The organism is Pseudomonas sp. NPDC008258 (assembly GCF_042956345.1).
Lineage (GTDB): Bacteria > Pseudomonadota > Gammaproteobacteria > Pseudomonadales > Pseudomonadaceae > Aquipseudomonas.
In genome coordinates this window covers 1-57,472 of the sequence record NZ_JBIBGE010000003.1, presented here as the reverse complement: position 1 = coordinate 57,472, position 57,472 = coordinate 1, and the positions used below count along the sequence as shown (strand labels likewise).

General features: G+C 56.1%; 52 protein-coding genes and 3 pseudogenes (1 of these 55 cut by a window edge). 29 read left to right on the top strand and 26 right to left on the bottom strand.

The annotated features are described in order from the left end of the window. The 9 genes from paaC to paaF all read right to left on the bottom strand — a co-directional run. Positions 1-14, bottom strand: partial view of a 1,2-phenylacetyl-CoA epoxidase subunit PaaC gene (gene paaC / locus ACFY9W_RS03160; protein ID WP_391125626.1) — the start only. It extends 745 nt beyond the left edge of the window; only the first 14 of its 759 coding nucleotides appear in the window; the start codon lies at positions 12-14; its stop codon lies beyond the left edge, outside the window. Between the two features lie 8 nt (positions 15-22). Beyond that, a complete protein-coding gene (paaB, locus tag ACFY9W_RS03155) occupies positions 23-304 on the bottom strand; it encodes a 1,2-phenylacetyl-CoA epoxidase subunit PaaB (RefSeq protein WP_004374528.1) in 282 nt (93 codons plus the stop codon). A 25-nt stretch (positions 305-329) separates the two neighbouring features. Continuing rightward, positions 330-1,319: a 1,2-phenylacetyl-CoA epoxidase subunit PaaA gene (paaA, locus tag ACFY9W_RS03150; RefSeq protein ID WP_391125623.1), complete on the bottom strand. Its 990-nt coding sequence runs from the start codon at positions 1,317-1,319 to the stop codon at positions 330-332. Positions 1,320-1,594: 275 nt separating this feature from the next. After that, entirely contained in the window at positions 1,595-2,914 is a 1,320-nt protein-coding gene (gene paaK, locus ACFY9W_RS03145) for a phenylacetate--CoA ligase PaaK (RefSeq protein WP_391125620.1), read from the bottom strand. A gap of 121 nt (positions 2,915-3,035) precedes the next feature. Continuing rightward, positions 3,036-4,256, bottom strand: a complete 1,221-nt coding sequence (pcaF, locus tag ACFY9W_RS03140) for a 3-oxoadipyl-CoA thiolase (protein ID WP_391125617.1) — start codon at positions 4,254-4,256, stop codon at positions 3,036-3,038. Beyond that, positions 4,249-4,689, bottom strand: a complete 441-nt coding sequence (paaI, locus tag ACFY9W_RS03135; protein ID WP_391125614.1) for a hydroxyphenylacetyl-CoA thioesterase PaaI — start codon at positions 4,687-4,689, stop codon at positions 4,249-4,251. Before paaI ends, pcaF begins: the two co-directional genes overlap by 8 nt. After that, positions 4,682-6,199, bottom strand: a complete 1,518-nt coding sequence (gene paaH / locus ACFY9W_RS03130; RefSeq protein ID WP_391125611.1) for a 3-hydroxyacyl-CoA dehydrogenase PaaH — start codon at positions 6,197-6,199, stop codon at positions 4,682-4,684. The genes paaI and paaH overlap by 8 nt, the downstream gene beginning before the upstream one ends. Positions 6,200-6,201: 2 nt before the next feature. After that, entirely contained in the window at positions 6,202-6,993 is a 792-nt protein-coding gene (gene paaG / locus ACFY9W_RS03125) for a 2-(1,2-epoxy-1,2-dihydrophenyl)acetyl-CoA isomerase PaaG (protein WP_391125608.1), read from the bottom strand. Positions 6,994-7,026: 33 nt separating this feature from the next. Further along, complete coding sequence (gene paaF / locus ACFY9W_RS03120; RefSeq protein WP_391125605.1) at positions 7,027-7,800, bottom strand: 2,3-dehydroadipyl-CoA hydratase PaaF; 774 nt, start codon at positions 7,798-7,800, stop codon at positions 7,027-7,029. Between the two features lie 345 nt (positions 7,801-8,145). Between paaF and paaY the strand changes: the two genes are divergently transcribed. The 5 genes from paaY to ACFY9W_RS03095 all read left to right on the top strand — a co-directional run bounded on the left by paaY (position 8,146) and on the right by ACFY9W_RS03095 (position 10,794). After that, complete coding sequence (paaY, locus tag ACFY9W_RS03115) at positions 8,146-8,745, top strand: phenylacetic acid degradation protein PaaY (protein ID WP_391125602.1); 600 nt, start codon at positions 8,146-8,148, stop codon at positions 8,743-8,745. Positions 8,746-8,822: 77 nt separating this feature from the next. Beyond that, positions 8,823-9,746: a phenylacetic acid degradation operon negative regulatory protein PaaX gene (paaX, locus tag ACFY9W_RS03110; protein ID WP_391125599.1), complete on the top strand. Its 924-nt coding sequence runs from the start codon at positions 8,823-8,825 to the stop codon at positions 9,744-9,746. A 133-nt stretch (positions 9,747-9,879) separates the two neighbouring features. Further along, a complete protein-coding gene (locus tag ACFY9W_RS03105) occupies positions 9,880-10,224 on the top strand; it encodes a transcriptional regulator (protein ID WP_391125596.1) in 345 nt (114 codons plus the stop codon). Continuing rightward, the gene (locus ACFY9W_RS03100) at positions 10,224-10,475 is read left to right on the top strand and encodes a hypothetical protein (protein ID WP_391125593.1); all 252 of its coding nucleotides are present in this window, start codon (positions 10,224-10,226) and stop codon (positions 10,473-10,475) included. The genes ACFY9W_RS03105 and ACFY9W_RS03100 overlap by 1 nt, the downstream gene beginning before the upstream one ends. Further along, on the top strand, positions 10,450-10,794 hold the full coding sequence (locus ACFY9W_RS03095) for a HipA domain-containing protein (RefSeq protein WP_391125590.1): 345 nt from the start codon (positions 10,450-10,452) through the stop codon (positions 10,792-10,794). Before ACFY9W_RS03100 ends, ACFY9W_RS03095 begins: the two co-directional genes overlap by 26 nt. Positions 10,795-10,912: 118 nt before the next feature. Here ACFY9W_RS03095 and rfaD read toward each other — a convergent pair whose 3' ends face one another. After that, positions 10,913-11,944, bottom strand: coding sequence for an ADP-glyceromanno-heptose 6-epimerase (gene rfaD, locus ACFY9W_RS03090; RefSeq protein WP_391125587.1), 1,032 nt, complete (start codon positions 11,942-11,944; stop codon positions 10,913-10,915). Positions 11,945-13,479: 1,535 nt separating this feature from the next. Here rfaD and ACFY9W_RS03085 point away from each other — a divergent pair. After that, positions 13,480-14,787: pseudogene (locus ACFY9W_RS03085) on the top strand (tyrosine-type recombinase/integrase). Positions 14,788-15,107: 320 nt separating this feature from the next. After that, positions 15,108-15,611: a hypothetical protein gene (locus ACFY9W_RS03080; RefSeq protein ID WP_391125584.1), complete on the top strand. Its 504-nt coding sequence runs from the start codon at positions 15,108-15,110 to the stop codon at positions 15,609-15,611. Positions 15,612-16,254: 643 nt separating this feature from the next. On the opposite strand, the gene ACFY9W_RS03075 is transcribed toward ACFY9W_RS03080, so the two are convergent. Beyond that, positions 16,255-17,406 carry a hypothetical protein gene (locus ACFY9W_RS03075; RefSeq protein ID WP_391125581.1) on the bottom strand — a complete coding sequence of 384 codons (1,152 nt, stop codon included), beginning with the start codon at positions 17,404-17,406 and terminating at the stop codon, positions 16,255-16,257. A 12-nt stretch (positions 17,407-17,418) separates the two neighbouring features. After that, a complete protein-coding gene (locus ACFY9W_RS03070) occupies positions 17,419-18,162 on the bottom strand; it encodes a hypothetical protein (protein WP_391125578.1) in 744 nt (247 codons plus the stop codon). Between the two features lie 696 nt (positions 18,163-18,858). On the opposite strand from ACFY9W_RS03070, the gene ACFY9W_RS03065 reads away from it, so the two are divergent. Continuing rightward, positions 18,859-19,452 carry a hypothetical protein gene (locus tag ACFY9W_RS03065; protein WP_391125575.1) on the top strand — a complete coding sequence of 198 codons (594 nt, stop codon included), beginning with the start codon at positions 18,859-18,861 and terminating at the stop codon, positions 19,450-19,452. A gap of 124 nt (positions 19,453-19,576) precedes the next feature. Here ACFY9W_RS03065 and ACFY9W_RS03060 read toward each other — a convergent pair whose 3' ends face one another. The 3 genes from ACFY9W_RS03060 to ACFY9W_RS03050 form a co-directional block, all read right to left on the bottom strand. Beyond that, positions 19,577-19,795, bottom strand: a complete 219-nt coding sequence (locus ACFY9W_RS03060) for an antitoxin Xre/MbcA/ParS toxin-binding domain-containing protein (RefSeq protein ID WP_391125572.1) — start codon at positions 19,793-19,795, stop codon at positions 19,577-19,579. Positions 19,796-20,445: 650 nt separating this feature from the next. Further along, entirely contained in the window at positions 20,446-22,167 is a 1,722-nt protein-coding gene (locus tag ACFY9W_RS03055; protein WP_391125569.1) for a reverse transcriptase domain-containing protein, read from the bottom strand. A 418-nt stretch (positions 22,168-22,585) separates the two neighbouring features. Beyond that, positions 22,586-23,416, bottom strand: coding sequence for a hypothetical protein (locus ACFY9W_RS03050; protein WP_391125566.1), 831 nt, complete (start codon positions 23,414-23,416; stop codon positions 22,586-22,588). A gap of 268 nt (positions 23,417-23,684) precedes the next feature. On the opposite strand from ACFY9W_RS03050, the gene ACFY9W_RS03045 reads away from it, so the two are divergent. Together ACFY9W_RS03045 and ACFY9W_RS03040 are read left to right on the top strand one after the other, a co-directional pair. Next, positions 23,685-23,852: a hypothetical protein gene (locus ACFY9W_RS03045; RefSeq protein WP_165919278.1), complete on the top strand. Its 168-nt coding sequence runs from the start codon at positions 23,685-23,687 to the stop codon at positions 23,850-23,852. 173 nt (positions 23,853-24,025) lie between these two features. Continuing rightward, positions 24,026-24,826, top strand: a complete 801-nt coding sequence (locus ACFY9W_RS03040; RefSeq protein ID WP_391125562.1) for a hypothetical protein — start codon at positions 24,026-24,028, stop codon at positions 24,824-24,826. A gap of 790 nt (positions 24,827-25,616) precedes the next feature. On the opposite strand, the gene qatD is transcribed toward ACFY9W_RS03040, so the two are convergent. Genes qatD through ACFY9W_RS03020 form a run of 4 tightly spaced genes read right to left on the bottom strand, consistent with a single transcriptional unit; the run spans position 25,617 to position 30,395 of the window. Then, the gene (gene qatD, locus ACFY9W_RS03035) at positions 25,617-26,351 is read right to left on the bottom strand and encodes a Qat anti-phage system TatD family nuclease QatD (RefSeq protein WP_391125559.1); all 735 of its coding nucleotides are present in this window, start codon (positions 26,349-26,351) and stop codon (positions 25,617-25,619) included. Further along, positions 26,351-27,616, bottom strand: coding sequence for a Qat anti-phage system QueC-like protein QatC (gene qatC, locus ACFY9W_RS03030; protein WP_391125556.1), 1,266 nt, complete (start codon positions 27,614-27,616; stop codon positions 26,351-26,353). Before qatC ends, qatD begins: the two co-directional genes overlap by 1 nt. After that, positions 27,613-28,446 (bottom strand): hypothetical protein, encoded by an 834-nt coding sequence (locus tag ACFY9W_RS03025; RefSeq protein ID WP_243055255.1) that lies wholly within the window; start codon positions 28,444-28,446, stop codon positions 27,613-27,615. The genes qatC and ACFY9W_RS03025 overlap by 4 nt, the downstream gene beginning before the upstream one ends. Further along, the gene (locus ACFY9W_RS03020) at positions 28,446-30,395 is read right to left on the bottom strand and encodes a P-loop NTPase fold protein (RefSeq protein WP_391125552.1); all 1,950 of its coding nucleotides are present in this window, start codon (positions 30,393-30,395) and stop codon (positions 28,446-28,448) included. Before ACFY9W_RS03020 ends, ACFY9W_RS03025 begins: the two co-directional genes overlap by 1 nt. A 339-nt stretch (positions 30,396-30,734) precedes the next feature. On the opposite strand from ACFY9W_RS03020, the gene ACFY9W_RS03015 reads away from it, so the two are divergent. Continuing rightward, positions 30,735-31,151 carry a helix-turn-helix domain-containing protein gene (locus tag ACFY9W_RS03015; protein ID WP_391125549.1) on the top strand — a complete coding sequence of 139 codons (417 nt, stop codon included), beginning with the start codon at positions 30,735-30,737 and terminating at the stop codon, positions 31,149-31,151. A 106-nt stretch (positions 31,152-31,257) separates the two neighbouring features. Here ACFY9W_RS03015 and ACFY9W_RS03010 read toward each other — a convergent pair whose 3' ends face one another. Then, entirely contained in the window at positions 31,258-31,932 is a 675-nt protein-coding gene (locus ACFY9W_RS03010) for an NAD(P)H-binding protein (RefSeq protein ID WP_391126132.1), read from the bottom strand. A gap of 38 nt (positions 31,933-31,970) precedes the next feature. After that, the gene (locus tag ACFY9W_RS03005) at positions 31,971-32,843 is read right to left on the bottom strand and encodes a hypothetical protein (protein WP_391125546.1); all 873 of its coding nucleotides are present in this window, start codon (positions 32,841-32,843) and stop codon (positions 31,971-31,973) included. Positions 32,844-33,219: 376 nt separating this feature from the next. Between ACFY9W_RS03005 and ACFY9W_RS03000 the strand changes: the two genes are divergently transcribed. Together ACFY9W_RS03000 and ACFY9W_RS02995 are read left to right on the top strand one after the other, a co-directional pair. Further along, positions 33,220-34,689, top strand: a complete 1,470-nt coding sequence (locus tag ACFY9W_RS03000; RefSeq protein ID WP_391125543.1) for an amino acid permease — start codon at positions 33,220-33,222, stop codon at positions 34,687-34,689. Positions 34,690-35,040: 351 nt separating this feature from the next. Continuing rightward, positions 35,041-36,207, top strand: a complete 1,167-nt coding sequence (locus ACFY9W_RS02995; RefSeq protein WP_391125541.1) for an MFS transporter — start codon at positions 35,041-35,043, stop codon at positions 36,205-36,207. A gap of 47 nt (positions 36,208-36,254) precedes the next feature. Here ACFY9W_RS02995 and ACFY9W_RS02990 read toward each other — a convergent pair whose 3' ends face one another. Continuing rightward, positions 36,255-36,704, bottom strand: a complete 450-nt coding sequence (locus ACFY9W_RS02990) for a multidrug/biocide efflux PACE transporter (RefSeq protein WP_391125538.1) — start codon at positions 36,702-36,704, stop codon at positions 36,255-36,257. A gap of 91 nt (positions 36,705-36,795) precedes the next feature. Here ACFY9W_RS02990 and ACFY9W_RS02985 point away from each other — a divergent pair, with 91 nt between their 5' ends. Beyond that, positions 36,796-37,671 carry a LysR substrate-binding domain-containing protein gene (locus tag ACFY9W_RS02985; RefSeq protein WP_391125535.1) on the top strand — a complete coding sequence of 292 codons (876 nt, stop codon included), beginning with the start codon at positions 36,796-36,798 and terminating at the stop codon, positions 37,669-37,671. Position 37,672: 1 nt separating this feature from the next. Here ACFY9W_RS02985 and ACFY9W_RS02980 read toward each other — a convergent pair whose 3' ends face one another. Next, positions 37,673-38,215 (bottom strand): TetR family transcriptional regulator, encoded by a 543-nt coding sequence (locus tag ACFY9W_RS02980; RefSeq protein WP_391125532.1) that lies wholly within the window; start codon positions 38,213-38,215, stop codon positions 37,673-37,675. Between the two features lie 161 nt (positions 38,216-38,376). On the opposite strand from ACFY9W_RS02980, the gene ACFY9W_RS02975 reads away from it, so the two are divergent. From ACFY9W_RS02975 to ACFY9W_RS02905, 15 genes and pseudogenes are all read left to right on the top strand, one after another. After that, a complete protein-coding gene (locus ACFY9W_RS02975; RefSeq protein WP_391125529.1) occupies positions 38,377-39,675 on the top strand; it encodes an FAD-dependent oxidoreductase in 1,299 nt (432 codons plus the stop codon). Between the two features lie 14 nt (positions 39,676-39,689). Then, the gene (locus ACFY9W_RS02970; RefSeq protein WP_391125526.1) at positions 39,690-40,010 is read left to right on the top strand and encodes an SMR family transporter; all 321 of its coding nucleotides are present in this window, start codon (positions 39,690-39,692) and stop codon (positions 40,008-40,010) included. Positions 40,011-40,059: 49 nt separating this feature from the next. Next, positions 40,060-40,209: a hypothetical protein gene (locus tag ACFY9W_RS02965; protein ID WP_391125523.1), complete on the top strand. Its 150-nt coding sequence runs from the start codon at positions 40,060-40,062 to the stop codon at positions 40,207-40,209. A 444-nt stretch (positions 40,210-40,653) separates the two neighbouring features. Further along, positions 40,654-41,766 (top strand): annotated as a pseudogene (locus ACFY9W_RS02960) (HAMP domain-containing protein); the annotation flags it as partial. Positions 41,767-42,099: 333 nt separating this feature from the next. Then, positions 42,100-42,624 (top strand): annotated as a pseudogene (locus tag ACFY9W_RS02955) (methyl-accepting chemotaxis protein); the annotation flags it as partial. A gap of 145 nt (positions 42,625-42,769) precedes the next feature. After that, positions 42,770-44,254: an aldehyde dehydrogenase family protein gene (locus tag ACFY9W_RS02950; protein ID WP_391125520.1), complete on the top strand. Its 1,485-nt coding sequence runs from the start codon at positions 42,770-42,772 to the stop codon at positions 44,252-44,254. Between the two features lie 11 nt (positions 44,255-44,265). Further along, entirely contained in the window at positions 44,266-45,489 is a 1,224-nt protein-coding gene (locus ACFY9W_RS02945) for an FAD-dependent oxidoreductase (protein ID WP_391125517.1), read from the top strand. Between the two features lie 31 nt (positions 45,490-45,520). After that, entirely contained in the window at positions 45,521-46,921 is a 1,401-nt protein-coding gene (locus ACFY9W_RS02940) for an aldehyde dehydrogenase family protein (protein ID WP_391125514.1), read from the top strand. Between the two features lie 5 nt (positions 46,922-46,926). Next, positions 46,927-48,204 (top strand): 4-aminobutyrate--2-oxoglutarate transaminase, encoded by a 1,278-nt coding sequence (gene gabT, locus ACFY9W_RS02935; RefSeq protein ID WP_391125511.1) that lies wholly within the window; start codon positions 46,927-46,929, stop codon positions 48,202-48,204. 27 nt (positions 48,205-48,231) lie between these two features. Next, the gene (locus tag ACFY9W_RS02930; protein WP_391125508.1) at positions 48,232-48,552 is read left to right on the top strand and encodes a 2Fe-2S iron-sulfur cluster-binding protein; all 321 of its coding nucleotides are present in this window, start codon (positions 48,232-48,234) and stop codon (positions 48,550-48,552) included. 30 nt (positions 48,553-48,582) lie between these two features. Continuing rightward, positions 48,583-49,533, top strand: a complete 951-nt coding sequence (gene speB / locus ACFY9W_RS02925; protein WP_391125505.1) for an agmatinase — start codon at positions 48,583-48,585, stop codon at positions 49,531-49,533. Positions 49,534-49,561: 28 nt separating this feature from the next. Continuing rightward, positions 49,562-50,791 (top strand): cytochrome P450, encoded by a 1,230-nt coding sequence (locus ACFY9W_RS02920; protein WP_391125502.1) that lies wholly within the window; start codon positions 49,562-49,564, stop codon positions 50,789-50,791. 11 nt (positions 50,792-50,802) lie between these two features. Beyond that, positions 50,803-51,606 carry a coniferyl-alcohol dehydrogenase gene (locus ACFY9W_RS02915; RefSeq protein WP_391125499.1) on the top strand — a complete coding sequence of 268 codons (804 nt, stop codon included), beginning with the start codon at positions 50,803-50,805 and terminating at the stop codon, positions 51,604-51,606. Positions 51,607-51,659: 53 nt separating this feature from the next. Next, complete coding sequence (locus ACFY9W_RS02910) at positions 51,660-53,039, top strand: aminotransferase (protein WP_391125496.1); 1,380 nt, start codon at positions 51,660-51,662, stop codon at positions 53,037-53,039. Positions 53,040-53,304: 265 nt separating this feature from the next. Further along, entirely contained in the window at positions 53,305-54,693 is a 1,389-nt protein-coding gene (locus tag ACFY9W_RS02905) for a sodium:solute symporter (protein ID WP_391125493.1), read from the top strand. A 15-nt stretch (positions 54,694-54,708) separates the two neighbouring features. Here ACFY9W_RS02905 and ACFY9W_RS02900 read toward each other — a convergent pair whose 3' ends face one another. From ACFY9W_RS02900 to ACFY9W_RS02890, 3 genes are all read right to left on the bottom strand, one after another. Next, on the bottom strand, positions 54,709-55,296 hold the full coding sequence (locus ACFY9W_RS02900; RefSeq protein WP_391125490.1) for a TetR family transcriptional regulator C-terminal domain-containing protein: 588 nt from the start codon (positions 55,294-55,296) through the stop codon (positions 54,709-54,711). Between the two features lie 104 nt (positions 55,297-55,400). Then, a complete protein-coding gene (locus ACFY9W_RS02895; protein WP_391125488.1) occupies positions 55,401-56,411 on the bottom strand; it encodes an AraC family transcriptional regulator ligand-binding domain-containing protein in 1,011 nt (336 codons plus the stop codon). Positions 56,412-56,755: 344 nt separating this feature from the next. Beyond that, positions 56,756-57,472: ISL3 family transposase (locus tag ACFY9W_RS02890; protein ID WP_391125486.1), on the bottom strand; the 717-nt coding region annotated here is incomplete at its 5' end.

The following is a 57,472-nucleotide window of genomic DNA, read 5'->3' as shown; positions in this document are numbered from 1 at the left end:
GCTTCGTTGTGCATGGCCAACCTCACATGTGTCCGACTTCGTCGGGCAGCTCGTAAAAGCTGGCGTGGCGGTAGACCTTGTCATCCGACGGGGCGAACAGCGGGTCTTTTTCGTCAGGAGAAGAGGCGGTGATCAGTGCCGAAGGCACTACCCACAGGCTGACGCCTTCGCTGCGGCGGGTGTACAGCTCACGGGCGTTTTCGATGGCCATGGCAGCATCGGCGGCGTGAACGCTGCCAACGTGCTTGTGGTTAAGGCCGTGCTTGCTGCGCACGAACACTTCGTAGAGGGTCCAGACAGACATTTTCGATCTCCGCATCAATCGCCGCTCAGGCGGCGTTCTTGTTCTGTTGCTTGCGTGCGTAGGCGACGGCGGCCTCGCGAACCCAGGCGCCGTCCTCGATGGCTTTGCGCCGGGTGGCGACACGTTCCTGGTTGCACGGGCCGTTGCCCTTGAGCACTTCGTAGAACTCGTCCCACTGGATTTCGCCGAAGTCGTAGTGACCGCGCTCGGCGTTCCACTTCAGCTCAGGGTCAGGGGCGGTGCAGCCGAGCAACTCCAGTTGCGGCACGGTCTGGTCGATGAAGCGCTGGCGCAGTTCGTCGTTGGTCTGGCGCTTGATCTTCCAGGCCATGGACTGGGCGCTGTTGGGGGAGTGTTCGTCGCTGGGGCCGAACATCATCAGCGAAGGCCACCACAGGCGGTTGATGGCGTCCTGCACCATATCCCGTTGGGCCTGGGTGCCTTGACGCATCATGGTCAGGAGCATTTCGTAGCCCTGGCGCTGGTGGAAGCTCTCTTCCTTGCAGATACGGATCATGGCGCGGGAGTAAGGGCCGTAGGAGGTGCGTTGCAACACCACCTGGTTGACGATGGCGGCGCCATCCACCAGCCAGCCCACTGCGCCCATGTCGGCCCAGCTGAGGGTGGGGTAGTTGAAGATGCTCGAGTACTTGGCCTTGCCGCTGTGCAGCTTGGCGATTTCTTCGTCACGGTCGGCGCCCAGGGTTTCCATGGCGCTGTACAGGTACAGGCCGTGGCCGGCTTCGTCCTGGATCTTGGCCATCAGTTGCAGCTTGCGCTTGAGGCTGGGGGCGCGGGTGACCCAGTTGCCTTCTGGCAGCATGCCGACGATTTCCGAATGGGCGTGCTGGGAGATCTGCCGGATCAAGGTCTGGCGGTAAGCGTCGGGCATCCAGTTCTTGGCTTCGATCTTGATTTCGGCGTCGATCTTTTCCTGGAAGTTGCGCTCTTCGGGCGACATCTCTTCCAGCGCCTTGACGCGCTTGACTCCGGTTTCCACTAGCTGTGCGTACATGTGCTGCGACTCCTGCTAAGGCATGAGCCATTTGTAAGCGATACAAAACATAACGTCAAACAGTTTTATGTGTATCAAATAAGATTTGTGTATCGCTTTGCCGGCCATGGGGCTGCTTTGCAGCCCAATCGCGACACAAGGCCGCTCCCACAGGAAACTGCATTCCCACGTGGGAGCGGCCTTGTGTCGCGATTGGGGCGCAAAGCGCCCCCAGCATTCTCACAGGCAAAAAAAAGCCCCGGGCAATGCCGGGGCCGAAAAGGCAGCCGAACGAATCAGCTGGCCAACCGTTTGTCGTACACGTGGCAAGCCTTGCCTTCAGAGCGCTTGAGCGTACCGCAGGGCTGCAGGTGCACCTGGGTGCTGATGCCAATGTAGGTCTTGATCTGCTTGGTCAGCTCCCCGGTCAGCAGCTTGCGCTGTGCTTCGTCCAGGTGCTGGCATTCTGCGCGTAACTCAACATGCACCTCGACACTGTCCAGGTTTCCATTGCGATACAGATGAATCTCATAAAGCTCAGAAAGCTGTTTTATTTTTAATACCTGCTCCTCGATCTGGGTCGGGAACACGTTGACCCCGCGAATGATCAGCATGTCATCACTGCGGCCGGTGATCTTGCCAATGCGCCGCATCGGCCTGGCGGTGCCGGGCAGCAGACGCGTAAGGTCGCGGGTGCGGTAGCGCACCATCGGCAGCGCTTCCTTGCTGAGCGAGGTGAACACCAGCTCGCCCAGCTGGCCATCTGGCAGAACCGCTCCGGTGACCGGGTCGATGATTTCGGGGTAGAAGTGGTCTTCCCAGATGGTCGGGCCGTCTTTGGTCTCGATGCACTCCATCGCCACCCCTGGGCCCATGATTTCCGACAGGCCGTAGATGTCGAGGGCGTTGATACCCAGGCGCTGCTCGATTGAGCGGCGCAGCTCGTCGGTCCACGGTTCGGCACCGAAAATGCCCAGCCGCAGCTTGAGGTTGTGCGGGTCGATGCCCTGGCGTTCGATCTCGTCGGCCAGGTTGAGCATGTAGGACGGGGTGACCATGATGATGTCTGGCTGGAAGTCGCGAATCAGCTGCACCTGCTTCTCGGTCTGGCCGCCGGACATCGGGATTACCGTACAGCCCAGGCGCTCGGCGCCGTAATGCGCGCCAAGGCCACCCGTGAACAGCCCATAGCCGTAAGAGACATGCACCTTGTCACCTTTTCGCCCACCGGCCGCACGGATCGAGCGGGCCACCACATTGGCCCAGGTATCGATGTCATTCTGCGTATAGCCGACCACGGTCGGCTTGCCGGTGGTGCCGCTGGAGGCATGCAGGCGTACCACCTCTTCCTGGGGCACGGCAAACATGCCGTAGGGGTAGTTGTCACGCAGGTCGTTCTTGCCGGTGAAGGGGAACTTCGCCAGGTCTTCAAGGCATTGCAGGTCGTCGGGGTGGGCGCCGCACTCGGCAAAGCGCTTGCGGTACAGCGGCACGTTGTCGTAGGCGTGTTTCAGGCTCCAGCGCAGGCGCTCCAGCTGGTGTTGGCGCAGGGCGTCGACGCTGGCAGTTTCCATAGGGTCCAGCAGGGCACGATCGGCATCATGGTACATGTTCATGGCTTCACTCGAATTGTTCTTGTACGCCGCACGGCACCGGTTGCAGGCCGTGCGGTGAGTGTCATGAGCGCAGCATATACGGCTGCGTTCGGTTCGGTAACAGGCGGATGGCCCGATCCGCTCAGAGGCGTTCTATGACCATGGCAATGCCTTGGCCAACCCCGATGCACATGGTGCACAAGGCATAGCGCCCGGCGGTTTCTTCCAGCTCGTGCAGGGCCGTGGTGACCAGGCGGGCACCGCTCATGCCCAGCGGATGGCCCAGGGCAATGGCACCGCCGTTGCGATTGACCCGGGGGTCGTCGTCGGCCAGGCCCAGCTCGCGCAACACTGCCAGGCCTTGGGCGGCAAAGGCTTCATTGAGCTCGATGACGTCCAGGTCGGCCAGCGACAACCCTGTAAGTTCCAGTACCTTGCGGGTTGCCGGCACCGGGCCGATGCCCATCAGTCGCGGTTCGACCCCGGCTACAGCCATGCCGACGATACGGCCGCGGGCCTTGAGGCCATGACGGCGGGCGGCGGCGCTGCTGGCAAGCAACAAGGCGCAGGCGCCGTCGTTGACGCCGGATGCGTTGCCTGCAGTGACACTACCGCCTTCACGGAACGGGGTGCCGAGGCGGGCCAGTTGCTCCAGCGTGGTATCCCCGCGAGGGTGTTCGTCATGCTCGACCACCTTGGCCGGGCCTTTACGCTGGGGGATCTCGACCGGCACGATTTCCTGCGCCAGGCGACCGCGCGCCTGGGCTGCTGCTGCCTTGTGCTGGCTGCGCAGGGCAAAAGCGTCCTGGTCGGCGCGTGAGATGTTGAATTGCTCGGCGACATTCTCGGCCGTTTCCGGCATTGAATCGGTGCCGTAACGGGCCTTCACCTGTGGGTTGACGAAACGCCAGCCGATGGTGGTGTCGTAAAGCTCGGCCGAGCGCCCGAACGCCTGCTCCGACTTGCCCATCACGAACGGTGCACGCGACATCGATTCCACACCGCCGGCCAGCATCAACCCGGCTTCACCGCAGCGCAGGGCGCGCGCGGCGTTGCCGATGGCGTCCAGGCCGGAGCCGCACAGGCGGTTGATGGTGGTGCCCGGCACCTCGATCGGCAAGCCGGCGAGCAAACTGGCCATGTGCGCCACATTGCGATTGTCTTCGCCTGCCTGGTTGGCACAGCCGAGGATGACGTCGTCGATGGCCTGCCAATCCAGCTCGGGGTGGCGCTGGATCAACGCCTTTAGCGGGATGGCGGCGAGGTCGTCGGCACGCACGCCGCTCAAGGCCCCGGCGTAGCGGCCAATGGGGGTGCGCACGGCATCAATGATCAAGGCATCGGCCAGGGTGTTATCAGTCATCTTGCGTCTCCTGCGCCAGCACGGTGCCGCGCACTTTGTAGGACTTACCGTGGAACATCGCCACCAGCTCACCGCGCTGGTTCTGAATGCGCACGTCGTAGAGGCCGGTGCGCCCTTTGCGGCTGACCTCACTGGCGTCGGCCGTGAGCACGTCATCGCGCAGCGCTGGCGCCAGGTAATCAATGCTGCAGCCCAGCGCCACCGTGGCCTGGTCGTAGCTGTTACAGGCGAAGGCAAATGCCGAGTCGGCCAGGGCGAACAGGAAGCCGCCATGGCAGGTGCCATGGCCCTGGATCATGTCGGCGCGTACGGGCATGCGCAGGCTTGCGCGGCCAGGGCCGGCATCCAGCAGGCTGATGCCCAGGCCCTGGGTAGCCGGGTCTCGGGCGTACATGGCGTCGGCACAGGCTTGTGCCAGTTCGACTTCAGTCATGCAGTGTGCCTCCTTTGGCTTCGCAGCGACGTAACAACAGGGAAGGGCGGTAGCGGCTTTCGCCGTAGCTGCGCTGCAGGTTGTCGAGCACCCGCAGGGTATTCGGGATGCCAATCATTGCGGCCCAGGCCAGGGGCCCGCAGGGATAGTTGACACCTGCACGCATGGCCAGGTCGATATCAGCAGCGCTGCCAACGCCCTGAAGCACAGCATCTGCGGCTTCGTTGGCGAGCATTGCCACGGTGCGCAACACCACAAGGCCCGGCAGGTCTGCAACTGCGGTCACCTTGAGGCCGGCGCGCTGTAGCAACGCCACGGCCTGGTTGCGGGCGCTGTCGGTGGTATCGGCAGACCAGCTGACGGCTATGCGCGTGGCGGTGCTGTAATCCAGGGCGAGGTCAAGCAGCACCAGGTTGCGCAGGCCGTCTTCACGGGCGCGCTGGCTGGCGAGGCGGCCATCGGACAGCGCCAGCGTGGCATCGCCGACCTGAATCAGCCCGCTACCGGCGCGCTGGGTTATGGCGATACCGTTCAGGCGCAGGCGCTCGACCAGAGGCTGCAGCACACCCAGCTGCCCCTCGATGACGCAGGTTTCGGCGCTGGCGTGGCTGCGCAGTTCGGCCGGCGCCGGACGCTCGGCGCCTTCTTCGTAGCTATAAAAGCCTTGGCCAGTCTTGCGGCCCAGGCGGCCGGCATCCACCAGTTCTTTTTGCACCAGTGAAGGCTGGAAGCGGAAATCCCCATAAAAAGCATCGAATACCGAGCAGGTGACGGCGTAGTTGACGTCGTGCCCAATCAGGTCAGTAAGCTCAAAAGCGCCCATGCGGAATCCGCCAGCATCGCGCAGCAACGCGTCCAGGCTGGCACAATCGGCTGCACCTTCCTGCAACAGCCGCAGGCTTTCAGCATAGAAAGGGCGCGCCACACGGTTGACGATAAAGCCCGGCGTAGAGCGCGTGTGCACCGGCTGTTTGCCCCAGGCCTGGGCGGTATCGTAGATACACGCGGCCACGGCAGGGGCGGTTGCCAGCCCCGAAACCACCTCAACCAACGCCATCAGGGGTGCCGGGTTGAAGAAATGCATGCCAACCACTTGCTGCGGGCGAGCCAGGCCTGCAGCCAGGCTGGTGATGGACAGCGACGAAGTGTTGCTGGCGATGATGCAGTCGGCGCCGCACAAGGCTTCCAGCTGACCGAACAGCGCCTGCTTGACCTGCAGGTTCTCGACGATGGCTTCGATCACCAGGCCGGCATCAGCCAGCGCTTCGAGCGTGTCGACCGGGCACAACCGCAGGCTGATCCTTTCCCGCTCAGCGGCCTGTAACTTGCCTTTTTCCACGAGCCGGGCGAGCTGCCGGTCAATACCGGCCACAGCCTGGGCGGCAGCACCGGGGCGGTTGTCATAGAGTTTCACCGGGTGACCGGCCTGGGCGGCGACCTGGGCAATGCCAGCGCCCATGGCACCGGCACCGATTACCGCTATCTGCACATTGCTTGCAAGTGCGCTCATGTTCAGCGCCCCTTGAATGCTGGCGTGCGCTTGTTCATGAAGGCGCTTACGCCTTCACGGTAATCTTCGCTGCGACCCGCCAGGCGCTGTAGGTCACGCTCCAGCTCCAGCTGCTGATCGAACCCGTTGTCAAAGCTGGCGTTGAGGCTGCGCTTGATCAGGGCCAGGCCATAGGTTGGTTGTGTGGCAAGCTGGCGGGCGAGGGCGAGGGCTTCGTCACGCAGTGCAGCATCGTCCACCACGCGGTGGATCAGCCCCCATTGCTGGGCCTGTTCGGCGCCCAGGCGCTCACCCAGCATGGCCAGCGCCTTGGCCCTTGCCATGCCGACCAGGCGTGGCAGCAACCAGGTACCGCCAGAGTCCGGCACCAGGCCGATCTTGCAGAAGGCCTGGATGAAGCTGGCCGAACGAGCGGCCAGCACCAGGTCACACGCCAGCGGGATATTGGCACCCGCGCCGGCAGCAACGCCGTTGACTGCACAGATCACCGGCAACGGCAGGTCGCGCAGGGTACGCACGAGCGGGTTGTAGAACTTGTCGATGGATTCGCCCAGGTCGGGCATATCGGCGCCTGGCGCCACATTGCGGTCGGACAGGTCCTGCCCCGCGCAAAAACCACGGCCTTCGCCTGTCAACAGCAGCACCCGCACCTCGCCGTTGTGGCGGACTTGCTTGAGTGCCTCGCGCACTTCCAGGTGCATGGCGGTGTTGAAGCTGTTCAGCTGCTCGGGGCGGTTCAACGAAAGCAGGGCAACGCCGTGCTCGATGGAAAACAGGATGTGCTGGAAAGTCATGACAGACTCGCTCCGTCAGTCGAGGGGAGATGATCAGCGGCCCTGGAAGCGGGCTTGGCGCTTTTCCTGAAAGGCTTGAATGCCTTCGTTGCGGTCGGCGGTGCCGGCCAGCAAGGTGAATGCATGGCGCTCGAAGCGCAGGCCACTGGCCAGGTCGGTATCCCCGGCCTTGAGCAGTGCTTCCTTGGCCAGGCGTACGGCCAGCGGCGCCTTGGCGGCGATACTGCGAGCCACCTGCATGGCGCGCTCCACAGTGAATTCGGGCTCGGTGATTTCGCTGACCAGGCCGGCCTGCTGGGCGTGGCGGGCAGTGATGGCTTCGCCGGTCAGCACCATCTGCATGGCCAGAGGCTTACCTACAGCCCGGACCAGGCGCTGGGTGCCGCCTGCGCCAGGGATGATGCCCAGGTTGATTTCTGGCTGGCCGAAACGGGCGTCGGTGCCGGCGATGACAATGTCGGCGCACATCACTAGTTCGCAACCACCGCCCAAGGCGTAACCGTTGACTGCCGCAACCAGCGGCTTGGCGAATGCGGCAATGCGTTGCCAGTGAGCTACACGAGGGTCATTGAGGATGCCGACCATATCGCGCTCGGCCATCTCGCGGATGTCGGCCCCTGCGGCGAACGCCTTGCGGCTGCCGGTAATGACTACAGCACCAGCCTGGTCATCCTGGGCGGCCGCATCCAGCGCAGCAGCCAGCTCTTCCAGTAACTCGGTGCACAGGGCGTTCAGTGCCTCGGGCCGTTGCAGGGTAATGAGCTGGACACCGTTTTCCGGCACCTGCACATCGAGATATCGCGGCATGTGGGGTTCCTCTGGCTGCACGCACGGCACATCGTGGGGCCGGCATTTCTTGGAATTGTTTGCAGGGGCGCGATGCTGGACCGCGACCAGGTGAGACCAGTATATGCATTACGCGATACACATTAGCAAGCTTGGTGCTTTGTTTATGTATCCTTTATTTTTATCGTGACACTACTGACTACGGGCAGATATAGAGTGATTAAAGGTTTCACCAATGAGTTTTCGATGGAGTTTGTCATTTTTCTTGCACGCTTCCGGTCACGACAAAAGCGATACACAATTGACGAGCATTTACGTTGTGATACAAGATCCATTGGCATCTCAAATCATTTCAGGAGCTTTGCCATGCCTTGTTATCGACTGGACGGCCTGACGCCCGTGGTGCATCCGACTGCCTACGTGCACCCCAGTGCAGTGCTGATCGGCGATGTCATTGTCGGCCCACGCTGCTACATAGGCCCACTCGCATCACTGCGCGGGGATTTCGGCCGAATCGTGCTGGAGGAGGGGGCCAACCTCCAGGACACCTGTGTGATGCATGGCTTTCCGGGAGGCGACACGGTCGTGGAACGCAACGGGCACGTTGGCCATGGTGCCGTGCTGCACGGCTGCCGAGTGGGTGAAGACGCCCTGATCGGCATGAACGCGGTGGTGATGGACGGAGCCCATGTGGCGCCGCGCTGCATCGTCGCAGCGACCGCGTTCGTCAAAGCCGGCTTTGAATGCGAGGTGCAAAGCCTGGTGATGGGTTCACCGGCCCAGGTGAAACGGCGCCTGAGCGAACAGGAGCTGGCCTGGAAGCAGCGTGGCACGGCGCAGTACCAGCAGCTGGCCCAGCGCTGCATGAACACCATGGTCGAATGCCCGCCACTGACCGAAGCCGAACCGCAGCGGCCGCGCATGGAAGATACCGGCGTCAGACCCAAAGGCCAGGTCACCGCATGAGTGCTGTCGCGTCACGCAATGGCCAGGCGGCCCGCCGCACAGGTATAGTCGGTGCTTTATCCGCGCACAGTTCGCCCATGAGCAATCTTGCCCCCCTGAACAACCTGATCACTCGCTTCCAGGAACAGACCCCGATCCGCGCCAGCTCCCTGATCATCACCTTGTATGGCGATGCCATCGAGCCCCACGGCGGGACCGTCTGGCTGGGTAGCCTCATCAACCTGCTGGAGCCGATCGGTATCAATGAACGGTTGATCCGCACGTCGATCTTTCGCCTGACCAAAGAAGGTTGGCTCACTGCTGAAAAAGTAGGCCGACGCAGCTACTACAGCCTCACGGGCACCGGCCGCCGACGCTTCGAAAAGGCCTTCAAACGTGTCTACAGCCAGAGCCAACCGGCCTGGGATGGCGCCTGGACGCTGGTGCTGCTGTCGCAACTCGAGGCCGGCCAACGCAAGGCCGTGCGTGAAGAACTGGAATGGCAGGGGTTTGGCGTCATGGCGCCGAACCTGCTGGGGTGCCCCCGGGCTGACCGGGCAGACCTGGCTGCCACGCTACGCGACCTGGAGGCCAGCGACGACAGCATCGTCTTTGAAACCCACACCCAGGAAGTACTCGCCTCCAAGGCCATGCGCGCCCAGGTGCGGGAAAGCTGGCGTATCGAGGAGCTGGGGCAGCAGTACAGCGAGTTCATCCAGCTGTTCAGGCCGCTGTGGCAGGGCTTGAAAGAGCAGCAGGTGCTAGATGCGCAAGATTGCTTCCTGGCGCGCACACTGCTGATCCATGAGTACCGGCGCTTGCTGTTGCGCGATCCGCAACTGCCGGATGAGTTGCTGCCCGGGGATTGGGAGGGAAGGGCTGCGCGACAGTTGTGCCGCAATCTTTATCGGCTGGTGTTTGCCAAGGCAGAAGAATGGCTGAACGCGGCACTGGAGACGGCGGATGGGCCTTTGCCGGATGTTAGCGAGGGCTTCTATAGGCGTTTTGGCGGGCTTTCCTGATGCATTTAATACTAACCGTTGTTGATCTTATCGGATTTAATATCAATCTTTGTGCACATTAAACTGAAAAATCGATGCGTAATGTGTGCTATCGTTAACCTTAAATCAATTAGTGTTAACGATGGTGACCATTATGCCCGGCTATTTTCCAGTCGCATGCGCCGATACACTCAGTAAAATCGGGCTTCTGGTGAAGGCACGCCGACTTACCCTAGGCCTGCGCCAGGCCGATCTCAAGGCAGCCATCGACGTTTCGGCGCATACGCTTCGCAAGATCGAGAGCGGCTCTGAGCTGGTGGATCTGCGTTCGTTCATGCTGGTGCTATGGCGGCTGGGCATCAGCGATACGGTGTTCTCATCGCTGGAGGACCTGGAAACAAGCTCTCAGATCACGCGCTTTACCACCGATGACGATGTACATCAGGGTATCGCGGCCAGGCGCGTGCGGTTGGCGAAACCCAAGCCCGAGGAGTTCTGATGTCCCGCGCCTACATTTATATGGAGCACCCGGAAACAGGTGAGGTCGTGACCCTGGGCCGGATCACGCTCAAGGGCAAGTTGGGCGAGTTCCTGTATGCCCCTGATCAGGTGGCACGTGGAGGCTGGGTACCCGACCCGATCAACTACCCGCTGCGTCGCGAAGCTTACTCAGGTATTTCCAAAAACCGCAGAGTACCTGGCTTCATCAACGACGCCATGCCCGATGGTTGGGGTGAACGTTTCCGATGATCACCCGCGTAACCATGCCGTAATCTGGGTTGGCGGGAAGTGGCGACTTTCTCCGATGTACGACGTGTTACCCATGCTTGATGAGGGACCTGCTAAAGCCTTGGCCATGTCGGTTGGTCGCGAGGGCAGCCAGGTCAGCCGGAGCAACCTGCTTAGCCACCATGCACATTTTGCTCTTGCAAGAGATCAGGCCGAACAACTTCTTGAAGAGGTCGCGGGCTGGGAACAGGAATTGAAAGATCATTACGCGCAATTCCTCTCAGGTGCCGACTTGGACATGGCCTGTGATGCAGCCAGCTCAGCGCTCATGATGAGGTGAATAGCGGCATGCTTTTATAACTACGCTAAATGACTATTTAGTGTAGTTATTAGCAGGGCATAGCCAAAACATGTCAAAATCAAGCCAAAAACACCGAATTTTATTGGAAACCAGCAATTCAAGCTACCGCCGCTTGCTTGAATGGAGCAGGCGGCGGGCTTTCGGTGCTCAATAACCAGTCGCAGTAGCGGGCCACGCCTTGCTGGACTGTCAACGTCGGTGCCTTGTAACCGGCAGCGCGCAAGCGCTCCAGGTCGGCACAGGTGTAGCACTGGTATTTGCCACGCAAATGATCAGGGAACTCGCTGTACTCGAGCAGACCCTCAAGCAAGGCTACCTCAAACGAGATTGGCGGTTGATCTTGTTGCTCGCGCAGTCGATTGATTACTGCCAAAGCCACGTCATTAAAGGGCTGGGCGCGACCGCTGCCAACATTGAAAATCCCGCTCAAATGAGGGTTGTCGAGGAAGAACATATTGACCTTGACCACATCATCAACAGAGACGAAGTCTCGCAAATGGCCGCCGCCGGGATAGTCGCCATAACTGCCAAAAAGGCTGACTTTTCCATGGGCTTGGTACTGGCTGAAACAGTGCAGGGCCACAGACGCCATCGCACCTTTATGCTGTTCACGGGGGCCGTAAACATTGAAGTAGCGCAAGCCCACGATCTGTCTGTGTACGCCAGCCAACTGCCGGCGTACCTGTTGATCGAACAGGAACTTGGAATACCCGTAGACGTTCAGCGGGCGTTCACAGTCCCGCTGTTCACGAAAATCCCGTCCTGCGCCGTAAACCGCTGCCGATGATGCATATAGCAACGGAATCTGCTGCTGTTGGGCGGTTGTCAGCAACTCACGGCTGAACCGGTAATTGTTATCCATCATGAAACGGCCATCAGCTTCGACGGTGCTCGAACACGCACCTTGGTGCAGCACAGCGCGCACCTTGCCAAACTGGCCACGACCAAAACGCTCGAGAAAATCGTCTTTGTCCAGATAGTCGGCAATTTCGCTGTCGGCCAGATTACAGAATTTATCGCCATCGGTCAGATCGTCGACGGCGATAATCTCAGATTCATTTCTTTCGTTAAGCGCCTGGACGAGATTGCTACCGATGAATCCAGCCGCGCCGGTGACGATGATGGTCATGCCAGAATCCCCGTGAGGAAGCGGAGCCTGCATTTTAATCAAGTCAAAATGAGGCAACCTTAACCTGGGTCAACGACCGGGCCGGTTTTGATGAATGGAGGGCTTGGGCTGGCTTCAAATCTGACTGCCCATGGGTTCATGCTGAAATACGAATTAGCGCATAATGAGTATTATGTTAAATCTGTTATTACGCGCGACTCATCCTCTAATGTCAGTATCCAGTTTCAGCATTCACCGGCAGCGTTTTCTGTAGCCGTTGCGAAACACGGACACTCCTACCCCTAAAACCCCCGCAACCCAAAGCCCACAAGGCCTCCAGCGTCTTGGGGTTGCTTCCGAACGCCGAAAAACCTCAGAAATGCGGACACATATGCCTTTGAGTACCTTCCGCAAACCCCTGAATCCATTGGGGCTCGTCAAAAAACGCTCGTTTGAACTGTTGCTCCGGTTTTCTGCGCTATCTGGACACTGGAATAATCTGCGGGATTTGCAAAATCCCCCCTGCAAGCCAGTAAATCCAACGCCTCCAGGCTTTTTTGCACCTAATACGGACGCTTTCCTGGGCTCACGCCGAACCCCATAATCAGGACACTTTCCGTATTTTCAACGCTCAACGAGCCACAGCCCCCATGTGAAATACACGCCCCCTGTGGCCCGCAAATAGACGCAACGCCAAGCAGACAAGCGCCCCAAGCCATGGGCTCCGGGCCTCACAGCAGTCCCCTCGATGTCGATCCTGGATTCAGCTCCTTGAAAACCGCTTAGCAGCAAAGCTTTCGCACAGCTCATCCACGAACGACGCTCCGAGCCGTTTTCCCGAGAACGCAACGATAATGCGGACACTTTCCAAAGCCCGCCCTGAGCAACCACCAGGCGGGATCCCCGATTTTGCTGCCTTTGGTGTAATTTGCGGTCAATGCGGACACTTTCCGAAATCGACCTGCACGACAATAATGCAGACACTTTCGTATTAATAAGCTTTTAATGTGGACACTTTCGGGGGGCGAAATGGACATTGGGGTGACGAAGCGTATTTATACCTATATTGCCACTTCACGCCTGTGATTAGACAGCCTTAAAGAGCCTTCCTCATCCTGCAAACAATATAGAGGATATTCGCATAGTTCCTTAAGTCCTGCACCCGAAGGTGGCCCCTGAAGTGGAGGCAACAATATTCTTATAAACCGAGATTTATCTGAGCGGCAGGCACTACCAATGTCTGACGCTGCCAGATGCAAATTGCTCATATATGACGCAGCCGGGCAAATCCATAACTCCGAATATGGCCTAGTGCGTTTCTTGTCATATGTCAAGCAAGCATGATGGTCACTGACGGATGGTGTTGATGGGCTAAAAATTTGTCAAGGTTGCGGCCGGCCAAACTTGGCGCTACTATCCGGCAATTCCCATTAACTATGGCCAGTCGATTGAAGTGAGTGATTGAAGCGGGCGGTGCAGGAAGTGAAAACTTCCTAAAACAGCCAGATTAGGAAGTTTCAATTGCTGACGTATGCCAGCCCATTACGGTAAGTAAGATGACCTGCACTCCCCGGCCCATATTTGAATCTCACAGTGATTTCGTGGATCAGGATTTCACTGTAGGCCGGCCATCAATCACGAGCGTCGAGCGATTCTTGGAAGGCTTTGCTCCCGAACTCAAAGCCATCCCAGGGTTCCTGGCTATCAGGGGGTATCTGAGGTGTTATGCCGACAACGCGCTCACATACAGCACGTACCGAGGCCACGTTGAGCGGCTATTTCTCTGGGCGCTGATCGTGCGCCAGAAGCCTGTGCACGAGTTGAAACGGCTGGATGCCGAAGCGTATCTTGAGTTTTGCAAACACCCGCCAGCCACTTGGGTTGGGCCAGTCATTCGTAATCGGTTCATTTCAGAAAATGCTTTAAGTAGTGCTGATCAGTTATCGGATCTGGAATTAGCGGCCAACCCCAAATGGAAGCCTTTCACACTGCGCGCCCCGAAACAAAATCGCAGCCTGAGTGAAAGTACTGGGGACAATTCGTCGACCGACTATCACTCATCATCCGGCAGCATGAGCAATGTATTCAAAATTGCAAGCGGCTTTTATGAATATCTAGTGGAAGAGGAAATCGCTACTTCGAATCCGTTCCGCAAGGTTACTAAAAAGGGGCAGTATAGTTCATCTCAGCTAGAATCCAGCACTTCTCGGGCGTTGACCCCTTTGCAATGGGATTATGTGATTGACACTGCAGAATCCATGGCCGCTGCTGATCCTAGGAAACATGAGCGCACCCTATTCGTGCTCGTTACGATGTTCAGCATGTATTTGCGCATATCGGATATCGTTGGGCGTACCAATTGGCAGCCCACCATGGGAGATTTTCGTCTGGATGCTGATGGGAACTGGTGGTTCCATGTTGTGGGTAAGGGCAACAAGTCCGGAAAAATCGCAGTGCGTGATGAGTATGTAACGAAGTATCTCACAAGGTACCGTACCTTCATTGGACTGAGTCCATTGCCTACTTATCAGGAGAAAACTCCGCTTCTGAAAACGCTGAGTGGTCGCGCAGGCCTCTCGGATCGACAGGTGCGCGCCCTACTCCAAACCGTTTTTGACCAAGCGCTCGTCAGAATGCGTGAAGAAGGACGTGAGCCTTATGAAATGGATAGCCTGCGCGTAGCATCATCGCACTGGCTACGTCATACCTCGGCGACCTTTGATGCGCCGTTCAGAAACGCGAAGGATCTCTAGTACGATCTGAGGCATTCCAACCTGGCGACAACCCAAAACACCTACTACCACTCACATGATCAAGAGCGAGCGCGGTCGGTCAAACACTTAGGAACGCGAGACAGAGGCTGATACTGCGTTGCCCTGCTCTTGCGTCACCATAATGAAATGGCAGGCTCAATACGCACAGGGCAGCATAGGTATCCCATGGAGACCCTACCTGTCCCAGGCTACATACTCAAACTAAGTCAGTTGCGACCATGCTCACTACACATCTGCTGCACCGCCTGATTGGACATTGATGGACACACCCGAACATGACATTGGCGAGTGCTAATTAGCATCAGACATCATCAGGCGATACGATTAGTATCTGAGTCGGGTTTGCGCGTACGCATGCTCCATACGTAATATGTCAGTATGTGTAAAATAAAAATAATGGAGGCATTTGAATGCCCGGCATAAAGTCCACCTCATGCACTCGCGCTCGAACCAAAAAATGGTTTGGTACCCGCCCATTATCTGTTGCCCAGAAGAAACTTGTAAGGCTTAGCCAGTTCCAAGCAATTGGTTGGTTTTTCAAGGCCGTCGACATCATGGCGGAAGGATCCTTGCTGGATCAATTGAACGGAATGTTTTGTTTCGACCGCGAAGTTGATCAAATGGGCATCGGAGCTGACGCCCCAATACATCTATTATGCTCTGCTAGCTGGGATGAGAGATTTTTCGTGGCTTGGTGCTTGATCGGTACGCGCGAGCGAGAGCTTGCCAAGCAACTGATTGCTGGCGGAGCCCACAACTTCTGGCCCGACACGCGTTTCTGCGAAACCGGTTGGGAAGACCGTGTTCAAGCGTGGCTGGCCAATCTCCCCACGGGCGAATCTGATCACGTACAGTTTGAAATTGTGAGGTTCGTAGGCCAGCCCCCTCGAAATGCTCTCCAGTTCGCACAATAGGATCGAGGTGCAATGCTCATCTGATCGTTGAGTCTTCAGGATCAGGAGCAGCGCCGATGATGAGCCCGCCTGGCCAACCTGAAGCCACTGCCATTCATGCGCTGCTTCGCGGTTCGATCTGTGCAGTACATTGCGTGGCCCAGCCGGGAATCGCCATCTGTATATATATACAGTATGGCAAATTACGCCACCCTTGAGGCCCCAAGCGCACCGTCGACCCGTGTGCTGGGTTTCTGATGAGCCTCAAAAGCCCTTGGCACGGGGCCTTTAGCCATTCTCCACTGGCGATCACCCGCCATGGTCGACACCTTTAATCAGGACATCCAGGTGCCAGATTCATGGGGCCATAAGTAAAACTGTATGCATATACAGTATTCGGCCAGCCATGCCCGCACCGGGCAGCCTGCCCTCGCCCTCGCCCTTTTCCACACAAGCTCCAGCGGTTTGCGCAGCCAGGGAAAAACTAAGCTATAGCTTAGATTCTCAAGCCAACCGCCCAAAAATCTGCAAAAACTAAGGTAAACCTTAGTTTTCAAGGGAGTCTTCCAGTGACTATCGCCTCGCACAGCTAGCTGTAAACCAACTTTTTGCACTGTAAGCCACAGCGCTTAACAGTATAAAAAATTGGTTTACAGCCTCTGCTCTACCCTTCAGAGGCAGGGATCATCGCCCGTTGGGTAAGCAGGAGCAATCCCAGCAGGCTGGAGGCCTTGTTCTTACGGTTTTCGATAGCCTCCTCGAGCAGTGCCCGGGCGTCTTCCTGCGTGAGTTTTAGCGTACCGGTAGCCAGTGCGGCGGCAAACTCCAAGGCGGCATCGCCGTAAGTCCGCTCCCATCGGGCAAATACCTTGGCGATGAACTCCTTCATCAGCTTGCTCAACTCCGGGCTTGCTGAGTAATCAAGCTCCGAAGGGAGGCACGCCCGGAGGAATGACGCCTGTAGGACGTTGTCGTTAAACCGGAGGAAGCACTCCGGTGATAACACCACAGACTCATACCCCGTCGGCTGCAGGCGCAGCTCATGATCTTCGTGCTCCCGCGCGAACTGGAGGACGGCAGCAATCGTAAAGAACACTGTGCTTTGCGGTACGTTCGAACAGTCCTTGCCTACATTGCTTGAGGCGTCGAAGAACAGGAATCCATCGGATAAGGCGAGCGCGCTGCCGTCATGTTTTGGCAAGAAGCTGTGCTTGTTCGCCATAACCAGCTCAGCGGCCTCATCAAGAGCCTGATGACGAACCTCGTCCGCGACTGCAGGTGTGAAACCGACGTCATCGACCTGCCCGGCAGAGACAACCTTGGTCAACCGACTCCAGGCGTTCTCTTTCCCGTCATCTCCGATGGGCAGGCACAGCCAGTTAGAGAAGCCATACTCCCGGGGCGTGGGGTTCTTCATCAGGAAGGTTTTGAGCAGTGTCCAGGCTCTCGCGCTCTGTGGAATCCCGATCGGTGCAAGGAACCTGCGCGGCACGGTCGCTTCCATGTAGGCCCGCAGATCACGACTGATCTCTCTCAGGATGCCGCCATCGCGCGCAACCACTGTTGCGACCAGCACCCCGGAGACGCCTGCGAAATCGACTTGATCGAGCTCGCTGTAAGGCACGCATCGGATTGACTTGGTCGCGCCCCATTTCTCGCTGAGCATCTCATGGGCCACCTCGCCGAGTTTCTTCGACCCGTCATCGTCGGCGTACACGATCAGATTTGTCGCCATGGAGACCGACCAGTCGATTTCAGCGGCCAGCCATTTTCTGAAGGCAACGTCCGCCAGCAACTCATCAGGATTGAGCGTCAACAGCTTGCGAGGCTAGCTCGACCTGTTGAATCCATCAATTCCTCCCATACCGAAGGACTTGTGAAATTTGGCCAGCCGCTTCGGGTCATGCTTCAAGGATATCGTGATCGACTTGGGTGGCTTGGATTTCGCCGAGAAGTTCTCTCCTATGATCTCGATCAGCGTGCAGCCTTCCTCCGCCCTAACTGGCAGTGGATAGTCAACGTCGTCCAGGGCGACCAGTACACCTCCGTATCGGCCATCCGCTGTGCGATCGATCAGTGTGACTACGCACTCCTCTGCGAACCCCTGCTCCCCCATCTGCTTGGCCATACCGCCAGATGTAGAGGCTGATACCACGCAGAAATATTGACCTTCCGGCGGGTAGATGGTCTTGAGCCGTTCGTAGGAGTGGAAGCTCATGACTTCAGCCTTGCAGTCCAAGCGAGCGAGCGCATTTTTCACGAATGCATAGATGCCCATGGTGTCGATGTACACCTTGCCAGCCTGGCGAAGCCTGGCACCATACTCGAGTGCAATTGCATACCCGACCACACACACCTCGGCCTCATCGCTCGCCAGTTCCCTGGTCTGGATGAACACGTTGTTTAGTGTGCCAGAGGGGTGCTTGAAGGAATGCGCGGATGGCGCTGCATGAATGACGTTGTTCTTCTCGATCAGCGTTCTCAAACCATCCCTCAAGAGAGCGCTCGGATCATGACGGTAGACAAGCTCTTTGCCGCCCAGCACATGAGGGGTGTGCCATGAGTGAGGCATCACCTGGCACGCCTCTACAACGCCTCTAGAGGCAGAGTGCTAGGCGCTGCAGGGCTTCTCCGACATCCACGAGATTACAGCCATACGACTAGGTACCAGCATCACGGCAGGGCCTATGCTCTATGGCAATCGCAGGGAGGCCTTTTGCTGTCAATGTTGAATGGCGCCCCGCTTTTGGCATCGCTGGCACGCAGGGTCAGCGAGGACTAGAAGCCGTTCTCGGGCATGGGGATTTCGGCCTAGCTCAAGTGGGGGCATAGACGATCATTCTGTTCTCATCTCCAATCCAAGATGATTGGAGACACCGCCCCTCACTCAAAGGCGATGAACAGATCAATTAATGGTTAAAGCGTTACTTGTTGCGTCGAAAATAAATGAGATGAACCAATAAGCGCCCTAATCTCATTGTTACATTATGTTACATTTTTTTCTGGTGAATTAACCGACGAGTATTAATTAAATTGGCGCTTTTTACTGATGTTACATACAGCCCCATTGAAGTCTGAGATCTCAATATTTATTTAATTAGTCGAATGGTGAAAGCCTTCAGAATTCTGCAGTCACGCCTGTAGCCCAACGGCAGCGCGGCCTCCAGAGGGAATCAGGATTAAATTAATATTTTTTGAAATCCACGGATACCCATAAAATTATTGACTTGGGAGAGCCGATTGACACGCCGGAACTTGGAAGTAAAACTTGCTGAATCTTGAAAGCGAGGACTACTCAGTGACAGATACAATTGACACAGTTGCTTCAGAGAACGAAGGGCGATCCGGCAAAGCACTTTGCAAGGACTCACAGCCACATCCGATAGCATTTCAGAAAGATGATGCCCACATGCAGGACGAGCAGCCTGTTTACAACGGCCAGAAAGTATCCGAGCTGATCCTCCATTGCCATATGCGCCCTAGCCTAACGATTGACAGCATGAAGAGGTGGGGAAAAAATATCGTCGATCTCACAAGGGCATCTGGCGGTAGCATCAAGCTGCATGCTGCACACGATCTGATTGCGAATGCTTTGGGTTACAAGAGCTACCTCAGAGCTAACGAGCTTAGAGGGGCGGACGACGTTGTGCCAAACTTATGGCAGGCCGAGGGCACTTGCGGGCTGCATTTGCTGACCATCAACGGCGGGTGGCCTTCTGAGAAGCCCTCTGAAGAGTTCAACCAGAGGCGAGCCTTTAACAAAGAGCGTGCGTTTGAGTCAATGCAAAACAAAATAGAGAAGCGCCGATTGAAAAATATCGAGCGACATTTGCGGAAATCTGGCGCTTACCCTCGTCCGTAATCGGGATAGGTTGGCCTATCAATCGCGTGGCCGATCCAGGCTGAGCGTTGGGGTATGCCCTTGAAGACCGCCAAGCCCTGGCCCACGAGAGTATTGTGGGCAAAAGGGCCCGCCTCGAGGTCACTCAGGCGACAATCCCATGCTCTAAGCGCATGATGAACTCTATCACCGTGTCAGTCTCCAGCCTGGTTGTGACCATGCTGGCGGGAGCTTTGCCATCAAACGCTTTGACTGGGTGAGACATCCAGCGCATTGCCGCATCAAGATCGCCGCTATACAAGCTCTTAGCTGCTTCGAGCACTTTTAGGTAACGGTCGTGTTGATCAGGGGACAAAGTACTCATGTGAGAGCGCGCTCCGCTTTGGCTGTGCCTGACGCCGGTCATGTGGCTGCGTCGAGCTGTGATTATGGTCGATTGCCGGGCGAGCGTCTGCTGCCATTTGCGACTCCCCAGCGCTGGGTTGCTTCTGAGCTGCAGCGCTTGGGGTTGCGCGCTTCAATGCCAACTGTTCCCGCATCCAGTGGCCTGCAGTGTCGAAATCTCGCATCATGCCCGCAAATTCTTCGTCAGTAAGAAACGCGGTCAGTCTGTCTGGCGTCACGGCGACTCCTTGTATGCGGCTGGTCGATCGGCGTCGGATTGATCCAACGGCGACCATGCACTCAAAAAACCAACCTAACATGGCACTACGGGAAGCTCCAGCGCACTGCCCGTGGCGTGAGTCCGCTGGCACGGATCAGGCGGGCTTGAGGAGCCGCAGATGACAGGTAGTCTGCGACTCCTGCGCAGCCCCCCAAAGCACACGACGATTGCTAGGTCGGGGCTGCCATGATGCTAGGCCAGCCCACGCGTGGTAACGCCAGTAAATCCAGCAGTGGGACGCTGAGGTCAAGGCGCCATCGTTGTGCATCCAAAATCGCCCGGAGTGCTGCCCTGGGGCGTCGACGGCACGAGCCTGCCTACCCACCGCCAGCTGCGCCCTACTCGCCCGCCTACCAGTCTCCGCTCGGATCGGAGTCGTCGGCTGCAAACAGGTCTTGGGGGCTAGATGGCCGCGCGGTCGTCCCCGGCTCGTCCTCATCCTCATCGCCCTGGTCAGCGGAGTCGAAGTACTCTTCATCCATGTCATCGAAGTCAAACTCGTCTTCGATGGCATCGTCGGAGTCGAAATCGAAGTCGTTGAGCGCTGATTGCTTAAGCTGGAAGATAGGCGGAAGCTGAGCCGCTTCACTGTAAAAGCCTACGCCAGCCGCCAGCATTGCGGCGAAGCATGGTTCTCCCTGGATGAATTCAAGGTTCGGGTTGGAAAGCCAACGCCGGCGCCCGCCTTCATAAGCCAGCATCCAATTGTTGCCTACAAGCGCCTGCCCCGTTGCCAACGGCTCGAGATCGGCAAGATTGACCTCGCCGGCCACCAAACCGGAGTGATTCAGATCCAGCGCGATGAGCGAGCACACGGAGCTCTCCATCTGGAGCACTTGCTGTACCAGTGGCGCCTCTAGGGAGATCCTGAGCTCCTTGCACAGCCATAGCAGCCAGGCCGTTTCACTGTGATGGTTCGCTGCCGAGGCTGACCCGAGGAGGTTCCTGCAGAAATCGCCCAGCGCTTCCAGGTTCAATTCATACTGATGGCGATGGTAGGTCACCAGGATTTGGGTGATCACTTGAAGTGTGTTGGGAAATCCATACCCGCATTTGAGCAGGTAGGCTTCGGCGATGGGCCAGTTGGATTTTTTGATAATCGTGGACGAAAGCTGCTTCATGCCATACTTGACCAAGCTTTCGTCCTTGAACCGCGCCTCCAGCGAGAACAGCACCTCAAAATAGTGGTGGATGTCGTCTTTTTGCTGACGGCGCTTCGGTGAGACTTTCAGCTTTTTGAGAGTGTATTTCCATGGCTCCTGGACGAGCTCGCGGACTTCAACAATCTTCGTTTTGGATGCATTGATCTGCAGTTCAAAGGCGCTGACGCACTTGATGATGACAGCCAGCGCGCGCTCAGCCTCTTCCCGGGTGTTGAAGAAGAACGTGAAATCATCGACATAGCGGAAGCCTTTGGGCCAGCCACCCAACGCGTCTCGAATGGAATCGTCAATCGCGACGCCTATCATCTCGGCGATGATGTGCGACGTATCCGGGCCAATCGGCAACCCAATGGTCTGCCCATCCTGCGTGCTCATGCAGCGCTGATCTAGGGCGTTACCGAAGTACTGATCGGATTTGCCCCTGTTTGCCTTGGCTAGCGCCTTTGTATGCAAAGCCCACGGAATCGTATGGGTGTAGATGGTGGGAAAATAGCTCGAGATATCGGTGACAAGCGCATACCGTGCGCCCGCCGAGCGGCGCACGCGCTCCTCGTACAGGTCTGTGAATTTCGTCAACTCAATCGCCCGCAGCGATCCTCCAGCCCCAGGAATGCTTCGAGAGATTTCACTCTTGTTGAAATGCTCTTGGATTTGCGGCCAGTACCGGCAGATGTCCTTGGCCAAACCATAGAAATTGACGGGGTTGGGTATAGAGGTGGTACGTCTGCTGTATGACGACCTCGCCACCGAAAATCGTTCGGACTGGGAAAGTATGCGCCCTTTTCCGTCCAGGGCTTCATCCCAGGAAGCTTGGAGCGCCCCGATGTTTTCCGCCAATTTCGTGGTACTGAACCCGGCTGGAAGCTGGATCGGGAAATACCCTCTAGAAAGCAAGTCCTGTAGCTGCATGTCTCTCCCTGGCGATCAGGTGTTGGTGAGTGAAAGGCCTGAGTTACGCAGCCTCAGTCTTTCCAGAAGGCATTCAGCCCCCGCATGGCAACACGTTTCAATCACATGTATGACGGCGGTGGTGATAACCCGGTAGCTATATGCCATGAAAGCATGGTGAAGGCTATTCGACGCCGCCGCTCAGCGAATCTTGCCCCTGCTGTATCTATGCTGCTTATCGGATCCCAGCTTCACGTTGCAAAGGCCAGATGAGGCAGCGCGCCAGGTTGCATGGGGCTTTCACCAGGAAGCGACGCCAGTGTGCAACCTGCGCCCCGACCAGTTGTCTTGCGATAACCCATAAATTGAACCAGCCTCCTTGATCCGGTGAGAACCTCATTGCCTTGCTGTGTGCGAACAGCGGCTTCAAAGCGCAGAGTCAACCGTCCTGGGCCTCGCTCTCTACCCTACTATCACGCCACCGGAAGCAAAGCCTGTCATCTTCGTCCATCACCCAGAGCCCAGACCAAATGGCTAGCCAGAATTGCGCCTTCACCAAGGCCGGCAGGCCCATTAACAGACCCAGCGCCTGCAATACAGGGCTCATGCTGAATTTCCGTTTTGAGGAGGCGAAGGGTGTGTAAACGCGGTACGTAGGTAGGCCGAACCTGAATCGCCAATAAAGAGCAATCTCGCTCTTGGCAAATTTGATCGCATTACAATTCCAGCGATTTCCCCAGCGGAGTCTCCACTCATCGCTCAAGAGCCAACTCTGGGTCATGCAGGACGTGACGGAATTCTGGGCAGGCAACTCAGCCCCCGTTGATTGCTGGATCACACACTGCCGCAGCTGGATCTCCTCTACCGAGAATGCAATGCCATACTCCTTACCGCCCACGAATGCCTGGACGGGGATATTCGTGAGGTTCCAGACGATAGGGCGAGTGTCCACATCGCATACCGATACTTTCTCCTGATAGCGAATGCCTGCTCCAATCGCCTCGAAATACAAGTCAACTTTCGCAAGGCTCTCTCCGGTTGCGCGCAGCGCCAAACGCGAGATCCTTGGCTCCGGATCTGTAGGCAGTGCAAGGCGTACCGAATACTCCAAGTGCTTACCCAAGGGATCCCACCGCGCTCCTAGCCGGTGGCGAATAGCCCATTTTTCATGTGACGCAGCATAGGTTTTGTACAGCAAGGCTTTGGTGACTCGCTGCCAAATCCAATCGGCAGCCTTGACTACGAGGTTGAATGGAACTGGGATATCCAAGCTTAACTCCTGGTTTCAGTGCAAAGGCTCGATGTCTGAGCAGTCGATCTTCGGGGCGTACTGCTGCAGTCACCGCATAGGCATGACAGCTGATACGGTACCCCCAGATTTCCGCGCCTAGATCAGCAATGGTGGGTGTCGGATCAACTAACCGGTGCCCGCTCCAAGCAACAGGCCTAAGTCGATGGCAAAGTGCTGATCGCGTATTTCTCCTGAAGCCTGCTCATTTATACTGGCGATCGCAAAGGCGAACACATGGTGGGTTTAGATGTTTATTGAGTTTGACCTCAACCGCAACGATTTTGATGCCTTGATGCGGCATTGCCAAACGTACAGGCCGGAAACCGGGGATGCCCGTGAAGATCGACGCTTGCTCGATGCCCTTGAAGTGCTGTTGGAAGCCATGAGGGGGTCTGATCAGTCCCCTGAGAGCTGAAAGCCAAGAGCTCTGCCCTAGGAGATCCATGGCGTGCATTTGATGCGCAGACGTCTATGTGGGCGCCAGCTCAGGCTGGGATATCGAGGCGCGAATGGATTATGTACGCTGAGCAGATCGCAGATCTGCCCAGAAAATCGTGTGTCTTCAAAATGAGCCTGCAGGGAGGCAACTTGGCCAAACTCGACTTTATTTTCAGTGTTCATATGTGTGCCCTCAGCGAGTCCATCTCTGTCATGCGAATGCTCGCAGAGCAGGCAGAAAAAAATGTGGCGCTTGCACTCAAGGAAGCCGAAGATTTGATAAAGGAGCATGAGCACGAAGAAGAAGCGTACGATCAGTACGGTGAAAGCTACGTGCGGCAACGGACTTTCTACTCATGTGGCGCTTCTATCGATTATGACCATGATGAAGTGTTATTGATGCACAAGTTTATGATTACCCAACTCACTCGACGCTCAGCATTTCTTACGATGTTTGGGTTGTTCGAACACCGTATGAGTCAATGCCTGGAGTTTATGCTTGAACTCACTGGGTTTGAGGGAAAGCTCAAGGGTATGGGGCCAATTGAAAAGGCCCACGATATGCTGAAAAAGGTCATTGGTGGCAAAGGCATCACAGACCTGGATCATCTGACTGTTATCAGGAACGTAATGGCTCACAGCGACGGCACCGCTAAGGGCTTCAGGGAAATAAGCACGCGCATTGGTAGAAAGAACACTTGGGAAAAAAGGGTCTTGTCAGCCATTCGCAAAACCGAGGGGGTGGGGGTGTCGGTCAACTCTTTTGACGGTGTCCTGATGGACGAACGCTTTTTGGAGTATGCCGCCGACGATTTTCAAAGGTACGTGGGAGAAATGGAGGCGGCAGTGCAGCGATATCATGCAAAATATGGGAGTGAACCAAGTAAAAACCGGCGCAAGGGGTGGTTGAGCAGGATAAAAGAGCATTGGTTTGTCAAAATGTTCGCCTAGTACTTTTCGAACCTGCCGAATGCCCTACAGAATAGATCGGAGGGCGCGCCTCTAACCTCAGTCTGAGGTATTCATGATCACGCCCCGATCCGACTTACGCTACGAATGATCTAATGCGAAACGCGAGAAGCGCTACTGCTACCACACCTACACATTGAGACCAAAAAGGCTCGAACCAGGCGTAGGTATCCTCGCCAAGCCAAACGCTGAACGCAGGCATGAGTGCGATCCAGGAGAGCCCAAGGCACACTGGCCAGCTGTAGCTGAGGCCCACGCCTAGTAGCCCTCGGCCCAGGCAGTATCCAAAGAGCCAGGCTAGAGCCAGCCTCCCCAAGACAACACCGGTCGTGGCAATGTCCAGATGTACCTGGTCGGCCAACGTGACCACGGCACAGAAACACAAAACCACGGCCAAACAGATCAAGATTCCGGCAGGCGAGCTGCTGCTGTAACTTCCACGCATTGTTGTACCTCACTGATGAACGGTGATGTATCAATGCCCTTAAGCTGTTTCGATTTCAACTCAACCTGGAGCACTTTCTCCCAGGTCTCCTGAAACCGCTTGATGCCGGTGCCCTTTCGGGGGATCCACCCTACCCTCTGCCTCTCATGCCCCCTGTCTGAAGGCGTGTCATAGATCGGGCACCGACTCCGTGATCGCGGCGGTCAGACCTGCCCGCCAACATGCACTCGGTTGTAACGTCTTGCTCGGTTCAGTTGCTCCATGCATCCATCCTCGATTCACCGCCCGCCTGGATAACCTGTACGGGCTTTATGGCTTGGATCAACTCTATGCCCGAATCAGGCCAAGAAGCCGACGAGAATTCGACTCCAGAATATGCATGGCGTCTGTAGGAGAGACGTCCCATGCCTTCCCCAGCATCTGCGCGGTCTGACCTGCACTCCACGGCATGACACTGGCGCCATCTACCTGCGCAAATGGCCCATCGCTTTCAGGGACGACCCGATCGCGGGGGAGTTTCTTGGTCAAGGCCTGCCCCGCTGCCGAGTTGAAGGCTGCTGGGCCAATGCTGAACCAGCAATCCTGTGCTATTGCCGCCTTGAGCTCCGTGGTGGTTCCAGTGAACCAGTGCAGCACCGCAGTACCGTAGCCCGGATGATCGTGCAATACCGCCAGCACATCCTTAACGGCCTGACGCGAATGGATGCTCAGTACTCGACCGCCGAGGGCTGCGCACTGCGCCACGACGGCAACAAACACGCTGCGCTGCACATCGTAACTCGCCTGAAAGCGCTTGGAGCCATCCAGGCCGACCTCGCCCACTGCCTTCACGTGTCTGATCTGCTCAAGCAGCATGTCGAGCTCAGCGTGACGGGCGCCAACGATCTCCGGGTGCAGTCCGGGAGTGATCAGCACCTTGTCGCTTCCACCCAGCACTCTGGACGTCGCGCTGAACGCTCGGGGGCTGGTGGTGACAAGCCACGTGAACTCGTTCCTCTCCTGTGCCTGTGCAAAAACGTCACGGGCATTGGGGTAAAGGTCGAGGTGGCAGTGGAAGTCCATCAAAGTACGCCATCTCCAGTTAACAAGGCTTCAAGTTCATTAATGCCATTCGTGAGCACTGAGCGATACTGTGGGCGCTCATCGACTGGAGCAAACGCGAGCGAGGCGCCCAGGAATCTGTCGATACCCTTAGACCGGGTCGTCAAGACAGCCTGTGCCACAGCCATGGGATCATCAGGGCCGCTGGACTTGTCGCTCCCGACCAGGCTGGAATACACATACTGGGTGGCATCATTCCCGCCCGTCCATGCTGTGAACGCAGCGCGACGAATCATACAAGGTACGCAGCGTCCGCAGTGCGTGCGGTTATAGGTGCGGAAACGCCCACAGCTGGTCGTCTGCCAGGCCAACTGCTGCAGGCGCACCGGATCAAGGCAGTCGTTCATCATTTCGCCCTTGGTCTTGAACCGATAGGGTAATTCCAGCTGCACATGCACTCCAATGCCGTCCAGCACCTGCTGGAGCTTGGCTATGAACAGTGGGTGCGTCGTGCGAGTGCTCAAGCTCGATACGCGCCCGGGGACAAGCGGCGGATTCACGCAGATGAACCCGTTCTCAGGAATGAACAACGTGGGGCGAGGGTCGGCCAGCCGCGAGGTCGCCAGCACCGCGAACGCATAGAACGCCAAGGATCGGGCACGGGTTGAAGGTTCTTTGGGGCCCTTGAAGCTGATGCCGTGACTCCACTGATAATGAGCTCCATCGCCGCCTAGCAGCTGGGCGTAATCTCGCTGGCGCTGCGAGTCCTCATGCGCCAGTTGCGAGACAAACAAGGGACGCCGCCCTTGAGCTACCAGATCGAGACCGCCGATCAGGCTATCAAGGCCTCCCGACAGCAACGACACGCAGTCCTGAGGTTTGGCAACGAACTTTCCTTCAGGTGGCGGCATGCCCGCGCCGGTGAAGATAAGCGTCCAGTAATCCCCGGTCAAAACCTTGAGCAGCTGTTCCAGCTCGGCTCTGTAAGGCTCCCATCGCAGCGGCTCATGCAAGCCGACGCTGAGCTCAATCGTACGCGTCCAACCATCGGCGCTGGTCTTGCGCATCCCACACAGATCAGTTGCGCACACCGCCAGGCAAAACTGAACGAAATCCCAAGTGGCCGGGCTAGGCCGGAAGCCTTTGCGCTTGAGGGATCCATGCCAGCCCTTGGCAATGGTACCAACACCCTCTCGCCGGGCGGACTTGAAGTACGAAAAGGCGCGTTCGCCCGGTTGAAGTTCAGCGGGCAGCTGGTCAGCTCTTGCGCAAATTACCTTGATCATTCTGCAAAGACCTCCAGCGCGCCCTGGAGGACTGTTTGCGCCAGGGTTTGGCAATCCAATCGTTGGCCTGCTAGTCCTTCCATGATCCGCTCTACCTCACCGTGTACCCATTCCTGAACATCATTTCGAAGCTCTTGCACTTGAAGGGGCGAATACTTCAGTTTTTCGTAGGTCTGGCCTAGTTGCTCGTCGAGTCGGTTGCACACAGCGTTACCGATTGTGAAACCGATGACCGAGTTGATCTGGTCATCGGTGAGGACGAAAACATCGACGTCTGGATCTTTTTGGTACAGCAAGGCCATCGCGTCCGACCCTGCGTTGCGCAGCGACTCATCATCGATGCTCCCGGTGTCAGGCATGACTTCCTTGATGAGTTCAAGTACCAGGTCTTCTGCCGAAAGATTCTGGCCACGTACTCGCTGCAGCCAGTCGATCGCTTGCTGGGTGCTGCCATCTCGGATGGCTTCGAGGAACTCGCCCAAACGGCCGGCGCCCTGAGCAACTCCGCGCATTGTTCGCGCGGCTCGAGCCGAACCGCCCATCCCCTTATTGATCATGCTACTGGCGGCCCCACGGAGCGCGTCCCTCCCACCACCCGAGAGATACTTACCCAGCTTGGCGCGAGCCGGCATGAACCGGCGATCGGGCGCTACATCACACTCCGGGCCAGCCTCGGCATTATCGTCTTGGCCACCAGGCGTGTCGTCGGTGCCTTCGGTTTCCGTTGTGCCATCTCCGGGCCCTGCCCCCGCGCCCTCCCCTTGATCCAGCCACTCTGGATCGAAGGGTGAGCCTGCTTTACCACCACTGCTCGAAGTTGAGGTACCCATCAGCTTGCATTCCTTAGCGCCCGATCGATTGCGTTCTTCGTATTCCCCGCGACTTCTGAATTCTCCATCCAGGCCTTGAGAACATCTGTGGCCCAGGGCTGGTTGGCGAGAGGGGGAATGATCCCTGGCCCTACCGATTTCGCTGGTGCTTGGGCCAGTAGGACAGCGGCGCGTTTACCCAAGGATGTGTGCACCTTGCAGGGTTCAATTAGCATGACCATCTCGGTCTTATTCTTCCAAGAGCGGGAGGTGACGGTGCCCTGCCAAGCCTTCACCATGGCGAGCTCAGCCTGCGTGGTATCCAAGGCCCGGATGGCCTGGGTCAGTGGATTGTTACCGCTGGAGGCTGTCTTCAGCATGTCCCGAAGCTGTCGCGAAGCAGGCGTCATGTTGTCATCCCCGAAGTCTCGGGTAGCCGAGTCGCGACTCAGGTGAAGCAATGGACGCAAGTCCCTGGATCCCAGCGCAGGGGCTAGCTGTAGCCACTCCCTCACAAAAAACTCATCCGGGAAGTTCTCAGGCAGGGCTGCTTCGACGGCGGCAAGAGACTCAGCCTCCAGAAGGACGGATACTTCGCCGTCATTGTCGGAAGTCACCAGTGAGGACAGCGTTTTGGCGAGGTCTTCGTTGCAGCGTTCAAGCAGGTGCCATTTGGCCAACGCAGGGACATCTAGCTTGATTCCCTGAGGCGCCGCCAGCGACTGACGCAGGAATACGGTATTCAGGAACCGCTTCATCAGTCGCGGGTTAGCACTGATGGCGGTGGAGTTGAACATGAGCGGCGCCAGCCCCTCGGCAAGCTGCATAAGCTCCTGAAGTCTGAGATCACCATCGACGAGCTCAAACAGGAATTCGGTGGTGATCGTCTCGCCCTGCCAACTCTGACTCAGCCTTTTGGGGATGAGCAGTTTGGCATCCTCAAACTTGTCTTGCGAGAACGCTCCAGCTCTGGCCTCGCGCTCGAGCAAGAGCAGAACCAAGTAAGCCTTGGCCTCATTCACGCCAAGACGAGGTACGTGCAGAGGTACCTGAATAAGCTTATCGAAGTAGTTGGTCGCGATGTCGTCGTTGATATCGGTTCCTTCGAAGTGCTTCTTGACCGCACCGCGAATGAAGTCATTGTCGGCAGCGATCACGAATGCCGTGCGCTTGAGGAACAGCAGAAGGCGGATCGACTCCAGCGTCGAGATGGCCGTTTGAGGTAGGCACCTGTCGAGATCATCGACAAATACGACCAAAGTCACCCCGAGCTCACCGAGCAACTGCTCCAGCGCATCGCGGAATGCCTGGATCTCGTTCGGCAGAGACATGGGGTTGGCCGGGTTCAAGATACCGAGCGATTTGAGACCAAAGTAATCTGCAGCCCCTTCGTCATCACTACCCTCGGCGTCGCCACTTTTTGCGCCAGCCGCCTGGTCTTCTCCAGCATCCCCTGTTGAGGATTTGAACCAGCCCATGGCTTTGACGACTGCCTTACCCACCGAGCCTATGGGCAACCCGGTCTTGATGGTGAGCGCTGCCTCAGTGCTGACCTGTACCAGCTTGAGCAAATTGATCCTGCGCATCAGGTCGACAGCTTTGTTCCACAGTGTCTGATCACCTTTGGCTAGCTTGAGCACCTCATCGCCAACGATCTGCAGTAACGCACTGCGAGCGCTTTCAAAATCTTGATAAAGCCAAGGGTTGAACGTGATGACAACGTAACGAGTGTTATGAGTGGTGTTTGCAGAATCTGATTGGGTGACGGTAGGAGGTGTCGCTGCACCAGTAGGCAGGTCGGCCAGGCGTGAGGCAATCATCTTCACCAAGGAGGATTTGCCCGCGCCCCAGCCACCTGACACGCCGATCGAGATGGGCTCGCCAGCACTTTGTTTTAGAAGACTCGCGCACGCATCTGCGACTACCCCAAAATTCAGGTAGTCCGTCGTGGTTTCGTTATCGTGCCACATGAGCTAAATCCATTTTCTGAGGCGATCGAACCGTCGGCTACGCGGATCCATCGCGATAAGAGGCAAGGCCCGGATTGTAGGCAAGTAGATAGCCATGTGCCATCCACTTGCGACATTCAGCAAGGTCTTGCAATGAAAAAGCGCGATTGATCGGTACTACCACTGACCGTCTTTGTGCACTGGAGTGTGGTTTCTCGAACCGGAGCCCCTACCCTGGTTAAGTGAGCGGAGCACGAAAAACACACAGAGCACAAATGTACTCCTGCGTGCGCACATCGTGTGATGCCGATAGAATCCAGCAGATGACCTTGGCCCGAAAGATCATTTCAGGAAGGATTGATGTCACTTAAATCGTCATTTGCGAGTGTGTTGCGGGCAGTACGAAGCGTGCGTAATCTCAGCCAGAGTGGGTTTGGTGATGTAACGAGTCGCACCTACCTGTCCAAGCTCGAGACCGGAAAATCAAGCATTACCCTAGACAAGCTTGATCAGCTGAGCGAGCGCCTTGAATTAAGCCCACTCACCCTCCTCACACTGACGCTGAGCGAAAGCACGGGTCAGCCGGCGCAAGAGCTGATCGTCAAGTTAAGGTCAGAGTTGGAAGACCTCCAACAGAGTGGTGGGCTGTCCGATTTACGTGTCCCTGCGTGGGAGTGCCCTGCAGCCAGGCCCAAATCATTGCCTGCTCACAAACCGCGCCGGCCCCAGAGCCCTCCCTCCTCGGCCCTGCAAGCTGAGTTGTCGTTCATGGATTGATGGGCCACACAGCAGAACTCGGGGTGGCCAACGACTTTGGAATCTCTCGGAGGGCCGACTGCATCAATTGCCGGAGCCAATGGACAACCACCTGATCTGGCTATACCTACGAAATTGCCACTTGCCCGGAAGCGAATAGCACCAAGGCTTCGTCAACAGGAGTATTGCCCTGGGTAAGCTCAAGGACGACTCGCGCGAGTTGAGGTTTCTCAACGAGCCCTACAAGCGTTGCAGCCACATCCTCACGTGATACCTCCCCGTAAGGAATAACCAACCCCACTCGAACAAGACCGCTTCCTGGCTGATCGGTCAGCGTGCCCGGCCGCAGGATTGCCCAATCAAGAGAGCTTTGAGCCAGATACACATCAGCACGTTTTTTGACAGCCATGTAGTTCTCGAAGGTATCAGAGACATGCTTGCCCCTCCCCGCCTCTGGGAAGGCAGATACCAGCAGGAAGCGCTTGATACCAGCGAGCGTCGCAGCTTCTACGGAGAGCTCAAGACCTCGACCATCAATGGCATTAGTCATTTCCGGCCCACCCTTGCCACCAGCGCCGGCGGTGAAGATAACGACATCGCATCCAGACATCAGCCGCGCTAGGTGATCGACAGTCAGCTCCTGCAAGCTGCCATTCACGGGCAGAGCCCCCAGACGCTCAAGCTCCGTTCCCTGATGTATCTGACGATGCATTGCGACTGGTTTATGACCTCTCAGCACAAGGTGCTGAATCAAGCGCCGACCGATCTTCCCCGCACCTCCAACAATAAAGACGCTGCTCATAGTTTTTGTCTCCTTTTCAATACCGGCCATATCCGTACTCAGTTCAGGCCTTTGGCGATCCTAACCAATTGTCCTGCCCCCTCATCCAGTAAAACGAGATCGAGGTGGTCAATGCCCCATTTAAACTTGGACTTGGCTGGAATATTGCCTTCACTATAAAGCGTCTTGGCGAATTCAAAGTTGCGCAAATTCTCCTCATACCACTTAATCTGGCGAATGTAATGAAAAGCGGTCTCGACCACGGCAATAGGTATTCCTGACCCTGAAATTCCCATGCCAGCCATTCCACCAATATACATTTGTCCAGGCAGCACGCCCTCGGCCAACCTCCTCTCAAAAGTCGACCACAGACGCCGTCGCTCAGAGGTCATCTTGCCTTGAACATTCCTCTCGAATGCATCGTGAGTAAAAAGTCCAATAATTTCAAACTCATCACGTCTCACGAGAGCAAATAGAACTTCATTGGTACGCTTGCAATGACCACCGGGCTCCAGTGTCAGACCTAGATGAAAATGATGGAATCCCATCGCATTCAACAAAAAATCCTTATCCGCCCAAAGCCCCTTCGGATGATTTTTGTCGGGAATAGTAAAACCTTCAGACCTAGCCGATAGTGAAAGATAAGGGGTGAGATCCTCTCCGGCTGTAACTGAATTTAGAAATGCCTCAATGTTGGGTGCTAGAGCTTGAGCCCTTGGATCATGTCTTAAGGCTTGAGCTCGGGTCACTCGGCGTGGCCGTTGACCGACCAGCCGCACTCGCCACCCCAGGAACGTAATAAGAAGATCAACAAGACGCATCTGCTCGAGTGCTTGCAGAGTTGCCTTATTGTTAGGGAATCTTGGGATCGAATCCACAAGATCTTTCTTGAATTTTTTGATGCGAGGAGATTCAGCGGTAATTTGATCCATCAATACATCTCCACGATGAGCTTTATCGGTACCTACGCGAGCTTTCATGGCCATAGTATATGCAAGCGGAAAGCTCCATCTACTTTCATTGTACTCACCCTGCTCGTTGACGCGAAGCGTAGAGCAGGAGCCGGACACCTTGCCCCCACCACAGGATGATCAGTCATGCATGCTGGGGTCACCGAGAAATCATTCAATAGCTCTCAAATGGCCACAATGCTTCCCAAACGGCCAACATGCACCCAATCCATAGAGTTTCCCTGCGTCATAGTGACACAATGCCGCCCGGCCTAACCCAGCGCTTGAGCATAAAAATATAACAACCTGGTTAGAGCAAAGTTGAAACGGCAGGTTACTACAATTCGGAAGCCCAACAATGACTTTCCCGCCCGAACAAATACAAGACTCAACAACTGCGCCATTGAAGCGTCAGTTCAAAATGCATGATGCGTTCACGCTCGCATTTGTTTACATCTCCCCAATTGTTGCTCTGTATGCAGTCTTTGGCCTAATCGTGCAAGCAGCTGGCCCAGCCGGCTGGTGGGTCTTCCCTGTGGGCCTGGCGCTTCAGCTGATGATCGCTCTATCCCTCGGCATTATGGTCTCTCGCTGGCCCATGCAGGGTGGTAGCTACCAATGGGCGAGGCGGATGGTCGGCGACAATTACGGATGGATGACTGGATGGTTTTACCTCTGGACTCTCATCTTCGTATTTGCCTCGAATGCATACGCGATTGCATCGTTCCTTCCAGCAGCGCTGGGCATCGAGCCCTTCAGTCCTACCACCCAGATCTTCATCGCGCTTGTGATTATCTGCGTCGGGACAGGCCTCAATCTGCTCGGCCCCGCCGCGCTGAAATTCCTGGGCAAGCTCAGCTTGGGCGCCGAAATCATTGGGTCGCTGGGTCTGGCAACCGTGCTCCTCATTTGGCACCGCAAGCACGATCTGAGCATCCTTTTCGAGACCGCAGGTGCAGGCGGCGACAACTACGTATTCGGCGGCCTCTTGGTGGCCGTAGGATTTGTGGGCTTCGCATTTGCAGGCTTCGAATCCGTCTGCAGCATGGCTGAAGAAATCGAGGAGCCAGAGAAAAACATTCCAAGGGCCATCACCGGCGCTTTGTTTGCCATCGGCTTAGTCGTGAGTTACTGCGCACTCGCCTTGATCCTCGCCACTCCGGATTTCGGTGCAATCGTCAGCGGAGCAGTGACTGACCCTGCCGCGTCGACCATCCAAGATGCCTTTGGCCCGGACATCGCACGCGTGTTTTTCATCCTGGTAATCGTCGGCTTTGCAGCCTCCATGATGATGGCGCAAACCAGTGTATCCCGGGTCATGTGGGCCTTCTCTCGCGACAAGATTCTGCCGGGTTCGAATTTCCTCTCCAAGCTCTCTGAGCGTCACGGCACTCCGAACAGGGCGGTGGTCATCGTCGGCATTGTTGCCATCTTCGTGACTCTCTTGGCGTTTTCTGAGCGCGTCTATGCCACCCTGATCTCGTCCGCAACAGCCTCCTTCTACATCACGATGGGCTTTGCGGTGTTCGGCCTGCTCTTTCGCATCATCATCAAAAAGTGGAAATCAGGAGTGTTCAACCTGGGCATGCTTACTGCTCCGGTGGTGCTCACTGCGACATGCTGGATCCTTTTCGAAATTGCTAACTCGGCATGGCCTCGCGCGGTTCCAGGTCAGGCCTGGTATGTCACCTGGGCGGTGTTCATCGGTGTTTCCTTGATCGCGTTTGTTGGCCTACTCATCTGGCTGACCATCCGTAAAAACCTGCGCAATGCTCAGTCCCTTTCGGAGTCAGCGGATCACATGATGCCCGAGGCGGCTCACGCCTAATTGAAGGTGCCAAGGACGGCACTCCTATTACTCCCCCCCTCACAGCACTCCCATAGTAACCGCCCAGATTCGAGAGATTTGGGCAGCTAGCCCATCCCCATCTCAGAGCAGTCGCGCCCTTGAGCCTGCATGACCCTACTCGCCATTTTTTGGCCTTCCTCGCCATATCCAGCCCTCTGTTCATTGCCCAAAATCAATGCAGCCTCTTGAGAAATAAACGAGGTAAGCCAGGGAGGCCCGAATAAGAACAATGCTGGGGTTATCCCCGTCCAGTCGTCAGCCCGCTGACGCGAAGCATCCTGCCAAGATCGCATGCCGCAGGCGTGCAATAACAAAACAGAGGATGAAGTAATGTCTTCCACCCCCGATATCCATTTCGCTGCGTCGCGCCTACAAAAAGCTTCCGCCCTCCTGATCCCCTGCTTCGCCTACGTCGCCATCCTGGGAATCCCGATCACCTTCACAGGTATCATTGAAACCTTCGGGATCGATCCCGCACAGGCCACTATTGCCTCAACGGCCGAGATTGCCTGCATTGCGTTTGCCTCTATCTGCATGTCATTCGTCCTCGGCCTGATGAACCGAAAGACCCTGTACGTGCTGGGCATCCTGATGGCTATCGCAGGCCAGGTAGGTACTCTGGCGTCCAATGACTTCAGCCAGGTAGTCTTGTATCGAGGCCTCGCCGGACTCGGTGAAGGGCTTTGCATCGGCCTCGGCTTCGCCAGCCTGGCGCAATTCAACGGCGGCACGAAGCTGCTGGGTTACAGCTCAGCCATCAGCGCCGGTGTGACGCTCAGCGCGTTTTTACTGGTACCTGCACTGCACGAGGTACTCGGTACCAAAGCTGTATTCTGGGCGCTCGCTTTTGGGTATGCGGTATTGTTTCCGCTCGCCTTCGCGCTTCCGAACGTGAGTAAAATCCAGCATATCGAGCTGCCAAAGCCCACTTCGTCAATCAGCGTGCGCACCATCTCCCTCTTTGTTCTTTGCCTGCTGAGCAGCATTGGCGCTAATACGTTGTGGTTGTATTTCGAGCAGGTTGGCCAGCAAGCAGGACTCGATTTCGCGGGTGTTGGCCTGGTCGGTTCTGTAGGCATGTTCTGCTCAATATTCGTGCCTCTCTTTGCCAACAAAGCCTTCGCCAAGTTCAAGAATGCGATTCCGCTCCTAGCCGCTTGCCTCTTGATGGCAGTCACGTCCTACCTCTACGTGAAACCCAACCTGTACGTCTACTGGACGGTGGGTCTGTCGATGACGTTCCTTTACGTCTTCCTCCTTGCCTATGCCCGTATGTACTCCTCCGAGATCGACAGCACTGGCAGAACTACAGCCGCAGCCAGTGGCGCGGACTCATTGGGTATGGTGATCGGCCCAATGGTCGTTGCTGTCACCCTGCAGTTCGACAACGGCTACGGACAGCTCGGCGACTTTGGCGTGCTCATGCAGCTCCTCTGCATCATCCCAGCGGCGTTCATCCTCGCAAAAAAGACTAAATCGGCACCTCTGCATTCGTAACCTGCGCCCATCTCCCTGGCCGCTAAAGGCAGCCAGGGAGGACTCGCTCACTTGCACAGCAATTCGAACCTACGCCGACGGGAAATGACCGACTCACGCAGCTTGTCATAGACCCAATTGAACGCCACGGTATAAGGCAAGAACATGAGGAGCAATCCGATATCGAGCAGGAAGGCCTGGATCAACGATACGGAAAGCCACCAAGCCATTAATGGAACGACGACCAGTATCAAACCAGCCTCAAATAGAAGTGCGTGTGTAAACCTGACCAGCATTGTACGACGAAGTTCTAGACGTACTTCTACAACATCGAATAGAAAGTTGAATATCAGGTTCCAAACAATTGCCATACCCGAGATCACGAACGTGAGAAGCCCGACGCTTGCCAACGATCCCCCCGTAAACCAACTGATTACGGGGGAAAAGGTCACAACTGCCACGACCTCAAAGACAAATGCATGGAACAGTCGTTCAAGAAAACCACGTTCGACATTCATAGATGTCACCACGAGCACTCGGTTATCAATTGCCTTCGATTGTACTCACCTCACAACCACTAGCCAGTTAGCAGCCATCGGGTGAGCCGATATGTATCACTCCTACGAAATACTTGAAGCCCTTGTCCACTCCGAGTCATGCGGTTCCTTCAGCGCGGCCGCCAGGCACCTTGGAAAACGCCAATCGACCATCAGCGAGCTGGTGTCCAGGATAGAGACAGACATCAATACGGAGATTTTCGTTCGAGGAGCTCGATCACTGAAGCTCACTCCCGCAGGGGCGATCATCTTGAAATATGCCCGGGAGGTTCTCACTTCAGCAGACCGGCTCCGCCTGCAGACAGATGCGATTTCCCAGGGGCAGGAGCCCAAGCTGACCTTGGTGCTATCGGACACCTACCAGCCCGGACAATATCAGGAGAGGTTGCAGGAACTAGACCTGCGGTATCCAGAACTCCAATTCGAATGTCTTATCGCTGAGAACAAAGACGTTGTGAGCCACATCAGCCAAGGTCGCGGCCAGTTGGGTTTGACTGAAGCCCAAAGCCACTACCCTGCAGACATCTCCCACGCTCGGCTCGCCCAGAAATCTCATTTCGGACTTTTTGTGAAAGCAGGGCATCACCTGCTGACGTTATCCACCGTGCGCCAAGAGCACCTGGGCGACTACCGGATGCTGCGCCTTAGCAGCCTGGCCACAGATCATGAGGAAGTCCATGCCGAGGTGACCCAATCTTTGAAAACGTGGTCGGCCCCAGACTACCTCACCCTCTTGGAAATGGCGGCGATGGGCTTCGGCTGGGGGATCCTGCCCAAGGCGCTTGTAGAGGCATATGGCAATGATCGCCTGGAAGAAATCACTGCTCTAGGCTGGCCCAAACAATTACCCGTCGACGTCATCTGGTCACGAAAGCAGCTGCTCGGGCCAGCAGCTATCTGGCTACTGGAGCGCCTCATGGCTGAATAGGTCAGCCAGCATCCTGGCACCAAGAGATATCCGCAAACATTGCTTGCCACTCACTCTCATCGATGTCCATGAAGCCGAAGAAACGCAGGAAGAAAGCACCTTCGGTCGCCAGGAATGCAAGCCTGGCCCGTTTACCCTCCTCCGTCGACGCATCGATCCCCTCAAGCCGTTTCCGGTACCAATCTCGTACAGAGAGTAAATGGTCTGGGGAATCGATTAGAGCTGCCAGCAAGCTCGCAGCTTTGCCCTGTGAAGCAGCGTCGTAAACTCGAGTGCTTTCGACATGAGCTGCGATCCTGGCCTCGGGTACGGCCTCCTCCCCAGCCAAGGATTCGATAGAGAAATCGTAGGTTTTCTGCCAGCGCTTCAGCATGGCATCAATCAAGCTCTCCTTGTTCTTGAAGCAAGACTGAACCCCACCCTTGGTGATGCCTGCAGCGGTCGCAACCGCGTCGATAGTTAGGCTACCGACCCCTCCAGTTGCCACGATTTCCTCGGCTACCCGCAACACTTCGTCACGGTCAATCGTCTTGCGTCGCCCCATGGCTCTTGACTTCCTAAATACGAATACGCTTATATTGCTATATACGAATACGCCTGTATTGATATTTTTCAACGGCACAGCCTTGAACCCAAGCGCAAATGATACGGGAAAGTGAGCTTCACACGCTTGGTAAGGCCTGGATGCCGATATGAGGAGTGGTGATGGGTCAAAGAAAGCGAGTCGTGATTGTTGGCGCAGGCTTTGGTGGGCTTGCTGCCGCGAAGGCTATGGCCGGGAAAGACGTTGAGGTAACCCTCGTCGACAGGACGAACCATCACCTCTTCCAGCCGCTTCTTTACCAGGTTGCCACCGCCACCCTTTCCCCGGCCGACATCGCGTCGGCGACCCGTACCGTCGTACAAGCGGAGAACGTGCAGGTCATCATGGACGAGGTCGTCGGTGTTGAGACCGAGCACAAAATGGTGATGACCGCGTCCAGGAAGAATCTTCCCTATGACTACCTGATCCTCGCCACCGGCGCCGATTACTCATTCTTCGGCAACGACGCGTGGGCAAAACATGCCCCCACCCTCAAGACACTTGAAGACGCCCTGTCGATTCGCGAGAGCTTGCTTGCGAACTTGGAAAAGGCCGAGCGGAGTGTCATGACTGAAGAGATCGAGTCTCTCCTCACATTCGTGGTGGTTGGCGGCGGGCCGACAGGGGTGGAGATGGCGGGAGCGATTGCGGAGCTCGTTCGCTCTGCCCTCTCCAAAGACTTCAGAAATCTCGATCCCTACATGGTGAAGATCCTGCTGGTCGAAGCCGGCCCTTCGATCTTGTCAGTATTCCCGAAGCACTTGTCGGCCTATGCGGTCACTGCACTTGAAAAGCTCGGTGTAGAGGTACTGCTCCGGTCGCCCGTGACTGCTATTGATGCTGATGGCATCGACCTTGGTGATCAACGAATCAATAGCCGGAATGTCATGTGGTGTGCCGGCACTCAAGCTCGTCCTGCAGCGAAATGGGTAGGCGCCACCGCCGACCGGAACCTCGCTGTAAAGGTCTCGAAAAACTGCTCAGTCCTCGGGCAGCCAGACGTCTTCGCGATTGGCGACGTTTCGAGCTTTGACTCTGGAAAAGGGCTGCGCTTACCAGGCCTGGCTCCCGTTGCAAAACAGCAAGGTCGATTCGTTGGGAAGCTTCTGCTCGACCGGATAGCAGGCCGAGCCGAACCCGAAGTGTTTGTTTACAAGAACTGGGGGACGATGGCCGTCATCGGTCGATCCCACGCAGTCGCTGACTTTGGAAAGATACGCCTGAAGGGGTTCGTTGGTTGGCTGGCCTGGTCACTTGTGCACCTCATGCTCCTGATCGACTTCCGAAGCCGTGCATCCGTCTATCTACACTGGTCGTGGGCATGGTTCACGCGTGGACGTGCGGCCAGGCTGCTGACCGGAGTGAAGCGCGACGTTAAAGCCTCAAGCACACCCGCTATCGCTAAACCAGTTGATTCTTAACGAGAGGAAAAATCATGGCTTGGTTCTACCTAATTCTCGGCGGCATATTCGAGGTAGGTTTCACAACCTGCATGCGTTACACCGAAGGGTTTAAAAATGTCCCTTGGACAATCGCATTTGTTGTGTGTATCGGCCTGAGCATGTTCTTCCTGGAGGTAGCGGCTCGAACAATTCCTCTGGGTACTGCCTATGCAGTTTGGACAGGCATTGGCGCACTGGGCACTGTAGCAATCGGCATGATTTGGTTTGGTGAACCAAGTACAACCATTCGAATCCTTCTCGTTCTTGGCGTTGTTGCCTGCATCGTTGGACTCAAGCTTACTTCAGGCCATTAACATCATATCGGCGCACCTACCTGGCGCGCCGAACACAGTGGAGAAAACAATGGATATTGAAAACGAATGGATTGGCTGGACAATTTGCATGTTGATAATCGTCGCCGGCTGCCTCATTCATGGCATATCCGCACTTCCATCTGGCGATATCAAAAAATCGAAAGGTTCAAAGTCGAATCAGGTGAATGATCGGGGTTGATTGAGCTTTCGTACCAAGCCTTGAGATCTCTGCCTCGCAATCTGCGAGCTCATTATCCCACCATACCAGTATTGTTTTTATAAGCTTCGTCATTTGGAAATCCTCCGAAGGAAACCCTTTGTCGAGCATTGGTGCCTGCGAGTCAAGCATATAGCGGCGTCTTGGCCGAACAGGATCCTTTGTGACCCTTTCGGCCATATTTTACAAAGCGCGCATGCGTCAAAATCGCGCACTCGCTCGCAGAACCAATAGCGCTAACTCTAAAAACAAACTGGTGTGCTCGTGCAGTTATCAATCAAAAATAAGATCGTGATACTCGCAGGACTCAGTCTACTGACAGTAGTAGGCGTTCTCTTGAGCGTCAATTTTTCTCAATCGCAGAAGAGTATCGGCTTTGTCAAGGAAAAAACCTTGATACTTGCAGATGATGCTGCCATTGAGAGAATGAAGGCTTACAGCGAAAATCAGTCCTTAAAGATTCAGGCGTATTTTATCCGAGCATTCTTGTATGGTGGTGGAGTTCTTAGTCAGCTTTCACAATACAAAACGGACGCTTCTAAATTCTCGCTATCTCACGAACAGCTGAGAAGCATGCTTCATGCACAGGTTCAGAAATCTCTGTCCAGCAATAGCTCCCTGCTGAGCATGTATACAGTTTACGAACGTGACAAGCTTGATGGTGACGACAACAGTTTCCAAAATCGAGAAGATGTAGGAAGCATTGATAGCGGCCGGTTCTCTAGCTATTGGACTCGACGCAATGGCCGGATAAGCCAGTTGTCGACACTTGAGGAGACCATGAGCGACACCAGTCCCATGCTGGACGGTACGCCATTCAATGCTTGGTACACCTGCCCTATCAGCTCGCTGAAGCCTTGCATGCTCAACCCCTACATTGAGGAGCTTGGCACACAGAAAAACCTGATCACATCCATCACCTTCCCCATGCTGGAGAACAATAAGCCGGTAGCTGTGCTTGGCATGGATATTGGTCTTCAGCGGCTGCAAGAACTCGCTACGGAAGGAGCTAAATCGATTTTCAATGGTCGAGCTAGCATCAGCATTCTCAGCTCAGGCGGCCTTGTCGCGGCCTACAGCAAGGACGCCTCATTCCTGGGCAAGCCTGCGCAGGAAATCTACGGTTCACACACTCCAGAAATCCTGAAGGCTGTGTCATCGGAGAACTCGACAATCATTCGAGCGGATGAGGCGCTGAGGATCGTCAGTCGGTTCTCGCCCATCCCTGAGAGCAAACCGTGGCTGGTCGTAATCGAAATTCCGACATCCATGTTGTTCGAGCCTTCTCGCGCCCTTGAAGGAGAGCTCGACCAGCAAGCAAAGACATCACAGCGCAACAACTTTCTAGCCGGTCTCGCTGCTGCTCTAGTCGGTTTGATTCTGATGGGCATCATGGCACGACGCGTCACACACCCCATCGGCAATGTGTCGTTACTGCTTAAAGATATCGCCAGTGGCGAGGGTGATCTGACCCAACGGCTACCCAAGCGACAGAATGATGAGCTAGGAGAGCTGTCTTCCTGGTTCAACATGTTCCTAGACAAGCTTCAGCCAATTGTCGCCCAGGTGAAGTCCTCGGTGCTAGAAGCCCGGGAAACGGCACACCGCTCCTCAAAGATCGCCGCAAGCACCAGTGATGGCATGCAGCACCAGTATCGAGAGATCGACCAGGTGGCCACTGCATCACATGAGATGAGCGCTACGGCCCAGGACGTTGCTCGGAGCGCCTCACAAGCAGCGAATGCAGCTGAAGACGCTGAATCAGCTGCCAAGGCCGGCCTGGAAGTGATTCATTCGACTTCAGAGCGAATTGCTTACCTTGCCAGCGAGATGACTCAAGCCATGTCGCAGGTAGAGAGCCTGTCCAACAGCAGCGAGCAAATCGGCACGGTACTGGACGTCATCAAATCCATCGCGGAACAAACCAATCTGCTCGCCTTGAACGCGGCCATTGAAGCTGCTCGCGCTGGCGATGCCGGGAGGGGATTTGCAGTGGTTGCGGATGAGGTCAGGAGTCTGGCCCGCAGAACCCAAGAGTCAGTTGAGCAAATTCGAGAAGTCATTGAGAACCTCCAGACAGGTACTCGTGCGGTGGTTGGCTCAATCGGCAAAAGCCATTCCGACGTGCAAGGCACTGCGGAGCAAGCAACGGTGGCACTTTCCGCCCTCACCCGCATCAGCGATGCAGTGAGAGTGATCAACGACATGAACCTGCAGATCGCAACGGCCGCCGAGGAGCAGAGTTCGGTCGCCGAGGAGATCAATCGGAACGTTGCCAATGTGCGCCAGGTGACGGAATCGCTTACGAATCAAGCAGATGAATCCGCTCAGATCAGCCAGTCTCTGAACAGCTTGGCCACCCATCAGCAAACGCTAATGTCGCAATTCAAGGTGTGACAGATGGTCGCGCTGACCAAAGGCCTTTTTTTAACACAACTGTCGTGCTATAAAGATTTCAAAACGCTCCTCCCCTGCCTGCGCCCTGCGTACCAGAAAGGAAACGAAGGTGGAGCACCTACAAAAACCCGGAGGTACTGAGTCGATGAATCGCTCTATTGAGTTTTGGCAAACCAAAGTTGCTGGCCTGAAACCTGAAGGGAGGGCCTTCATCGATGGGAAGTACGTCGACTCGATCTCAGGTAAAACCTTCCCTTGCATCAACCCTGCAACCGGGAAAGAAATTGCCCAGATCGCGGAGTGCGACCGGGCTGACGTGGATCTGGCCGTTTCGATTGCCAAGCAACGTTTCGAGAGCGGTGTCTGGGCTAAACGTTCCCCTACCGAACGCAAAAATGTCCTGCTCAAACTGGCTGCGCTCATCCAGGAAAACATGGAAGAGCTCTCCCTGCTCGAGTCTCTCGACATGGGCAAGCCAGTCGAGGTGTCTTACACCTACGAGATGCCAGAACTGAGCGGCTACGTACAGTGGGTCGCCGAAGCCGTCGATAAGCTTTACGACGAGGTAGCGCCGACTGGCCAGGGTGACCTGGCACTAATCCGTCGCGAGGCGCTTGGGGTTGTCGCCTGCGTTGTGCCGTGGAACTTCCCGCTGGACATGGCCATTTGGAAATGTGTCCCTGCGCTGGCAATGGGCAACTCGGTAGTGCTCAAGCCCGCTGAGCAATCCTCCCTCACCGCCATCAAGCTTGCGGAACTGGTCAAAGCTGCGGGCGTGCCAGACGGCGTGTTCAACGTATTGACTGGGTTCGGTGAAACCGTAGGTGCACCTCTCGGCCTACATATGGACGTGGCCTGCTTGGCCTTCACCGGCTCGACCGAGGTGGGCAAATACTTCCTCAAGTATTCCGCTGAATCCAACATGAAGCTGGTTTGGCTGGAATGCGGCGGCAAGAGCCCGAACATCGTCTTCGCCGATACCGAAAACCTCGAACAAGCCGCCGAACTCGCTGCCCGAGTCTTCTACAACCAAGGCGAAGTCTGCTCCTCCCCTACCCGTTTGCTGGTTGAAGAGAGCATCCACGACGATTTCGTCGCCAAGGTCATTAAGTACGCCGAGAGCTACGAGCCGGCCGATCCGCTGGATCCTAACGCGTTGATGGGCGCGATGGTCGAGGACATCCACACCCAGCGCGTCATGCGTTATGTCGAAGCGGGCAAGGCTGAAGCAACCTTGGCCTATGGCGGCGAGCAGGTTGTGATCAACGGAAGCTCCAACTTCATCCGTCCGACCATTTTCACTGGCGTGACCAACGACATGCGCATCGCCAAAGAGGAAATCTTTGGCCCTGTTCTGAGCATCATCAAGTTCAAGACTGAAGCAGAAGCTATCGAGATCGCGAACGACTCGATCTACGGCCTGATGGCTTCGGTGTTCACCTCCAATCTCTCGCGCGCCCACCGTGTCGCTGAAGCTCTGAACGCAGGGACTGTGACCGTCAACACCGTGGACATGATCTCCCCCCTGGTGCCATTCGGCGGGGTGAAACAGTCGGGCAACGGTCGCGATAACTCGCTCCATGCATTCGAAAAATACTCGTCCCTAAAAACCACCTGGATCAAGTATTGAGAGGCGACGCCATGAGTGTCGATAACGTTGTAATCGTGGGAGCCGGCCAAGCCGGCTTCCAAGTCGCAGCCTCGCTTCGTCAGGCCGGCTTTGAGGGTAGCGTCACCATCATCGGTGACGAGAACAACATTCCTTACCAGCGACCGCCGCTGTCCAAGGCCTACCTGAAGAACCTGGCTGACGAAACCTCGATTCAGCTTCGCCCAGATAACTTCTATGCGGACAACCGTATTGAATTGATCAAGGGCGACAAGGTTGAGCGGATCGACCGCCACTCCAAGACCGTTGTGACCGCAAGCGGTAAAACGCTGCAGTACGACAAGCTGGCGATCACCACCGGTACTCGCCCGCGCCCGCTGGATCTGCAAGGTGCCGATCTGCCAGGCGTTCACGCTCTGCGGTCGTTCCTCCACGCTGCTGATCTACGTGATGACATCCAGAAGCACCAAAACATCGTGATCATCGGTGGAGGGTTCATCGGCCTGGAGGTCGCCGCTTGCGCTGCTGGCCTCGGCAAGACCGTAACCGTACTCGAGTATGCGCCACGTCTGATGGGCCGTGCTGTTTCGATGGTGAGCTCGGACTTCTTCAAGGCCTACCACGAAAGCATCGGCGTGCGAGTCATCACCGATGCTCGCATTGAGCGGATCGAGGGTGTGGATCGCGCTGAAGGTGTTTCACTCCAGAGCGGTGATCAGATCCCTTGCGACTTGATCCTCGTCGGGGTAGGTGCGCTCCCCAACGTTGAACTCGCAGAGCTCGCTGGCCTGGGCTGCGATAACGGGATCTTGGTCGACGAATTTGCAGTGACCTCCGACCCCCACATCGTCTCTGCTGGCGACTGCACTAACCACCCTAATGCCTTCGCCAATGGCAGGTTCCGCCTCGAGTCCGTACAGAACGCTATCGACCAGGCAAAGGTGGCGGCTGCCAGCATCCTCGGTACCGCGTCCGCCTATAACGCGGCTCCTTGGTTCTGGTCGGATCAGGGCGAAATCAAACTTCAAACCGTGGGCCTGCCATTGGGCACTGATGAGCTGGTGGTGCGTGGCTCAACGGAAGAGAAGAAATTCAGCGTCTTCCACTATCGGGAAGGCAAGTTGATCGCTGTGGAAAGCATCAACTCCGCTGGTGACCACATGGTTGCCCGCAAGCTGATTACCACAGGTTCCAGCCCTGCACCTGCAAGGGTTTCGGACTCGACCGTAGAGCTTAAGTCGCTTCTCGCCGGCTAACGCATCTCAACCTGAAAACTGGAAGAACGTTATGACTCAGACAATCAAGGTCAATGCACCATTTGATGGTGCGTTGCTGGCAGAACTCCCTGCTTCAAGCGACGAGCAAATCGAACAAGCGCTGGCCACCGCGCACGCCCTGTACCGTGATCGCAATGGCTGGCTGAAAAAGGCCAAGCGAATCGAAGTCCTCAAAAAGGCGGCGACCATCATCGCCGGTCGCCGTGAAGAGCTCGCTCGCCTGGTAGCTCAGGAGTGCGGCAAACCCTACAAAGATGCGCTGATCGAAGTCGACCGTGGCGTTGATTGCCTGCATATCTGTGTGGAAGAGCTTCGCACCAAATCTGGCTCTGTAATCCCGATGGATCTGAACGCCACCTCTCAAGGCCGCATTGCGTTCACCCAGCCAGAGCCAATCGGCGTAGTCCTGGGCGTCAGCGCCTTTAACCACCCATTCAACCTGGTGGTTCACCAAGCAGCTCCTGCGGTAGCGGTCGGTGCTCCGGTAATCATCAAACCTGCGGCCAAGACTCCACTGAGCGGCTACGCCTTCATCGAGATTCTGCACGAAGCCGGGCTGCCTAAAGAGTGGGCTCAGATTGTGCTGCCTGCCACCAATGAGCAGACCAGCAAAATGGTCGCCGACCCACGCGTAGGCTTCCTTTCCTTCATCGGCTCCGCCGCAGTTGGCTGGATGCTGCGCTCCAAACTCGCGCCTGGCACCCGCTGCGCTCTGGAGCATGGCGGTGTAGCCCCCGTGATCGTTGCTCATGACGCTGACCTGCCCATGGCAATTCCGCGTCTTGCTCGCGGTGGCTTCTGGCACGCAGGCCAAGCGTGCGTTTCGGTACAGCGGGTATTCGCTGATCGCCGAGTCGCTCGTGAAGTTGCAGAGCGCCTGGCCGCAGCTGCCGAGAAGATGTCCGTGGGTGATCCGGTGCTGGAAACCACAGATATCGGGCCGATCATCTCGCACCAGGAAAACAACCGTATCCACGAGTGGGTTCAAGACGCGGTTGCACAAGGTGCAGAGCTGATCTGTGGCGGCAAGAAAATCAGCGAGAGCTGCTACGCCCCGACAGTGCTGCTGAATCCTTCGGAAAAATCGAACGTGATGCGCAAAGAGGTTTTCGGGCCAGTCATCTGCGTATCCAGCTTTGACGACATCAATGCGGCATTGAAGGAAGCGAACGCTCTCGATTTCTCCTTCCAGGCCGCCGTTTTCACTCAGAACGTAGATACCGCCCTGTACTGCTTCAAGCACCTCGACGGTACCGCAGTGATGGTCAACGAAAACACCCTCTTCCGTGTGGATTGGATGCCATTCGCCGGCGCCCGCCACTCAGGCCACGGCGTAGGCGGTATCCCCTACACCATGCACGAGCTGCAAGTCGAAAAAATGATGGTATGGCGCTCTGACGTCCTGAACTGAGAAGTATGAACATGAATAACAAAGAACTTCTTGCCCGCCGCGACAAAGCGCTTCCACGCGGCGCTGCAACTGCTCTCCCAGTTTTCGTAAAGAAGGCTACTGGTAGCGAAATCTGGGATGTCGAAGGCAACCACTACGTGGACTTCGCATCCGGCATCGCCGTCAACAATACTGGCAACCTTCACCCAAAAGTGGTCGAGGCTATTGAGGCCCAGCTCAAGAGCTACGCGCACATCGGTTTCCCAGTGCTGTCGTGCGAACCTTACGTGCGCCTGTGCGAGCGCTTGATTGAGCTGGCACCTATTTCAGACGCCAAGGCCACGCTGTTCACCACCGGCGCAGAAGCGACTGAAAACGCGGTAAAAGTCGCGCGCTATTACACCGGCCGCCAAGGCGTAGTGACGTTCACAGGTTCGTTCCATGGCCGTACTCAGCTCGCACTGGCGATGACCGGCAAGGTGCAGCCGCTGCGTACTGGTGTCACTCCATCTCAAGCAGGTGTGTACCAGGTTCCGTTCCCGATTGAGCACCATGGCACGTCTGAGCAAGACAGCCTGAAGGCTCTCGATCACCTGTTCCGCGCAACCATCTCGCCAGATCAGGTTGCAGCCATTGTCATTGAACCTGTGCAAGGTGAAGGTGGCTTCTATCAAGCCTCTCCGGCCTTCATGCAGGCCTTGCGCAAGATTTGCGACGACCATGGCATCTGCTTTGTCGTGGACGAAGTGCAGTCAGGCTTCGGTCGCACTGGCAAGTTCTTCGCTACTGAACACGCCGGCGTCCAACCCGACCTGATCGCTATCGGTAAGGCCATGGGTGGCGGTCTGCCGCTGTCCGGCCTGATCGGCCGTAGCGAAGTAATCGATGCGCCTCCTCCTGGCTTCCTGGGTGGCACGTTCGCCGGCAACCCACTCGCCTGTGCTGCAGCCAATGCTGTCCTGGACGTAATTGAGAGTGAAGGCTTGCTGGCCCGTGCCAATGCAATTGGTCAGAAAATTCAGTCGTTCCTGACCGACCTCAAAGGCGCTGCCGGCGTTCTGCCATTGGGCGACATTCGCGGTCTCGGAGCGATGGTCGCCTTCGAGATCGTAAGCGAGGCAGGTACTCACACTCCGGATGCAGACGCCACCAAACGTGTAGCCGCCAAAGCCAAAGAGTTGGGGCTGTTGCTGCTGCCGTGCGGTTACTACGGCAACACCATCCGAGTATCCGCTCCCCTAACCATCACTGACGAAATCTTGGAAACCGGACTTTCCCGCCTGGCCGGCGCACTCAAGGCCTAACAACTCTACCGAGCCGAGATAATAAAAATGGTCAAGATCACTTTCGTGCAGCCTGATGGCTCCTCCGTAGAAGTCGACGCAAAAGTCGGCGGTACGGTGATGGAGGCAGCAGTCAACAACATGGTTAAAGGTATCGATGCCGACTGCGGTGGTGCATGCGCTTGCGCCACCTGCCATGTCTACATCTCCGATGAGTGGAAAGAGAAGCTCCAGGCCGCCGAGGTTATGGAGAGCGACATGCTTGAGTACGCATACGAGCCTGACGCCTCAAGCCGCCTCTCCTGCCAGCTCCGTATTACCCCGGAGATGGAAGGCTTGGTAATTCGTGTTCCTAGTCAGCAGAGCTGACTAGGTTTCCTCAGAACAGGAGATGAAACCATGAGTTTCAATCAGCCTCTTGGTGGCAACCAAATGCCCCGTTTCGGCGGCATCCCAACCATGATGCGCTTGCCTGAAGCCAAAAGTGCAGCTGGGCTCGATGCATGCTTTGTGGGCGTTCCGCTGGATATCGGTGCTTCCAACCGCTCGGGTACCCGAATGGGGCCACGTAGCATTCGAGCAGAATCCTGCCTGCTGCGCCCCTTCAACCTGGCAACTGGTGCGGCCCCGTTTGAGAGTCTGCAGGTAGCTGATATTGGTGACGTGGCCATCAACACGTTCAACCTTCCTGACGCCGTAAGGCGGATTGAAGAGGCCTACGACGTCATCCTGGAAAACGATGTAGCACCACTTACGTTGGGTGGCGACCACACGATCACCTATCCGATTCTGCAATCCATCGCGAAGAAGCATGGCCCTGTGGCGCTGATCCATATCGATGCTCACGCTGACGTAGGCGAGCACATGTTTGGCGAGAAGATCGCTCACGGCACCACGTTCCGTCGTGCCTATGAAGACGGTTTGATCAATCCAAATCTGACCTTCCAGATTGGTCTGCGTGGTACCGGCTACTCGCCAGACGATTTCAACTGGTCGCGTAGCAAGGGCTTCACCGTAGTGACCTCTGACGAATGCCAAGGCGTATCACTGGCGCCGTTGATGGAATCGATCAAAGCCAAAATCGGCGATACGAAGGTGTACATCTCCTTCGATATTGATGGTCTCGATCCTTCGGTAGCACCAGGTACCGGTACTCCGGAAATCGGCGGCCTCACCGCTTACCAAGGACAGCAAATCATTCGTGGGTGTAAAGGCCTGAATGTCATCGGTGGTGACGTTGTAGAGATCTCACCTCCATACGACAGCACCGGCAATACCTCCCTGCTGGGCGCAAACCTGTTGTTCGAAATGCTCTGCGTCCTGCCCGGCGTCAAATATCACAACGTCTAATAACAACCAACTTTGTGGGTAAAAGCTCATGAGCCGTATCGATGTTGATAAGGTCAATCTGGCAGATATGGAATTTTGGAAACGCCCGGATCGCGAAGAAGCCTTCGCTGCCCTGCGTGATGAAAAGCCTGTCAGCTGGCACGATTTTCCAGAAGGCTCTGCAGAGCATGGCTGCAAAGGGTTCTGGTCGGTCGTTCGCTACGATGACATCGTCGCCGTCAGTGGTGATGCGAAAACGTTTATCAGTGGTGAAGGTACCATCGTAGGCGATCAGTCCATTGAAGAGGCGCACCAGGAAGGCTGGTTCCTCAACATGGATGCTCCGCGTCACTTCAAACTTCGCCAAGTCGTGGCTCGTGCGTTTTCACCCCAGGGTGTTACCAAGATGTCGGAGGTTGCAAAGCAATATGCTGCCTCCACTGTCGCTAGCGTTAAGGAGCGCGGCGAGTGCGACTACGCCAAAGATGTCGCGCAAGCCTTCCCTGTAGAGGTGGTCTGTGACTTCCTCGGGGCTCCCAAAGAAAATCGTCGTCGCCTGCATGAGCTGACAGTCACTGCACTGGCCGGCGATGTCCTGGGCGCGAACGCTGTAGAAGCTATCACAGGGGCATTTGCAGAGCTTAACGACTACGGTCGTTACCTGGCTGCTGAAAAACGCAAAAACCCAGGTGACGACATCCTTTCGATGATTCTGGCCACGGAAGTCGAAGGTAAGAAGCTCGATGACGTCGAGGCCGGTTACTTCTTCCAGCTTCTGGTCACTGCAGGCATGGAGACCACCGGCACCGTCGGCGCCCATGCCATGAAATGCTTCCTGGAATTCCCGGAGCAGATGAAGATCTGGGCCAATGATCCAGTAAGCGTTGCATCTACCGGTTTCGAAGAGCTTGTGCGCTGGGTTAGCCCGGTAATGCACATGCGCCGTACCGCTTCCCGTGACACCGAGATCAATGGCCAACGCATCGCCGAAGGCGACAAAGTAGTCATGTGGTACAACTCGGCGAACCGTGACGCGACCAAGTTTGAAAATCCCTACGACTTCAACGTGCTGCGCTCCCCTAACCCACACCTGGGTTTCGGTGGCGGCGGTCGCCACACCTGCCTAGGCGCCCACCTCGCCCGCTTGGAGCTGCCATTCCTGCTTGCTGAAACCCTGAAGCAGCTGAAGGACATTGAGCTGGCCGGTACTCCTGAATTGATCCCGTCGCGCTTCATCAACGGTATCGCCTCTCTTCCAATTCGCTTCAAAGCTGCCTAAGGAATGCCAACATGTCGTTCACTGACAAACGAATCGTAGTAACCGGCGTCTCCTCGGGGGTTGGCCAAGCGACTGCTGCTGCACTCACGAAGGCTGGTGCATACGTCATTGGTCTTGACGTGAAGCCGGCGCACGATAACTGCAGCCAGTTCATTCTATGCGACCTGTCCAACCCGAGCTCCATCGATCAAGCATTGCTGGATATCACCCAGCCAATCGATGGCCTGGCGAACATCGCCGGCGTCCCTGGCAGCTTGCCAGCTGACATCGTATTCAAGGTCAACTTCTTGGGTTTGCGATACCTGACTAACAGCCTCCTGCCCAAGCTCGCTGACAAGGCGTCGGTCGTCAACGTAGCGTCCACTGCTGGGGCCGGTTGGCGGAAGCACAAATCGGTCAGTGAGCGCCTGCTGACCATCGGTGATTGGCGCCAATGCCTGGAGACTTTCCAGGAGCTGAAGATGGATGCCGTGACCACTTATGACTTCACGAAAGAGCTAGTCATCCTCTACACCATGCTGATCGCCAGCAACCAACGTCACCGGGGCGTGCGCGTGAACTCGGTCAGTCCTGGTGCTGTTTGCACTCCGATCCTGGCCGACTTCTACGACACCATGGGTGACGAGCTGCTTCAGAACCTCAAGCAGCAGGCTGGCGGCCGTGATGCCTATCCAGAAGAAATCGCCGGCGCCATCCTGCTGATGCTCGATCCGAAAGGCTTCTGGATCAACGGAACTGACCTCATTGTCGACGGCGGTGCTGAAGTCCTGATGAACCTAGAAGGTCTGGCTACTCCCCCGCTGCCATTCAACTGAGCTATTCATGCACCGAGACAGCGCGCTGTCCCGGTGCTTCGCGAGCGCAAACCATGAACGACAATTCCCGCGCACTAGCTGATGCAGATGTGATGAGCGTTTTGCATCCATACACCGACGCCCGCAAACATCAAGAGCTTGGGCCTTTGATGATTGAGCGTGGCCAAGGTATCTATGTTTACGACTCGGAAGGTAAGGAATACATCGAAGCGATGTCAGGACTCTGGAGCGTAGCTTTAGGGTTCAGTGAGCAGCGCTTGATCAAGGCAGCAGAAGCACAGCTTGGAACACTGCCGTTCTACCATACCTTCAATGGGAAGGCGCATGCACCAAGCACCAAGCTTGCCCGGAAACTGCTTGATCTAGCTCCAGTACCGATGAGCAAAGTGTTCTTCACGAACTCGGGCTCAGAGGCCAACGATACAATCGTCAAGCTCATCTGGTACCGCAACAACGCCCTGGGCAAACCTCAGAAGAAGAAACTCATCAGCAGGCTGAACGCCTACCATGGCGTCACCGTGATGAGTGCCAGCCTGACCGGTCTCCCCAACAACCACCGAGGCTTCGATTTGCCGCTCGCCCCGGTGTTGCATGTGAGCTGCCCGCACTACTACCGCTTTGGCCTACCTGGTGAGACTGAAGAGCAGTATGCCGACCGTCTCGCGCAAGAACTCGAGGAGCTGATTCTCCGCGAGGGCGCCGATACCATCGCAGCCTTCTTCGGTGAACCTCTCATGGGCGCAGGCGGCGTACTGGTTCCGCCTCGGACGTACTGGCAGAAGATTCAAGCAGTCTGCCGCAAATACGACATTCTCCTGGTAGCTGACGAGGTAATTTGCGGGTTCGGCCGCACTGGCTCCATGTTCGGATGCGAGACCTTTGATATCTATCCTGATGCCATGCTCGTATCGAAGCAGCTCTCCTCCAGTTATCAGCCCATCGCTGCGGTGCTGATAAACCAACGCATCTTCGACCCAATTGCAGATCAATCCCACCAGATTGGTACCTTGGGGCACGGTTTCACCGCAACCGGCCATCCCGTTGCATCTGCTGTCTCACTGGAAAACATTCGAATTATCCAGGAAGAAAACCTCGTCGCCCGGGCCTCAGAGATGGGTGCTTTGTTGCATGAGAAACTCAGCTGCTACCTCGATCATCCACTGGTTGGTGAAGTGAGGGGTCAAGGCCTGATTGCAGCTGTGGAACTCGTTTCGGACAAGGCCACCAGGGCCCGCTTCGATACCCCGGGAAAAATCGGGGCATACCTGGCCCAACGAGCCCAGCACCATGGATTCATCACCCGCAATATTGGTGATGCCATCGCATTTTGCCCTCCTCTGATTACTACCAAAGCCGAGATTCAAAAAATCATTGACCGGTTCGAGTGGGCACTCAGCGACACAGAGCGCTGGTACAGCGCTCAATCTGCTTAACGTTTCCAATGGTTACGCGCTTTGCCCCGGATTTGCGGGGCTTTTTTTCGTCGTCACTTTAAATGGCCGATTAAGTAACTATCTGGCCTTCCGAGCCCTATCCCGCTGATGTGCTTAGCAGCAGAATCCGGATGAACGCTGAATATCTAACTCAAGACGCAGCCAGCCACCCCTATAAAAATACTGAAAGGAAATCACCCAAGCCCACGAACTAAAAATAGCCCAGATCCCGTTTCGATATTTAACAATAATAAAGGTGCACATTATGAGTCTCGACATTGCAGCAATTGCAATTTACGGTTTTGGCATGTTGTTATTAGGATGGTATGGCATGCGAAAGGCAACGAGTACCGAGGCCTATTTGGTTGCAGGCAGGAATCTTGGCCCCGGAATGTACATGGGGACAATGGCAGCCACTGTACTAGGTGGGGCATCGACAATCGGTACCATTCGCCTAGGCTACGAGTATGGTATTTCTGGACTTTGGATCTGTGCAGCCATGGGCTTCGGCATTCTGGTTCTGAATTTTGCACTAGCTAAGCACTTGCTGAACCTTGAGCTCATGACGGTAAACCAGGTTCTGGAGAAAAGATTCAATAGCTTTGCCCGAAGAGCTAGTGCAATCATCATGTTTTCTTACGCCCTGATGGTTTGCGTGGTGTCTTTTCTAGCGATAGGCACAGTTGCCGAAGTCATATTTGAACTTCCAGGCTGGGTGGCAATCCTGGTGGGAAGTCTGGTCGTAATCGTCTACTCAACTATTGGCGGCATGTGGTCGTTAACTTTGACGGACATGGTGCAGTTCTTAATCAAGACAGTAGGCATGCTCTTGATCTTACTCCCGGTTTGCTTGATAAAGGCGGGTAACTGGGAGGGCCTTCAGGCCAAGCTTCCAGAGACTTATTTCAGCCTGTCCAGCCTTGGATGGGAGAAAATCACGACTTACTTCGTTATCTATTTCTTCGGCATTTTGATCGGACAAGATATTTGGCAGCGGGTTTTCACCGCCAGATCCGTCAAAGTTGCCAAATATGCGGGTGTGTTGGCCGGCCTGTACTGCTTCCTTTACGGCTTGGCAGGTGCCGTGATTGGGATGTGCGCGAAGGTACTATTTCCGGATATCGAGAATACCAGCACTGTTTTCGCCACTGCAGTCGAACACACCCTACCAGCTGGACTTAGAGGGCTAGTAATCGCAGCGGCTCTCTCAGCCATGATGTCTACAGCAAGCGCAGGCTTACTGGCATCCTCCACTCTTCTCACTGAAGATCTACTGCCCAACCTCAAAGCTTCGGGCAGAAATCCCCTAATGATCAGCAAAGCCATGACCCTTGCGGTTGGCTCAATTGCCTGCGTCATCGCCCTGTGCGTTACAGACGTCCTTGATGCACTGACTATCGCCTACAACTTCCTGGTCGGCGGAATGCTAATCCCCTTGATAGGTGCCATCTACTGGAAGAGGGCCACCACACCCGGGGCTGTTACGAGCATGCTGTCGGGCTTCGTAACAGTAATGCTCTTGATGTGGTGGGAGGGCGTGGACTCCAACGGTGCAATCTATTGGAGCCTGGCTGTAAGCGGAGTGAGCATGGTGATCGTCAGTTTGGCAACGTCGAAGCAACAGGTAGGGCTGTTCGAGAAAGGACTTGGCTAGTAGACGCAAGCAGGCCTAGAGCAACCGGCTCATTGCGGCAGTCACTAGCCACTGACTGCGATGAGCCGGGAAGCGATCAGGATCGAGCAAGAAGGAAACAAGGAGACCATCTGTAACAGCTACGATGAAATCAATCTCATCCTCCAGTTGCCCCTGGATCTTGAATTCGCCAGTGCTCAGGCCCTCACCAATGTAATCGCGAAGATGACTTCTGAAGTTCGCATAAACGTCATGGAATTTCCGGCGTAAGTTTTCATCTTGGCGAGCCGCAGCCCAAAAAGACACAGAGATGACGGCATCATGTTCATCGCTGACTTGAGGGGTGAGTTCCTCAATGACAGCTCGAACCTTTTCCTGTGCCGATTGATACTCCCCTACTCGATTCTCAATCCGTGAAAAAGCCTCTTTGGAGATTTCATCAAACGCAAAGTCAATGAGTTCTTCTTTGCTATTGAAATAATGGGCCAATGTTCCGCTACTGAACCCTCCTTCGCGAGCAATTCCTCGTATCGTTACATTCGCCAAGCCCTCTTTACCAATAGAGCGAATCACCGCCTTAGTAATTTCGGCTTTTCTTAATTCGTGGTCGACAATTTTTGGCATGGCTGAAATAACCGTACAAGTTTTGTGGATCTAATGATCGCAAGGATGCCGACTCAGTCGTTGAAAATCAATGACTTTGACTGCAAACGCCTCTCGAATCGCATTCAAGCCTTGTAAGCCCCCGGAGCAAGGCCGCTCCACCTCTGGAATGCTCGACGAAACCCTGCGCCATCGCAAAAGCCGAGGCTTTCCGCGATTTGATCAGTAGGCAGTTTCCCATCCTTCAACATGATCTTGGCTCGCTCGAAACGAACTTCATCAAGGAGCTGACGATAACTCGTTTTGAACACGCCCAGTTGCCGCCTGAGTGTACGGGCCGAGCAGTGCATTTGATGAGCCACATCCTCCAGAGGAACGGGGTTTTGCAGGTCACGCTCCAAGATCAGCTTCACACGCTGGAGCCACTCCCTCTCTGCAGCGTATTCACGGTTCTGCCTCCGACATGCCTCGATAACCTCCATGTGGGAGACCGCATCGCGCATGGGCAGCTTCATGTCTAACAGTGCCGCGTCGAAGACCATCAAATTGCGAGGCTGATTGAATGAAACCTTGCAGCCCAGGTGCTCTTGGCACAGTGCCGCATGGCTTGGAAGCACGGAGCCCTCGAAGGTGACTTCGTCCAGTGAAAACGTCTGCTCCAGGATGTCGCTACAGCTGCGCTTGAAAGAGGAAATAGCCAGCTCCGCGTAGGAAACCTTCAAGTCGGTGGCGCCTGAGTAGCCGCTGAAAATCACCCTTGCCCGTCCTTCTCGCTCATCGAGTGCCAGGTTAAAGCCGTTGGCGATGAGCGCTGGAAATTCAGCTGCCACGCTCAATGCGTCACGGAGCGTAGGCGCGGTGAGCAGCGCATAGCCCAGGAGGCCATACACAGAGACCCTGGCATTGAGACCGATCTCGAGCGTGATATTTCTGTGAGGGAACATCGCGTTGACGTTGCGATAGACCACATACTCATCAACGATTTTGATTTTTCGGGTCAAGTCGTCGAGCATTTCCAGGGTGATCTCACTTCCCTCAAGCGCGGAAGCGGGATCCCGACCGGCAGCCGTGACCTGAGCAACCAGTTGCCTTGTGTGATGCAAGGACGTCAACGAACAGCTTTTCCAACCACTCATGAGTGTATTCTCGAGAAGCCCTGAAGCCTGCAAGGCAGCGCCTGTGCGCACACCAACTTATACCCCTCACTGAGGGGCCTTACATCGATTGCTTTGCTGCTAGCCCGCCGCAGTGGCGGCACGGGCAGCAAATAGGAGCATCAGGGTGTAGAGAATTTCTTGTATTTTCATGGAGCCCGGCCCTTCTTAGCGTTTTTGTAGGTCGCACGGCCTGCTTGGAGCAAACCGCGCTTGAGCATCTCTGGCAATCTTTTTAACACGACTGTCGTGCCAACAAAAGCCAAGTGACGAACGGCACGGCGGTGCCGGTACCGCCGAATCCACCCAAGCAAAAAAAAGGTTCTTCACGGATTGCCGGGAAAGTCATTCTTGATCTTCATGAAAAAGAACTCGCTGTCCCGGTAGCCGTAAGCCATCCGCTTGATCACCTTGATCCGGTTGTTGATACCCTCCAGCTGCCCCGTGTGCATGGGCCAACGCACCCTGCTCAGGATGCCGCGCCAGTAGTTCTTCAGGCGTTTGGCGAACTGTTTCAGAGCCGGTATCGCGCTTTCATCAGCCAGTCGCAGCCATTGCTTCCAGGCTGATCGCCAACCCCAGGCAGTGGTGGGTGACCACAGCGCTTTGAGTTCTGCCTTCATCAGATAAACCGTCATCAACGATTGGTTAGCTGCCAGCAGATCCTGCAGGCGTACCTGCTGATCTTCACGCTTGAGATTCTCCGGATTACGCAGCAGCAGCCACCGCGCCTGCTTGATCACCTTGCGGGCAGGTTTGTCATTACGCAGGCGATTGGCCTCGTCGACCCGCACTCGGTCAATCACTTCTCGCCCATATTTGGCGACCACATGAAACAGGTCGTACACCACTCTCGCCTGAGGACAGTGCTGGCGCACCTCCAGATCGAATGCGGTGTTCATGTCCATTGCCACGGCTTCGATCCGCGCACAGCCCTCCGGCCCCAGTTCCTCAAAGAACGGTCTGACCGCGGCTCGGCTACGGCCTTCGCCAATCCAAAGCACCCGACGGGTATCAGCATCAAGCACCACGCTGGCGTAGCG

Bases quoted from the DNA above. Each gene is read 5' to 3' on its own strand.
- paaK (WP_391125620.1), bottom strand. From the start codon at position 2,914: ATGAACATGTACCATGATGCCGATCGTGCCCTGCTGGACCCTATGGAA.
- qatD (WP_391125559.1), bottom strand. From the start codon at position 26,351: ATGGACTTCCACTGCCACCTCGACCTTTACCCCAATGCCCGTGACGTT.
- ACFY9W_RS02990 (WP_391125538.1), bottom strand. From the start codon at position 36,704: ATGAATGTCGAACGTGGTTTTCTTGAACGACTGTTCCATGCATTTGTC.
- ACFY9W_RS03080 (WP_391125584.1), top strand. From the start codon at position 15,108: ATGCCCGGCATAAAGTCCACCTCATGCACTCGCGCTCGAACCAAAAAA.
- ACFY9W_RS02930 (WP_391125508.1), top strand. From the start codon at position 48,232: ATGGTCAAGATCACTTTCGTGCAGCCTGATGGCTCCTCCGTAGAAGTC.
- ACFY9W_RS03095 (WP_391125590.1), top strand. From the start codon at position 10,450: ATGGTTGGGGTGAACGTTTCCGATGATCACCCGCGTAACCATGCCGTA.
- ACFY9W_RS02905 (WP_391125493.1), top strand. From the start codon at position 53,305: ATGAGTCTCGACATTGCAGCAATTGCAATTTACGGTTTTGGCATGTTG.
- paaX (WP_391125599.1), top strand. From the start codon at position 8,823: ATGAGCAATCTTGCCCCCCTGAACAACCTGATCACTCGCTTCCAGGAA.
- ACFY9W_RS03060 (WP_391125572.1), bottom strand. From the start codon at position 19,795: ATGAGTACTTTGTCCCCTGATCAACACGACCGTTACCTAAAAGTGCTC.
- qatC (WP_391125556.1), bottom strand. From the start codon at position 27,616: ATGATCAAGGTAATTTGCGCAAGAGCTGACCAGCTGCCCGCTGAACTT.
- paaH (WP_391125611.1), bottom strand. From the start codon at position 6,199: ATGAGCGCACTTGCAAGCAATGTGCAGATAGCGGTAATCGGTGCCGGT.
- ACFY9W_RS03070 (WP_391125578.1), bottom strand. From the start codon at position 18,162: ATGCCTCACTCATGGCACACCCCTCATGTGCTGGGCGGCAAAGAGCTT.
- ACFY9W_RS02910 (WP_391125496.1), top strand. From the start codon at position 51,660: ATGAACGACAATTCCCGCGCACTAGCTGATGCAGATGTGATGAGCGTT.
- ACFY9W_RS03010 (WP_391126132.1), bottom strand. From the start codon at position 31,932: ATGAGCAGCGTCTTTATTGTTGGAGGTGCGGGGAAGATCGGTCGGCGC.
- ACFY9W_RS03005 (WP_391125546.1), bottom strand. From the start codon at position 32,843: ATGGATCAAATTACCGCTGAATCTCCTCGCATCAAAAAATTCAAGAAA.
- ACFY9W_RS02945 (WP_391125517.1), top strand. From the start codon at position 44,266: ATGAGTGTCGATAACGTTGTAATCGTGGGAGCCGGCCAAGCCGGCTTC.
- paaF (WP_391125605.1), bottom strand. From the start codon at position 7,800: ATGCCGCGATATCTCGATGTGCAGGTGCCGGAAAACGGTGTCCAGCTC.
- ACFY9W_RS03100 (WP_391125593.1), top strand. From the start codon at position 10,224: ATGTCCCGCGCCTACATTTATATGGAGCACCCGGAAACAGGTGAGGTC.
- ACFY9W_RS02920 (WP_391125502.1), top strand. From the start codon at position 49,562: ATGAGCCGTATCGATGTTGATAAGGTCAATCTGGCAGATATGGAATTT.
- paaA (WP_391125623.1), bottom strand. From the start codon at position 1,319: ATGTACGCACAGCTAGTGGAAACCGGAGTCAAGCGCGTCAAGGCGCTG.
- ACFY9W_RS03025 (WP_243055255.1), bottom strand. From the start codon at position 28,446: ATGGGTACCTCAACTTCGAGCAGTGGTGGTAAAGCAGGCTCACCCTTC.
- ACFY9W_RS03000 (WP_391125543.1), top strand. From the start codon at position 33,220: ATGACTTTCCCGCCCGAACAAATACAAGACTCAACAACTGCGCCATTG.
- ACFY9W_RS02995 (WP_391125541.1), top strand. From the start codon at position 35,041: ATGTCTTCCACCCCCGATATCCATTTCGCTGCGTCGCGCCTACAAAAA.
- speB (WP_391125505.1), top strand. From the start codon at position 48,583: ATGAGTTTCAATCAGCCTCTTGGTGGCAACCAAATGCCCCGTTTCGGC.
- pcaF (WP_391125617.1), bottom strand. From the start codon at position 4,256: ATGACTGATAACACCCTGGCCGATGCCTTGATCATTGATGCCGTGCGC.
- paaY (WP_391125602.1), top strand. From the start codon at position 8,146: ATGCCTTGTTATCGACTGGACGGCCTGACGCCCGTGGTGCATCCGACT.
- ACFY9W_RS03045 (WP_165919278.1), top strand. From the start codon at position 23,685: ATGTTTATTGAGTTTGACCTCAACCGCAACGATTTTGATGCCTTGATG.
- ACFY9W_RS02915 (WP_391125499.1), top strand. From the start codon at position 50,803: ATGTCGTTCACTGACAAACGAATCGTAGTAACCGGCGTCTCCTCGGGG.
- ACFY9W_RS02940 (WP_391125514.1), top strand. From the start codon at position 45,521: ATGACTCAGACAATCAAGGTCAATGCACCATTTGATGGTGCGTTGCTG.
- ACFY9W_RS02975 (WP_391125529.1), top strand. From the start codon at position 38,377: ATGGGTCAAAGAAAGCGAGTCGTGATTGTTGGCGCAGGCTTTGGTGGG.
- paaB (WP_004374528.1), bottom strand. From the start codon at position 304: ATGTCTGTCTGGACCCTCTACGAAGTGTTCGTGCGCAGCAAGCACGGC.
- ACFY9W_RS03020 (WP_391125552.1), bottom strand. From the start codon at position 30,395: ATGTGGCACGATAACGAAACCACGACGGACTACCTGAATTTTGGGGTA.
- ACFY9W_RS02965 (WP_391125523.1), top strand. From the start codon at position 40,060: ATGGATATTGAAAACGAATGGATTGGCTGGACAATTTGCATGTTGATA.
- paaG (WP_391125608.1), bottom strand. From the start codon at position 6,993: ATGACTTTCCAGCACATCCTGTTTTCCATCGAGCACGGCGTTGCCCTG.
- ACFY9W_RS03105 (WP_391125596.1), top strand. From the start codon at position 9,880: ATGCCCGGCTATTTTCCAGTCGCATGCGCCGATACACTCAGTAAAATC.
- paaI (WP_391125614.1), bottom strand. From the start codon at position 4,689: ATGACTGAAGTCGAACTGGCACAAGCCTGTGCCGACGCCATGTACGCC.
- ACFY9W_RS03055 (WP_391125569.1), bottom strand. From the start codon at position 22,167: ATGCAGCTACAGGACTTGCTTTCTAGAGGGTATTTCCCGATCCAGCTT.
- gabT (WP_391125511.1), top strand. From the start codon at position 46,927: ATGAACATGAATAACAAAGAACTTCTTGCCCGCCGCGACAAAGCGCTT.
- ACFY9W_RS02970 (WP_391125526.1), top strand. From the start codon at position 39,690: ATGGCTTGGTTCTACCTAATTCTCGGCGGCATATTCGAGGTAGGTTTC.
- rfaD (WP_391125587.1), bottom strand. From the start codon at position 11,944: ATGACCATCATCGTCACCGGCGCGGCTGGATTCATCGGTAGCAATCTC.
- ACFY9W_RS02900 (WP_391125490.1), bottom strand. From the start codon at position 55,296: ATGCCAAAAATTGTCGACCACGAATTAAGAAAAGCCGAAATTACTAAG.
- ACFY9W_RS02980 (WP_391125532.1), bottom strand. From the start codon at position 38,215: ATGGGGCGACGCAAGACGATTGACCGTGACGAAGTGTTGCGGGTAGCC.
- ACFY9W_RS02985 (WP_391125535.1), top strand. From the start codon at position 36,796: ATGTATCACTCCTACGAAATACTTGAAGCCCTTGTCCACTCCGAGTCA.
- ACFY9W_RS02895 (WP_391125488.1), bottom strand. From the start codon at position 56,411: ATGAGTGGTTGGAAAAGCTGTTCGTTGACGTCCTTGCATCACACAAGG.
- ACFY9W_RS03015 (WP_391125549.1), top strand. From the start codon at position 30,735: ATGTCACTTAAATCGTCATTTGCGAGTGTGTTGCGGGCAGTACGAAGC.
- ACFY9W_RS02950 (WP_391125520.1), top strand. From the start codon at position 42,770: ATGAATCGCTCTATTGAGTTTTGGCAAACCAAAGTTGCTGGCCTGAAA.